At 53.5% G+C, this 42,322-nt stretch carries 31 protein-coding genes (1 of these 31 only partly in view); 12 read left to right on the forward strand and 19 right to left on the reverse strand.

Features of this window, described 5'->3' with window-relative positions; all coding sequences use genetic code 11:
* The 8 genes from EFB08_RS03780 to EFB08_RS03815 all read left to right on the forward strand — a co-directional run.
* Positions 1 to 751, forward strand: the 3' portion of a protein-coding gene (locus EFB08_RS03780; RefSeq protein ID WP_123125537.1) for a glycoside hydrolase family 26 protein. The gene continues 407 nt to the left of window position 1, outside the view; 751 of the gene's 1,158 nt are visible here — the last part of the coding sequence; its start codon lies beyond the left edge, outside the window; the stop codon is at positions 749 to 751.
* Between the two features lie 55 nt (positions 752 to 806).
* Entirely contained in the window at positions 807 to 2,678 is a 1,872-nt protein-coding gene (locus tag EFB08_RS03785; RefSeq protein WP_123125538.1) for a sodium:solute symporter family protein, read from the forward strand.
* Between the two features lie 50 nt (positions 2,679 to 2,728).
* Positions 2,729 to 3,949, forward strand: coding sequence for a glycoside hydrolase family 130 protein (locus EFB08_RS03790; RefSeq protein WP_123125539.1), 1,221 nt, complete (start codon positions 2,729 to 2,731; stop codon positions 3,947 to 3,949).
* The gene (locus tag EFB08_RS03795) at positions 3,949 to 5,178 is read left to right on the forward strand and encodes an AGE family epimerase/isomerase (RefSeq protein WP_123125540.1); all 1,230 of its coding nucleotides are present in this window, start codon (positions 3,949 to 3,951) and stop codon (positions 5,176 to 5,178) included. Before EFB08_RS03790 ends, EFB08_RS03795 begins: the two co-directional genes overlap by 1 nt.
* Before the next feature lie 129 nt (positions 5,179 to 5,307).
* Positions 5,308 to 7,059, forward strand: a complete 1,752-nt coding sequence (locus EFB08_RS03800; protein ID WP_165864788.1) for a glycosyl hydrolase — start codon at positions 5,308 to 5,310, stop codon at positions 7,057 to 7,059.
* Between the two features lie 148 nt (positions 7,060 to 7,207).
* Complete coding sequence (locus EFB08_RS03805; protein ID WP_123125541.1) at positions 7,208 to 8,437, forward strand: glycoside hydrolase family 27 protein; 1,230 nt, start codon at positions 7,208 to 7,210, stop codon at positions 8,435 to 8,437.
* Positions 8,438 to 8,565: 128 nt separating this feature from the next.
* Complete coding sequence (locus EFB08_RS03810) at positions 8,566 to 9,966, forward strand: sialate O-acetylesterase (protein WP_123125542.1); 1,401 nt, start codon at positions 8,566 to 8,568, stop codon at positions 9,964 to 9,966.
* A 38-nt stretch (positions 9,967 to 10,004) separates the two neighbouring features.
* A complete protein-coding gene (locus EFB08_RS03815) occupies positions 10,005 to 11,318 on the forward strand; it encodes a glycoside hydrolase 5 family protein (RefSeq protein WP_123125543.1) in 1,314 nt (437 codons plus the stop codon).
* A 188-nt stretch (positions 11,319 to 11,506) separates the two neighbouring features.
* Here the strand turns inward: EFB08_RS03815 and EFB08_RS03820 are convergent, their stop codons facing one another.
* The 13 genes from EFB08_RS03820 to EFB08_RS03885 form a co-directional block, all read right to left on the reverse strand.
* On the reverse strand, positions 11,507 to 11,986 hold the full coding sequence (locus tag EFB08_RS03820; RefSeq protein ID WP_123125544.1) for a RodZ family helix-turn-helix domain-containing protein: 480 nt from the start codon (positions 11,984 to 11,986) through the stop codon (positions 11,507 to 11,509).
* An 84-nt stretch (positions 11,987 to 12,070) separates the two neighbouring features.
* On the reverse strand, positions 12,071 to 12,718 hold the full coding sequence (locus EFB08_RS03825) for an MCP four helix bundle domain-containing protein (protein ID WP_165864789.1): 648 nt from the start codon (positions 12,716 to 12,718) through the stop codon (positions 12,071 to 12,073).
* A gap of 255 nt (positions 12,719 to 12,973) precedes the next feature.
* Positions 12,974 to 13,717 (reverse strand): SDR family oxidoreductase, encoded by a 744-nt coding sequence (locus EFB08_RS03830; protein ID WP_123125546.1) that lies wholly within the window; start codon positions 13,715 to 13,717, stop codon positions 12,974 to 12,976.
* A 168-nt stretch (positions 13,718 to 13,885) separates the two neighbouring features.
* Positions 13,886 to 17,308, reverse strand: a complete 3,423-nt coding sequence (locus EFB08_RS03835; RefSeq protein WP_123125547.1) for an amidohydrolase family protein — start codon at positions 17,306 to 17,308, stop codon at positions 13,886 to 13,888.
* A gap of 808 nt (positions 17,309 to 18,116) precedes the next feature.
* A complete protein-coding gene (locus EFB08_RS03840; protein ID WP_123125548.1) occupies positions 18,117 to 19,085 on the reverse strand; it encodes a sugar phosphate isomerase/epimerase family protein in 969 nt (322 codons plus the stop codon).
* 47 nt (positions 19,086 to 19,132) lie between these two features.
* Complete coding sequence (locus EFB08_RS03845; protein ID WP_123125549.1) at positions 19,133 to 20,020, reverse strand: hydroxypyruvate isomerase family protein; 888 nt, start codon at positions 20,018 to 20,020, stop codon at positions 19,133 to 19,135.
* Between the two features lie 32 nt (positions 20,021 to 20,052).
* The gene (locus EFB08_RS03850; RefSeq protein ID WP_227006199.1) at positions 20,053 to 20,718 is read right to left on the reverse strand and encodes a 3-keto-disaccharide hydrolase; all 666 of its coding nucleotides are present in this window, start codon (positions 20,716 to 20,718) and stop codon (positions 20,053 to 20,055) included.
* Between the two features lie 88 nt (positions 20,719 to 20,806).
* Positions 20,807 to 21,274, reverse strand: coding sequence for a c-type cytochrome (locus EFB08_RS03855; protein WP_123125551.1), 468 nt, complete (start codon positions 21,272 to 21,274; stop codon positions 20,807 to 20,809).
* 260 nt (positions 21,275 to 21,534) lie between these two features.
* On the reverse strand, positions 21,535 to 22,098 hold the full coding sequence (locus tag EFB08_RS03860; RefSeq protein ID WP_123125552.1) for a gluconate 2-dehydrogenase subunit 3 family protein: 564 nt from the start codon (positions 22,096 to 22,098) through the stop codon (positions 21,535 to 21,537).
* 102 nt (positions 22,099 to 22,200) lie between these two features.
* Positions 22,201 to 23,667, reverse strand: a complete 1,467-nt coding sequence (locus tag EFB08_RS03865) for a Gfo/Idh/MocA family protein (protein WP_123125553.1) — start codon at positions 23,665 to 23,667, stop codon at positions 22,201 to 22,203.
* A 24-nt stretch (positions 23,668 to 23,691) separates the two neighbouring features.
* Complete coding sequence (locus tag EFB08_RS03870) at positions 23,692 to 25,371, reverse strand: GMC oxidoreductase (protein WP_123125554.1); 1,680 nt, start codon at positions 25,369 to 25,371, stop codon at positions 23,692 to 23,694.
* 392 nt (positions 25,372 to 25,763) lie between these two features.
* Positions 25,764 to 26,552 (reverse strand): TerC family protein, encoded by a 789-nt coding sequence (locus EFB08_RS03880; protein ID WP_123125556.1) that lies wholly within the window; start codon positions 26,550 to 26,552, stop codon positions 25,764 to 25,766.
* Between the two features lie 121 nt (positions 26,553 to 26,673).
* Positions 26,674 to 27,165 carry a YajQ family cyclic di-GMP-binding protein gene (locus EFB08_RS03885; protein WP_123125557.1) on the reverse strand — a complete coding sequence of 164 codons (492 nt, stop codon included), beginning with the start codon at positions 27,163 to 27,165 and terminating at the stop codon, positions 26,674 to 26,676.
* A gap of 108 nt (positions 27,166 to 27,273) precedes the next feature.
* Here EFB08_RS03885 and EFB08_RS03890 point away from each other — a divergent pair, with 108 nt between their 5' ends.
* The 4 genes from EFB08_RS03890 to tamL all read left to right on the forward strand — a co-directional run bounded on the left by EFB08_RS03890 (position 27,274) and on the right by tamL (position 36,032).
* Positions 27,274 to 27,711 carry a GNAT family N-acetyltransferase gene (locus EFB08_RS03890; protein WP_123125558.1) on the forward strand — a complete coding sequence of 146 codons (438 nt, stop codon included), beginning with the start codon at positions 27,274 to 27,276 and terminating at the stop codon, positions 27,709 to 27,711.
* Positions 27,712 to 27,801: 90 nt separating this feature from the next.
* Positions 27,802 to 28,350: a lipocalin family protein gene (locus EFB08_RS03895; protein ID WP_123125559.1), complete on the forward strand. Its 549-nt coding sequence runs from the start codon at positions 27,802 to 27,804 to the stop codon at positions 28,348 to 28,350.
* 338 nt (positions 28,351 to 28,688) lie between these two features.
* Complete coding sequence (locus tag EFB08_RS03900) at positions 28,689 to 33,683, forward strand: translocation/assembly module TamB domain-containing protein (protein WP_125077643.1); 4,995 nt, start codon at positions 28,689 to 28,691, stop codon at positions 33,681 to 33,683.
* Positions 33,684 to 36,032, forward strand: a complete 2,349-nt coding sequence (gene tamL, locus EFB08_RS03905) for a translocation and assembly module lipoprotein TamL (protein ID WP_123125561.1) — start codon at positions 33,684 to 33,686, stop codon at positions 36,030 to 36,032.
* An 86-nt stretch (positions 36,033 to 36,118) separates the two neighbouring features.
* On the opposite strand, the gene EFB08_RS03910 is transcribed toward tamL, so the two are convergent.
* From EFB08_RS03910 to EFB08_RS03935, 6 genes are all read right to left on the reverse strand, one after another.
* On the reverse strand, positions 36,119 to 37,198 hold the full coding sequence (locus tag EFB08_RS03910; protein ID WP_123125562.1) for a bifunctional transcriptional activator/DNA repair enzyme AdaA: 1,080 nt from the start codon (positions 37,196 to 37,198) through the stop codon (positions 36,119 to 36,121).
* Between the two features lie 343 nt (positions 37,199 to 37,541).
* Positions 37,542 to 39,227 carry an asparagine synthase B gene (gene asnB / locus EFB08_RS03915; RefSeq protein ID WP_123125563.1) on the reverse strand — a complete coding sequence of 562 codons (1,686 nt, stop codon included), beginning with the start codon at positions 39,225 to 39,227 and terminating at the stop codon, positions 37,542 to 37,544.
* Positions 39,228 to 39,502: 275 nt separating this feature from the next.
* Positions 39,503 to 39,928 carry an ACT domain-containing protein gene (locus EFB08_RS03920; RefSeq protein WP_227006200.1) on the reverse strand — a complete coding sequence of 142 codons (426 nt, stop codon included), beginning with the start codon at positions 39,926 to 39,928 and terminating at the stop codon, positions 39,503 to 39,505.
* Between the two features lie 22 nt (positions 39,929 to 39,950).
* Positions 39,951 to 40,457, reverse strand: coding sequence for a GNAT family N-acetyltransferase (locus tag EFB08_RS03925; protein ID WP_123125565.1), 507 nt, complete (start codon positions 40,455 to 40,457; stop codon positions 39,951 to 39,953).
* An 85-nt stretch (positions 40,458 to 40,542) separates the two neighbouring features.
* Entirely contained in the window at positions 40,543 to 41,040 is a 498-nt protein-coding gene (locus EFB08_RS03930) for a DinB family protein (RefSeq protein WP_123125566.1), read from the reverse strand.
* 96 nt (positions 41,041 to 41,136) lie between these two features.
* A complete protein-coding gene (locus tag EFB08_RS03935; protein ID WP_165864790.1) occupies positions 41,137 to 42,006 on the reverse strand; it encodes a hypothetical protein in 870 nt (289 codons plus the stop codon).
* Positions 42,007 to 42,322 lie beyond the last annotated feature (316 nt).

A 42,322-nucleotide genomic window follows, 5' to 3' on the forward strand; every position in this document is an offset into this window, starting at 1 on the left:
GGATGCGGCAGATTCTACCATCCGGCACCTGTTCCAGGACAAAAACGCCATGAAACGTTACAAGTCGTGGTTAGATGGGTTGGCCGGTTTCATGAAAAGCCTGAAAGGCCCCAACGGTGAGTTGATTCCGTTGGTTTTCCGTCCTTTTCACGAGCATACCGGAAGTTGGTTCTGGTGGGGCCGCAAGCATTGCTCTCCCGAGGAATACAAGCAGATGTGGCGTTTCACCGTAGACTACCTGCGCAAGAAGAAAGCCAACAATCTGCTGTTCGCTTACTCCACCGACCGTTTCACCTCCCGCGAGGATTACCTGGAGCGGTACCCTGGCGATGACTACGTAGACATTGTGGGGTTTGACATCTACCACCGTCCGCCCGCAGATCCAGCACAACTAGCGCAGGCGAACCAAAACTACATCAAGGAAGCCCGCCAGATGGTGGAGACGTTGCGTCAGATTGGCCAGGAGAAAAACAAGGTTTGGACTTTAAGCGAAACCGGCCTGGAAACTTTACCGCAGGCCGATTGGTGGACCAACATCCTTTCGCCCATTGTCCAGGACGCTGGCTTGTCTTACGTGATGGTGTGGCGAAACGCCAGAACAGACCATTACTACGCGCCTTATCCCGGGCAGAAAAGTGCCGAGGATTTTAAGGTCTTTTACAGGAATCCCAAAGTCTTCTTCCTTGACAAAGTAGCCAAGGAACGTCTCTATGCTCCAACTACTCAGGACAAACTGGGCAGCAGAAAATAACGCACACCCCGCCTCTTCACACCACTACTAAAAACAAAACCTTTACTTCTTTCGCATGAAACTAACCGCGCTAGACATCGGCATCATCATCCTCTACCTCGTCTCGGTGGCGGCGATCGGGCTGATCCTGCAGAACCGGGCCAAGGCCAACAAGGAAGCGTACATGCTGGGCGGCAACACCCTGCCGTGGTACGCGCTGGGCCTCTCCAATGCCTCGGGCATGTTCGACATCTCCGGCACCATGTGGATGGTGATGCTGGGCTTCGTCTACGGCCTGAAGAGCATCTGGATCCCGTGGCTGTGGCCGTCCTTCAACCAGATCTTCCTGATGATGTTCCTGGCCGCCTGGCTGCGCCGCTCCAACGTGACCACTGGGGCCGAGTGGATGCTCACCCGCTTCGGACGGGGCCGCGACTCCAACAAGTCGCACGCCATCGTGGTGGCCTTCGCCTTGCTGAGCTGTTTGGGCTTCCTGGCCTACGGCTTCATCGGGCTGGGCAAGTTCGTGGAGATCTTCGTGCCGTGGTCGGTGGTGCAGCCGTATGTGCCCTTCACCGTCTCGCCTGAGTTCGTGCCGCACTTCTACGGCATGCTCTTCACCTTCTTCGCGGTTTTCTACTCCATTCTGGGCGGCATGGCCAGCATCGTGTGGGCCGACGTGCTGCAGTACGGCATCATGACCGCCGCCTCCGTTGTGGTGGCCATCCTGGCCATGAACAACCTGGACACCGCGCCGCTCAACGTGCCCGAGGAATGGAAGACGCCTTTCTTCGGGGCCACGCTCAACATGGACTGGACCGGCATCATTGACGACGTGAACGCCAAGATCCAGTCGGACGGTTACTCTTTGTTCGGGATCTTCTTCTCGCTGATGGTCTTCAAGGGCATTCTGGCCAGCTTGGCCGGCCCCACGCCCAACTATGACATGCAGAAGATCCTCTCCTCCCGCTCCCCGCAGGATGCGGCCAAGATGAGCGCCTTCGTCTCGGTGGTGCTGATCCCTACGCGGTACCTGATGATCATGGGCTTCACGGTGCTGGCCATCCTGAACTACGACCAACTGAACCTGCAATCGGCAAGCGGCATCGACTTTGAGAGAATCCTGCCGGCCGCCATCCAGCGGTTCGCCCCCACCGGTTTGATGGGCCTGATCCTGGCCGGGCTTCTGGCGGCGTTTATCGGCACGTTTGCAGGGACCCTGAATGCGGCGCAGGCGTATCTGGTGAATGACGTATATCTGAAATACGTGAACCCCAAGGCCAGCAACGCTACCGTGAACCGCATGAACTACGCCACCGGCATTGTGGTAGTGCTGGTGAGCATGGCCCTGGGCTTCCTGGCCAAGGACGTGAACAGCCTGCTGCAGTGGATTGTGGCGGGTCTGTACGGCGGCTACATCTCGGCCAACGTGCTCAAGTGGTACTGGTGGCGCTTCAACGCTAACGGCTTCTTCTGGGGCATGCTGGTGGGTATAATAGCGGCCCTGGTCTTCCCGTACTTCACCGAGGGCCTGGACCTCTACTACTTCCCGTACCTGCTGCTCATTTCCCTGGCTGGTAGCCTTATAGGCACCTACACGGCTCCGCCCACTGAGGCCGAGACCCTGAAAAGCTTCTACCGGAACGTGCGTCCGTGGGGCTTCTGGAAACCGGTGGCCCAGCAGGTGAAGGCTGAGGACCCGTCCTTCGAGGAGAACAAGAACTTCAAGCTGGACATGTTCAACGTGGTCATTGGCGTGGTGTGGCAGATGAGCCTCACGCTCCTCCCAATCTACCTGATCCTGACCATGTACACCGAACTTATGGTGACTACCGGTATCCTGATCGTGTGCAGCGCCATCCTGAAGAAAACCTGGTGGGACAAACTGCCCAAGGATGGTGACTCCGTGGCCTCTATCCTCAAACGAAAATTAGTTTCTGTTTCATAAGTCAAAGGCGGCCTGACAGGCCGTTTAGTAACCCTTTTACCCAAATCACCATGGAAAACCCCTTCCAAAAAAGACAGCAGGCCCTGGAGCAGTTCCATGCGGCCCTGATCACCAAGAAGAACGAGAAACTGCCGCTCGGCAACGGCATCTACGATAGATACAAGAACCCAGTCCTGACCAACCAGCACGCCCCCATCGCCTGGCGCTATGACCTGAACCCGAAGACCAACCCGTACTTCATGGAGCGGATCGGGGTCAACGCCACCTTCAACGCCGGGGCCATCAAACTCCATGGCAAGTACCTGCTGGTGGTGCGGGTGGAGGGCAACGACCGCAAGTCCTTCTTCGCGGTGGCCGAGAGCCCCAACGGCATCGACAACTTCCAGTTCTGGGAGAAACCCATCACCATGCCCGAGACCCAGGACCCCGACATCAACGTGTACGACATGCGCGTGGTGCAGCACGAGGACGGCTGGATCTACGGCCTGTTCTGCACCGAGCGCAAGGACCCGGCCGCCCAACCCGGCGACGAGTCATCTGCGGTGGCGCAGTGTGGCATCGCCCGCACCAGGGACCTGGTTTCCTGGGAACGCCTGCCTGACCTGAGATCCACCTCGGCGCAGCAGCGCAACGTGGTCCTGCACCCTGAGTTCATCAACGGCAAATACGCGCTCTACACCCGTCCGCAGGACAGCTTCATTGAGGCGGGCAGCCGCGGCGGTATCGGTTGGGGCCTCACCGACTCGATGGAGAACGCCGTGGTGGACGAGGAGTTCATCGTGGACCCCAAGGCCTACCACACGGTGTACGAGGTGAAGAACGGCCAGGGCCCCGCTCCCATCAAAACCGAGAAAGGCTGGCTTCATTTGGCGCACGGCGTACGGAACACCGCCGCCGGCCTGCGCTACGTGCTCTACATGTTCCTGAGCGACCTGGATGACCCGTCCAAGGTAATTGCCAAACCAGGCGGGTATTTCATCGCCCCGGAGGGCGAGGAGCGGGTGGGCGACGTTTCCAACGTGGCCTTCGCCAACGGCTGGATTGTGGACGAGGACGGCACCGTGTTCATCTACTACGCCTCCTCTGACACCAGAATGCACGTGGCCACCTCCACCGTGAATCAGCTTCTGGACTATGTGCTGAACACCCCGGCCGACGGGCTCCGCTCTGCCGCCTCGGTGGAGCAGATCAACCTGCTGGCGGAGAAGAACAAAGCCTACATCAAAGGCAAGAAACAGGTGATGGCTCCCGAGTTAAACGGCGCGAATTGATGGCTACCGTTTCCGATACCACCCTTGCCTCCCAGCTTTCCACCTACCGGCAGGAGATGGAAACCGAGTTGGAGAGGATATTGGCTTTCTGGACGGAGCACACCCTGGACCACCGGAGCGGCGGCTTCGTGGGGCAGATCGATAACAACGGCAAGGTGAACCCCGAAGCGCCCAAGGGTAGCATCCTGAACGCCCGCATCCTGTGGACGTTTTCAGCCGCTTTTCGGCAAACGGGGCAGAAAACGTATCTGGAGATCGCGACCCGCGCTTTTGATTACCTGACAACCTCCTTCCTGGATACCGCCCACGGCGGTATCTACTGGATGGTGGACGCCCAGGGCCAGCCTCTGAACACCCGCAAACAGATCTACGCCCTAGCTTTCACCATCTACGGGATGAGCGAGTACCACCTGGCCACGCAAAACGAAAAGGCTTTGCAGGTGAGCCAAGGGCTTTTCCGGTGGATTGAGCAGTACAGCTTCGATCCGGAGCACGGCGGGTACCTGGAGGCTTTCAGCCAAACGGGCGAACTGTTGGAGGACCTGCGCCTGAGCGAGAAGGACTGCAACGACCCCAAGACCATGAATACGCACCTGCATATTTTGGAGGCCTACGCTAACCTGTACCGCGGCTGGCCGGACCCACTGCTGGAAAAACAACTCAGAGGCCTGATCGAGGTGTTCCTACAGCGAATCATTGATCAGAACACCGGCCACCTGAAACTGTTCTTCTCCCGCGACTGGGTCTCTTCGGCCAACCTGGTCTCCTACGGCCATGACATTGAGGCTTCCTGGCTGTTGCAGGAAGCCGCCGAAGTGCTGGGCGATGAGGAATTGCTGGCGAATGTGAAGGAAGTGGCACTCACCATGGCCCATGCCACGGCAGAGGCCCTGCTCCCGGACGGAAGCCTGTACCATGAGCTCAACATGGACGAGAACCACTACGACAAACACCGTGAGTGGTGGGTGAGCGCCGAGGCGATGGTGGGTTTCTTCAACGCCTACGAACTGACCGGCTCCGAGGACTTTCTGCAAAGGTCTTTGGACTCTTGGAAATTCGCGCAGACCTATTTCCTGGACCTGGAGCGGGGCGAGTGGCATTGGGGAGTGAACGATGACTATTCTTTGATGAGCAAAGAAGACAAGGTCGGGTTCTGGAAATGCCCTTACCACAACGCTCGGGCCTGCCTGGAAATCATCCATAGATGCAAGAAGTCGGCGAAAGCCTAAAGCCTTCCCGCAAGCTGCTGCTTTAGGGTGGTTTTTCAGAAATAAGCCCTAAACAGCTAGCAGATTAGCCGCGGATCAGAGAAAACAAAGGAAGTACTTTCAACAAATTCGTACCCACAACTACCTGGCATGAAAACACTTCTACGATTACTTTCCTCCGTCTCAGGGCGGGCGTACCTGGCTTGGTTGGCGTTGTCTTTTTTCCTGGCCTCTACCTCTTGCACCCAGGCAGCAGATATCAAAATTGAGGCTGAAAACGCTACCCGCACGGGAGTAACCGTGGCTAGTTCCATGACGGGGTTTTCGGGCAGTGGGTACGTGCAGGGGTTTGACAATTCCTTCGCCAAGAACGTACGGTTCACCGTCGACGTTGCCACAGCCGGCATCTACGACCTGACCATCCGGTACGCCACGCCATCGGGCGAGAAAGGGTACGTGCTGGAGGTAAACGGAAGTCGTTCAGAGGGAATGTTGACCCCCGTTTCAGGGTACGGCACAGCGCAGGCGGGCAAGTTCCTGCTGACGGCAGGGGCTAACTCCATTACCATTGGCGGCGGCTGGGGATACTACATTATTGATTACATTAACCTAAGTCCGGCCACGATTCCTTTGCCGGCCAAACCGCCCAAGACCTTGACCGATGCCAACGCAACGGCTTCCACCAAGAACCTGTTCTCGTATCTGGTAGACATCTACGGAACCAAAGTGCTGGCGGCCCAGCAGGAAACCAACGAGCTTCAGGAAATGGACTACGTGCGCACGCACTCAGGGAAAGATCCGGCCATCGGGTCATTTGACCTGATTGAGTACTCGCCTTCTCGTATCCAGTTTGGGTCCAACCCCACGGGATTCTCGGAAAAAGCCATCCAATGGGCCCAAAAAGACCAGGGCCGCGGCATCATCAGCCTGATGTGGCACTGGAACGCCCCCACTGATTTGATCAACCAAAGCCCTGACAAACTCTGGTGGAGCGGGTTCTACACCCGGGCCACCACCTTTAACTTTGCTACCGCCCTCGCCGATAAAAACGGGGCCAATTACCAGCTTCTGCTTCGTGATATTGATGCCATTGCGGTAGAACTGAAGAAGTTTCAGGCACAAGACATTCCGGTACTGTGGCGTCCCTTGCACGAGGCGGCCGGTGGCTGGTTTTGGTGGGGCGCCCAGGGAGCCGCTCCGTTCAGGGAGCTTTGGCAACTGATGTACGACCGCCTCACCAACCATCACCAACTGCACAACCTCATCTGGGTCTACACCGCCGAACGCGGGAAACCCGATTGGTACCCCGGCGATGCGTACGTAGACATAGTAGGCATTGACATTTACGAAAACACCGCTGTGGCTTCTAACCTGAGCGGCCAATGGACCGAGCTGCAGAACCTGTTCAACGGCAAGAAACTGGTCACGCTCTCAGAGACCGGCAACCTCCCCAACCCCGAATTCATCCGAACCTTCGGGACGTGGTGGTCCTGGTTTGCTGTGTGGCCGGGCGCGGATTACACCAGAAAACAAGCCTCCAGCCTCATTCACTCGGTCTTCAACGATCCAGATGTCATCACTCTGGACGAATTGCCTAACTGGCGGAGCTACACTGCGGTGACCAGCAGCGCGCTGGAAAAAGAACTTGGGAAATTATCGGTGTACCCCAACCCTTCCCAGGAAGGCCAGTTGACCATCAGCACCACCACCAAATCTCCTTTAACGGCTACGTTTTCGCTGTTCACTACCACCGGAGCCAAAGTATTGGAAGTGTCCCGGCATTTGAGGAGCGGGCTGAACCAGGTTCAGCTTCCGGTTCAGCAGCTTCCGGCGGGCATGTATGTGCTTTCCATCCAAAAAGGAGGCGAACAGATTTCCCGGAAAGTGGTGCTGCAGAAATAACGACGGAAATCCGGCGCTCTCCGCCTAAAACTTCTGGGCCTGTTTACAGCCCGATTTCAAAGAAATGGCCTAAAACCAGTCCTGATAGAAACAGCGAACAAATCTTGAATTCCATACTCCCACTCACCTAACAGCCCAGACAAAACCCATGAAAAAACTATTGCTCTCCCTGGCAGCCCTCACGCTTTCGGTTACGGCTTTCAGCCAGGGAAACAACTACGCGCAGAACTACAAGAAGTATGAAGGCCTGGCCATGACGCCGCCCATGGGCTGGAACAGCTGGAACAAATTCGCTTGCAACGTAGACGAGAAACTGATCCGGGAAACCGCCGATGCCATGGTGAGTTCCGGTATGAAAGCCGCCGGCTATGAGTACATCAACATAGACGACTGCTGGCACGGCGACCGGGACAGCCTGGGCTTTATCCACGCTGATCCAAAGCGCTTCCCATCGGGCATGAAAGCCCTCGCCGACTACGTGCACTCCAAAGGGTTGAAACTGGGTATCTATTCAGATGCCGGTTCCCAGACCTGCGGTGGCCGTCCGGGAAGCCGCGGTTATGAGTTCCAGGATGCCCAGATGTACGCCTCATGGGGCATCGATTACCTTAAATATGATTGGTGCAACACCGAAGGCCTGAAAGCCGAGGGTGCTTACAAAACTATCGCCGCCGCTCTGCAAAAAGCAGGCCGCCCGGTGGTACTGAGCATCTGCGAGTGGGGTAATGACAAGCCCTGGGAATGGGGTCCGGCGGTAGGGCACCTGTGGAGAACCACCGGCGACATCTACAACTGCTTTGACTGCGTGGAAGATCACGGTACCTGGAAATCATGGGGCGTGATGCAGATCCTGGACAAGCAGGAAGGCTTGAGACAATACGCGGGCCCAGGCCACTGGAACGACCCAGACATGATGGAAGTAGGTAACGGAATGGCCGTAAACGAAGACCGCGCCCACTTCACCATGTGGAGCATGATCGCCGCGCCTCTCATTGCCGGAAACGACCTGCGCAAGATGAGCAAAGAAACCGTGGCCATCTTAACCGACAAAGAAGTGTTGGCCATCAACCAGGACAAACTCGGCATTCAGGGCTTGAAACTCTCTGCCAAAGACAGCCTTGAAACGTGGGTAAAACCTCTGGATGGCGGAAAGTGGGCCGTTACTTTCCTGAACAGGGCAAAGAATCCTCAGAAAGTGACCTTTGACTGGAAGAAAACGCCCATCAACGATGACCTTTCCAAACGGGAACTGAACGCCAATACTACCACTTACAAAATTTGGAACGTGTGGACGAAGAAAGCCCAGGGTACCACCAAGAAAGCCTTTGAAGCCACCGTACCCGCGCACGACATAGTACTACTGGTTCTGTCTGAATAAATTTCGTTTCTTTGTTTAGGGCCTGTTTTCCAGAAAGCAGGCCCTAAATGCTTTCTAGCGGCCGCCAGCGAAGAACCCCTGCATTGGCTTCCGCTAACCTTCACCATTCACGTCATAGTTCAGGAAAGATGAAACTGAAATCACTGAAAAAACTTTTCATTGTCGCGCTCCTTTCCGCCTCTTCCACCTCGGCGGGAGCGGTCTCCCTGCCAGCCATCCTTGGAAGCCACATGGTGCTGCAACGAAACGCCGAGGTCATTCTCTGGGGTTGGGGCAGCACCGGCGAAGAAGTCACCGTGACCGGCAGCTGGGACAACAAACCCGTTAAAACCAAGGTCAATAACCAGGCGCAATGGTCAGTAAAACTGCAGACTTCCGCCGCCAACGGCCCGCAGACCGTGACCGTGAAAGGCTACAACACCCTGGTGCTGGAAGACGTGTTGCTGGGCGAGGTCTGGTTATGCTCCGGTCAATCTAACATGGACTGGAATGCCAACGCCGGAATAGACAATGCCGAGCTGCACATCAAGGAAGCCAATTACCCCTCCATCCGGTTTTTCCAGGCCTCCAAACGCACCGCCGATGCTCCGCAGGTGGACCTGCAGGGCCAATGGGTAGTCTGCACGCCGGAAACCATGAAGAACTTCAGCTCGGTGGGCTACTTCTTCGGGAGGGAAATTCACCGGAACCTGAACACGCCGGTCGGGTTGATCAACAGCAGCTGGGGTGGCACCCCCATCGAGATTTGGTTCAGCGGGCAGGCCATCGCTTCTAACCCTGTTTTGGCCGAAGCAGCCGCAAAACGCAAAGAGGTAGAATACGGTCCGGTGCAGCCAGCCAAAGCCTACAACGCCATGATTGCGCCGCTCATCCCCTTCCGGCTGGCAGGTGCCCTGTGGTACCAGGGGGAATCTAACGTAGATGCCCCCGAAGTGTATGCCCAGATGCTGCCCACCCTTATCCAGGATTGGCGCACCTCCTGGAAAAATGATTTCCCCTTCTACTACGTGCAGATCGCGCCCTGGAAGTACGGCACCCCCGAAGAACGGGTGCGGCTCGCCGAGGCCCAGCTGAAAACCATGACCGTTCCGAAAACTGGCATGGCGGTCATCAGTGACGTGGGCGATACGGTGGACATTCACCCCAGAAACAAACTGGATGTAGGCAAACGCCTCGCCTCCTGGGCTCTGAACAAAACCTACGGTAAAAAAGAGGTGGCCTTCTCTGGCCCCGTGTACCGCGACATGAAAGTGGAAGGAAACAAAATTCGACTGTCTTTTGACCACGCAGACCAAGGCTTGGTAGCCAAAGGCAAAGAACTCACCCATTTTGAGATTGCCGGCGAAGACCAGAAGTTTGTGCCCGCCAAAGCCAAAATAGACGGCAAAACCATTGTGGTGAGCGCCAAGGAAGTGAAAAAGCCGGTAGCTGTGCGGATGGGCTGGAACAACACCGCTGTACCTAACCTCTTCAACAAGGCAGGTCTACCCGCCTCCACCTTCCGGACTGATAACTGGCCCCGTAAGTAACATACCATCTAGAATTATCTTCTTCCTTTGTACTCCACATGAAAAGTATTTACTTTCTTGTAGCTCTCCTTTGCGCTTCTTTCACCCAGGTTCTTGCCCAGAAAGCATCGGACTTTGTGAAAACCGATGGACATACCTTTACGTTAGGCGGCAAGCCTTACTACTACATCGGGACGAATTATTGGTACGGTGGTTTGTTGGCCTCTACCGGTCAGGGCGGGGATCGCAAAAGATTGGTAAAGGAGTTGGATTTGCTTAAGAAAGCCGGTGTCACGAACCTTAGAATCCTGGCCGGCGCCGAAGGCCCGAACAACCAGCCGTACCGCGTCTCGCCAGCTCTGCAGATGTCACCCGGCGTGTACAATGACACGCTGCTGGCTGGTTTGGATTTCCTGCTCGCCGAGATGGCCAAACGCGACATGAAAGCGGTGCTGTACCTGAACAACGCCTGGGAATGGTCGGGTGGTTTTAGCCAATATGTGAACTGGAACACCAACGTGCCCATTCCCTACGCCTTGGCTAACAACAATGACTGGGCCAGCTTCATGAAGTACTCCGGTCAGTTTCACCAGTGCGATCCCTGCAAGGAGCAATTCGCCGACCATATCAGATTCATGCTAAGCCGCACGAACCAGTTCACGAACCAGAAGTACACAGAGGACCCCGTGATCATGTCCTGGCAGATCGCCAATGAGCCCCGCGCCTTCTCCATGGCCAACGTGCCCGCTTATGACCAATGGATCAAAAGCACCGCTGCCCTGATCAAGTCCCTGGACAAAAACCACCTGGTGTCTACCGGCTCAGAAGGCTCGCACGGCTCAGAGGGCTCCATGGACGTGTTCAAACAAGTCCACACTGATCCCAATATCGATTACTTTACCATGCACATCTGGCCGCGCAACTGGGGCTGGCTGGATAATAAGAACATCAGTGGCTCTTTGGATTCTGCTATTGTGAAGACCATGCAGTACATGGACCGGCACATCACCTTCGCCCGGGAGCAGAAGAAACCAATTGTGATGGAGGAATTTGGGTTGCAGCGGGATAACAACGAGTTCAGCCCCTCGGCCAAAACCAACCACCGCGACCGATATTACACGCAGGTGTTTGAACGCGTACTTTCCAGCGCTAAAGCGAAAGATGCTCTAGCCGGGGCCAACTTCTGGGCCTTCAACGGAATCGCCCGTCCTCACCCAACCCGCCACTTCTGGAAACCCGGCGATGACCTCATGGGCGATCCCCCCCAGGAAGAACAGGGCCTCTACGGCGTTTTCGACACCGATTCTACCATGCCGCTGATTGCAAAGTATAGCAAGGCGGTTAGGAAGGCTGGGAAGAAAAAGAAGAAGTAGACACTGCCTTAAAATTGAACGGGCGCCGGGAAAAAGGAAGGATGCTTCAACCAGAGTCCTCCTCTTGTGATCGTTCAAGGAATAGATTTTACCCTCCGTTTTAAGGCAGCTTTTGTAAAAACAAGCCAGAAATAGCATAGAAAAAGCGCAGTGGTTTGCTGCGCTTTTTCTATGCTATTTCTTCTAAACTACTTCTTCAAAGGAGCTCCTACGGCAATACTACAGTCATGCCCCGGTTGCCCGTGGGGCGGGTTCATGCCTTTGGCGGTGGTAACCGGAGGGCCCATGGGTAGAACAGGGGCGGGCGGCAAAGCAGAAGGCCGGGCATTAGGAGTGGCCGTAGCGCCTGAGTTGGGGGTTACCCCCGGATTAACGGTTACTCCGGGAGGCGAGTTCAAGGGCGCGCCCACCTGGATATCGCACCGATGGCCCGGCTCGCCGTGAGCAGGGTTTAAACCAGTGGTCACTACCGGAGTGCCAGCAGGCGTTTGTTGGCCTACGGTGGCCGGTTGTGAAGTTACTGGCGCAGTAGAGTTAGAAGAGGTATTTACCGGCAAAGAGGTATTCTTCGCGGTATCGGCTCCTGCGGCTGGCTCATTTTTGCTTTTGGAACACCCTACCCCGCAGCACAGAGAGGCAATGATCAGGATCTGTATTGTACTTTTCATAACTGGTTTTCAGCTTGTAAAATGAAAATGATTTACGAAACCTGCCTCGTTCTCTAAGCCGAACAGAAGCACAGGCAAATCTCTCTAGTTCAGCATAGGATTTTGTGGAAACTTAGAGAACCTTGATTTAGAGGCGAAAATAAGCATTTGAATCAGGATGCCGATGACGATGATCAAAACAAACTCCAGCTGGGTAAGAATAGCCGACCCTGCCATCATCTGCTGAGACGAATCATTCAACCGTTTGCCTTCTGCGACCTGAATGCGGGAAAGTTGGTTCAGGTAGTTTGTAGCCTGTTGGAACCGGGTATCCAACTCTTTCTTGGCTGGCAACACCTCTTTTCCTCCCAACTGCCGCAAATATTGGTTTTCCAAAGCTTTCAGTTCCCGGTGGTTTCGGTCAAAGGCAACTAAGTACCTGGCTTCGGCATCGGTTAACCGGGTTTTGCCAAATTCTGTGAGCAGGGTGGCAATGGCCAGGTTGTTTTCCTGTAACCCGGAAGCCAGATGGCCATCATTCCCGGCATAAAAAGAATTGTCCACCAGCATTTTCTTCTGGTACAGGTGCCCAGACAGTTGGTAAATGTAACTTTCCACCAGCAGCCGGTCTTCGTAGACGGTGGCGAAGGAAGTACCCAGTTTCGTCACCGTTTTATTGTCCAGCGTATTTTTAGCCAGTACCAAGACCATCACCACCGCCAGCAGCAATGCGGCCTTTGTTTTATGTTTCACACTATATACCCATCTCATCTTTCCAAAAAATAAGGAGTGAAAACTAGAAAGGGAAAGCACTTACAGGAAAACAATCTTTTGCAATCTGCAGAAGAGAGAAACAAGGCTTCGCCCTGCACGGAAGTTACAAATTTTAAACCTTAAAAGCCAGACCTTTATCCTTAAAAGTACTTCTCTGATTCCCTGAGGCCAAGGAAATAAAAAGGGTTCGGGGAAGGGTTTGAAGCCTGATTTCGGAAAAGGGCCCCAAAACGCTTACGCCCATCTGGAATTCATCTCCAGAAAGAAGGCATCATTTTCTTCCCGGGAGGCTTTTCTTCTCACTTCCGAAGTCCCGAAACCAACTTCCAGTTCCCCGTTGTCAATGCGCTGCATCACCGAGTCAGCGAACTCATTCAGCGGTGCCCCGAAGGTGTGCAAGCCGGTTCCCCCCAAGTCGGTATTCACAGCAGGCGGCACAATTTCCACCACTTCCACGCTGGTTTTGGAAAGCAAGTACCGCAACGACATGGTAAAGGAATGCAGAGCCGCTTTGGTGGCGCAATACACCGGCGCGAAAACACCCGGCGTAAAGGCCAGCCCCGAAGTGACATTGATGATGGCTGCCGTTTCTTGTTGGCGCAGGTGGGGCACAAAGAGGCTGCTTAGGTGAATGGGCGCTTCCAGGTTAATGGCGATTTCCTGTTGCGTTTGGCTCCACTCCTCCTGCTCGTCTACCAGGTTGACCCGCCGCTGAATACCGGCGTTGTTCACCAGCACATTCAACTGCGGGAATTCAGCGGTGGTCCACTCCAGCAGGGCGATGCGGTCGGCCTCGCGGGCTACGTCACAGGCAATGGTATGAATCTCGGGGTACTGGGCCTTGACCTCGTTAAGCTTATCGGCTCTTCGGCCGCAGATGATGACGGTACTGCCGGCGTTCAGAAAACGTTCGGCAATGGCAAGGCCAATCCCGGAACCTCCTCCGGTGACCAGTACTGTATTTCCAGCTAATTTCATTTTCTAGGAATGTGGGTGGTTAGGTGTACTTGTTTTTATTTCTCTGTCTTTAGGGAAAATCTATGATACGAGATTGCTTCTGTTTTAGGCCGATTTAACCAAAACTGCCCCTAAACAAAAAGCCTCCCCTGCTAGGCAAGGGAGGCTTTTCTCAATCGTTTTCAGAAACTATTCCTGAACACCAGGTACGCCTAACGGAAGCGCGCTGTGCCAGTCAAAATCTGGGGCTTTCTTCTTGGTTGGAGCCAGTTCATCCAGGGTGTTGGCATCGTACAGACGACCGTTCCGCATCACATATTTGATGGTGTTGGTGTTGCGGATGTTCTCCAACGGGTTCTGGTCCATGATGACCAAATCCGCCAGTTTACCGTTCTGGATAGAGCCTAAATCACCGTCCAAGCCTAAGGATTTTGCACCTAAGATGGTGGCTACTTTCAAGGCATCCAGGTTCTTCATGCCACCTGACTGAATAGACCAAAGTTCCCAATGGTAGCCCAAGCCTTGCAACTGTCCATGCGAGCCAACACCGGCCAGACCGCCGTCTTTCACCAGGCTATTCACAAACTGCGCATGCTTGTCAAAAACGTGTTCTTCTTTAGAGAACCAACCTGCTCTACGGCGGGCTTTTTCATCCAACTCCACTTTAGGGGTGAAGTAGTTAAGCTTCTTATCGCCAATCACATTTTCGGTGGCATAGTAGTAGTTCTCGGCCCAAGGTCCGCCGTAAGAAACAAGCAAGGTTGGGGTGTAGGCAATCTGCGACTTAGACACAAACTCCAGCACGTCTTTGTACAGCGGGAAAATTGGGTACGAGTGCTCGTGGCCTGGGTAGCCGTCCAGAACTTCAGTGAGGTTCAGTTTGAAATCAAGACCACCTTCGGTGGTTGGCATCAGGCCTTGCTCTTTAGCGGCCATGATAATCCACTGACGGTGCTGACGATTCCCCACCAGGTACATTTTAATGGTCTTGGTGTTGTAGTAATCTGAGTACTGCTTCAGGACGCTCTTGGCGTGGTCTAAGCTCTTCAGATTATACGACCAGTAGCCAACGCCTGGGCCAGTAGAGTACACGCGTGGTCCAATCATCTTGCCGGTTTCCACCATGTCAGAGTAGGTTAACACGTCGGTAGTAGCGGTTTGTGGGTCGCGGGTGGTAGTTACCCCGTAAGCGAGGTTCGCGGCGTAAATCCACACCTGGTTGGAGTGAACGCCCCAGCGTGGCCACATGTGCGCGTGGGTATCCACGAAGCCAGGTGTGATAGTTTTTCCTTTCACGTCCATCACGGTAGCGTTCTGCGGAACGGTCAACGTGCCGGATGCACCAACTGCCTTGATGCGGTTGTCCTGAATCAGGATGTCCCCGTTTTCAATCACCTCGTCACCGTTCATGGTGATGATGCGGGCACCTTTCAACAGGATGTTTCCGGTTGGGATGTCACGCGGCACCGTGATGGCGATTCTGGTTTCTACCGGCTTGTAGCCTTCAATCTTCACAGCCTCTTTGGCACCGGTGCTGTCCTTCTTAACTTCGGTGGTTGGTTTAGCGTCTTTCTTCAGTTCCTCGGCGGCTTCCAGTTCGCGTTTCTTCGCGAAGGCCTGGTCCATGTTATAAGCGAAGAAGGCGTTTCCGATAGACCAATACACGCTCTTTCCATCGGCGGACCAGCTTGGGAACTGACCACCAATGTCGGTTAGTTTCCAGGAAGGAAATTGTGAACTGGCGATGTCGGCTACGGAGATGGTTGGGGTTTCACCGCCTACAAACGGGATGGTTACCACGTAAATCTCGTTGTTGATCAAAGCCAGGGCTTTGTCGCCTTTTGGCGCTTTGATAATGGTAGTAGCGGTTGAGGCTTGTTGCTGCGGTTCACGCTCGTTTACGTGCGTGTTGTGGCTCATTTCCTCTTCCAGCATATCGGCAAACGACCCGAACGTGGTGATACCTTTCACTTTCACGTACGGCTTCTTATCGGTGCCATCCCAACGAATAGAAATCAACCCGTCAGTGGAGCTGTACAGGTAAATGCGGTCATCGCCTTGCACAAAGTGCGGGTTGGCACCCAGGTTGGCTTTGGTCACAAACGTGCTCGCACCGCCTTTCGCCGAAATCCAGTTAATAGTCTGCCGCGCATCAAACGCACCCGGACCAGCCGACTCACGATACGTTTGCGCCGAGCCTTTCACGAACACGATTTTGTCTCCTTTAGGTGACCAAACCGGCTCCTGGAAAACGGAGTTCTCCTGGCTCAGTTTTACGGGTTTTGCTTTTCCGTTGGCAGCTACTTTGTAGATAGCGCCACCCATTTTCTCGTGCCAAGTCACAAATACCAGCTCCTTGCCGTCAGGCGACCAGGACGGTTGTGCCTCAGTGAAATCATTGGTAGTGACACGTTTTGGTGTGCCGTTGGGGTAATCCGTAATGTACAATCTGTCTAGCGCTGTAAAGGCTAAACGTTTACCATCTGGTGACATAGCCGCATCACGGATTTGCGTCACCTTCATGGTTTTGTCATCATTGATGGAGTATTTAAACTCCACTTTCGGCCCAATGGCGATTTTGGTATTCACTTGGAACGGAATCTCCTTCGCCTGGCCGCCGCTTACCGGAATGCGGTAGATTTTACCACCGTAAGAAGCTACCAGTTCTTTGCTGTCTGGCGTGAACGACATAGCCGGCAACACACCCAGCGGCGCAATAGACTCCTGCTCATCGCGCTGCACCGGATAGGCCAGCCACTTCTCGTCGCCGGATTTCAGGTTCTGGACAATAAGGCCGGTTTGGTTATTATGACGTGTTCCGTAGACCAGCATGGTGCCATCCGGAGACAAGGTTGGCGAGAACGCTGAGCCGTAGCGAGAGGTGCGGGTATCGGTTTCGCCGGTTTCGCGGTCTAGCGTGGCTAATTGGTACTGCGGTAACTGCGCGTTGTAGTTCCAACCACCGGTGCGGCGCGAATACCAGATGTAGCGTGGGTCTTTGCCAAACGCCGGCTCCACCGTTTTCAGGGTTTCCGGGGTTTTAATTAACTGTGTTCCGCTACCGCTGTCTTTGTGGTACAGGTGCAGTTTCAAGTTCCGGCGGCCTTGTGATACCACCAGGTATTCGCCATCTGGCGTCCACTCAGCTGCCTGGAAGTTTTCGTTTTTGCTTTTGCTGATTTGGCGGGTCTTTTTGGTCACCAGGTCCATCACCCACACGTTGTCATTCCCGTCGCGGTCCGAGAGGAACACAATGGATTTACCGTCCGGGCTGAAGCGAGGCTGCACATCCAGGGCCATGCCCTCAGTTAATTGCTCGGCTTTGCCACCAGCCATAGGCAGCAGGTACAAATCGCCCAGCATGCTGAAGATGAGCTGACCACCGGCGGGGTGCACATCCAGGGCCAACCAGGAGCCTTCGTTGGTGTTGATGTCAATGGTTCGGCCAGCTTCTAAGGGCAGGTCTTTTTTCTCTTCTTTTTTGGCTCCGTCTTTCTTTGCCGGGGCAGGTGCGTTCTGGGCCAAAGTAGGCTCCACGAACAGACCCAGCGTGCAAAGCAGCAACACGGGTTTCCTCCAGCCAGTGACATGGTTGGTAAAAAACTGCTTCATAATAAAGGGGTTAGTGGTGTGATGGTTTGGGATTTGTGAAGATAAGAATTGTTTTAATAGGTTGCTGACCTTCGCTTAGCTAAATGCGTTTCGGGGTTGTTTTTGAAGAATTGCCCCTGAAATGGGTTTAATGTTCTCACCAGCGACTGGAATAACGCTTCCTAAACGCACGGTTCCCCTTTGAAGGGGGTAGGGGAATGACTTCTTCTGCTGATTTTTCTATATCTGATTACAATTGAACCACTACTTCCTAACTCCTGACTCAGAACTCTGAACTCAGCACTCGCTTTGCGGACGTTTGTCACTTTTCTCCTTGATGAGAAAAGTAACCAAAAGAATCAAGAAGAAAAGAAACTCGCTGACGCTCAGACAGTCTTTTCTTCAGAGTTGGACACCCTGCTGCCGTCCTTTGTTCCATCGCTCACGCACGCCATAGCCTTCAGAACTGTCACTGCTTGCGCCTGGCGGAGGTTGGGTTACGCATGCGCCCAACCTCCGCCGAGCTGCATGTTTTTGCCTCGCCTGAAGAACCGCAATAATTCCTGCATCGTCCTGCGAACGTGGTGGTGCTTTAGGGTTAGTTTGTCTAATACAGTCTTAAAATATTCTCTGGTTCAAGTCTGCGACTTGGACCCAAAATGACCGGCGGTTTGCAACTGCCGTAAGGCGACAGCCTCAACCTATGTTTGCAGGTGAAATAATAGAATCAGAGAAGAACCATAATAATCAGAAAACCTTATTAACGCATTTTGGGCCTGCTTTTGGTAAAACAGGCCCGAAACGGTAATGGCAAAAAGAATGCAGCTACTTACGCGAGCAAGGTATTTTTCACGTAATCGCGACTCTGTTTAATGCTTTGGAAAGGGTCCATGCCGGCGGCGAAGTTTTCCTGCTCCACGAAGATGCGGTCTACGCCGGAAGTCTGGGCTTGGGCGAAGATGGCTTTATAGTCCATGGTGCCGCTGCCGATCTCGGTGTTGAGGTCTGGTTTGGCTTTGTCCATGTCTTTCACGTGCCACATCACAAAACGGCCTTTGTGCTGGTTGAACATTTCTACCGGTTTGCGGCCAGCTTTTTCCATCCAGAACAAATCGGCTTCGAAGCTTACCAGCGCCGGATCGGTTTCCTTTAACAGGATGTCGTAGCCGGTGGTGTCGCCGTATTGTTTGAACTCAAAATCGTGGTTGTGGTAAGCCAGCTTCAGGTTAGAGGCTTTACACAGTTCTGCGGCTTTGTTTATCTTCTCGGCGATGTTCTTGTAGGCATCGGCGCTGTTTCTCAGTTCTTCGCCCAGGTAAGGCACGGTGATGTATTTCTGGCCCACAATGTTTCCGGCATCAATGTAGCGCTTCACGATGTCGGTGTTGCCGTCTTTCATATATTGGCCAAACTCATAGTGACCGCTGGTAGAAACCAGGTTGCTGGCTTGCAATAGTTCTTTGAAGGCCTTCGGCTGAAGCCCCCAATAGCCTTTGGCCACGTCATAGCCGTAGGTTTCCACGTCCTGGTAACCGGCCTGCGCCACTTTCCCGATCACGCCTTTCACATCATTCGGTAAAAGCTCCCGCAAAGTGTACAACTGGATACCGATGTCACTGATACGGGCGTTTCCGGCGCCACTGGTGGTAGTGGTGTCAGCGCCTGTTCCCTCAGCGGTGGAGGCAGCACTGCCCGTGTTTTGGTTCGAAGAATCACAGGAAGTAAGCAAAGAGGGCGCGAACGCAACCCCTGCCGATAATAATCCCAGCTTCTGTAAAAAAGATCTTCTGTTGTTCATTTTGTTTTTAGTAGGTAAACATTTCGTTTTGTTTGAGAGAAAAGGCCTCAGACATCGCAGATCTGGACGGCTTTTCTCAGGGAAGCTAATTTGTCTTTGGCCTCTGGAATGAATTCCTGCGCCACGAAGCCTTTGAAACCAGTGGCTTTGATGGCTCGCATGATGGCCGGATAATTGAGCTCCTGCGTGTCATCGATCTCGTGCCGGCCCGGAACCCCGGCCGTGTGGTAATGGCCAATGTACTGATGGTTCTCCCGAATGGTCTGAATCACGTTGCCTTCGTCTATCTGCATGTGGTAGATGTCATACAGCAGCTTGAAGTTCTCAGAGCCCAGACGTTTGGCCAACTCAGCGCCCCAGGCGGTTCGGTCACACATATAGTCTTTGTGGTTGACTTTGCTGTTCAGGAGCTCCATCACCAGTACTACCTTGTGCTTCTCGGCTAGCGGAAGCAGTTTTTTAAGCCCTTCCACCGAGTTCTTGAGGCCGGTTTCATCATCCATGCCGTTGCGGTTTCCGCTGAAGCAGATCAGGTTGGTGTAACCGGCTTTGGCCACTAACGGGATCATGTCTGAATAGTTCTTGACCAGCGTGGCGTGGTACTGCGGGTGGTTGAACCCCTCAGTAAGGCTGATCTCCGCACCATTGCACATGGTGGAAATGAGGCCGTGCTTTTTAAGCGTAGGCCAGTCTTTGGGCCCTACCAGGTCAATGCCTTTCAACCCCATTCCCTTGGCTGCCACGCACAGTTCCTCCACTGATAGATCATTGAAGCACCAGCGGCACACCGAGTGGTTGAGGTTTCCTTTCAACTGATAAGCAGTTTCCGTTTTAGGCTCGTTTTGGGCAAAACAGGACAAAGACCCGGTGGCCGTTAAGGCTGCCGTGGTGGCCAAAATCCCTTTTATAGCGTTTCTTCTGTTATTTTCTGGCATAAAACTCAGGTACGAAGGGGAATGCGGGTTTTCTACAGCCGCTTGATCATGATGTTGCGGTACCACACGGCATCGCCGTGGTCCTGCAGCGCAATTTTCCCGGATTTAAACGCCCCAAAACCCGCCATGTCTTTAAACTTGCTGCCGGCTATCATTTTCTTCCAGTTATCGTCCCACAGGGTGGTAGAAACCACTTTTGTCTCGTTTTGGATAATCTCCAGCCGGCCTTTGTTACTGATGATCTCCACCTGGTTCCATTCTCCGGCGGTTTTCACGGTCTCAGGGCTGCTGGCGATGAGGTCATACAGGTCACCGGCGCGGTGCTTGTGGATTTTGGCATCGGGGTGGCCGTTGTTGTCCAGGACCTGTACCTCGGGACCCGTGTTCCAGGTGTTGGGGTACTTGGTGGCATCGTCCTGCACAAACAAGATGATGCCGCTGTTGCCGTTAGTGGCTATTTTCCAGTCCAGCTTCAGATGGAAATTATCAAAGCTTTCCTCCGTCACGATGTCGCCGCCGTCACCGGGTTGCCAGTTTTGTTTATGGGCGGCATCCAGGTGCAGGGTTCCGTTCTCCACAATCCAGGCTTTGCCCACGGTTGTTTTTCCGTAGGTGTGCCACCCAGTAGTAGTCTTGCCATCGAACAAAGGACGGAATTTGGTTTCGGCCGAGAGACCTCCTGATGCATGATTATCCATAACGGTTTGGGAGGGCGAAGACATACAAGCGCCCAAAGCCCCCAAGGCCACAAGCGCAATCATATTCCGGAGGACCATAGCCAATCTCTTATTTTTTTAAGGATAGGATGTACTGGGCCATCTGTTTGGCATCTTCCTGGCTTAGGTTAGGGTGCGGCGTCATCGGGATTTCGCCCCAAACGCCTTTTCCGCCCTGAATGATCTTGCCGGCCAGGTAGTCAGTGTCTTTGTCGTTGTTCTCGTATTTCTCGGCTACTGCTTCGTAAGCCGGGCCTACCAGTTTCTGGTCTATTTTATGGCAACCGGTGCAATCTGACTGGGCAATCAACTTGGCGCCGTTCTCATGCGGATTGGCCCCACCACCTGCGGTACGGTCTGTGCCGATGTTCTGGCTGGTGGTATCGGCGTCTGATTGGCGGTTGGCTGCGCTCATGGCAGCCGAAGAAGCTGAGTCTGCATCGGTGCTGGCTACGGAGCCTTCATTGGTGGTGCCGGAGTTGCTGTTGCAGGCTGCCATGAAAGCGCAGCAGCTCAGAAGGAGAAAAACTTTTTTCATAGTACGTACGCGTAATTCTGGAGGTAAATGGTTAGTAAGGTTTATTGGTTCGTGGGTTATTTTTCAGTTTTGGAAGCCTGCAGGAGCCGTTCGCTTCGGGAGTTAATACCAAGGCAGGGGTCTGTTTCAGGCCCGTTTTCTGAAAAACACCCTAAATATGGCATTTTATCTGGGTTCTCCTTTCTTCTGAGGCGAAACTTACGGGAACACCTTTCAACTCAACGCTCTAGAACCCCTGGAAAACTCTCCTTTGTGGCTTCTTAGGTGGCCCAGGCTTTGTCTCCTTTTTTGTAGGGCATGCATCCGTCAAAACGGCCAGGCACCGGCAAATACCGCAATGCCTGCGTAGCGCCCACCTCTGAGGTAAAATAGCCCAGCATGGTGAGTTCTTTCATCATCCGGAAATAGTGGTTGGGCTCCTCTTCCTTTTTGGTTTTCTGATGGTTCTTCTGCTCGGCATCTAGTTGGTTCAGCAGTTGGGTACGCTCCTGGGCAGTGGCTTTCAGGAACTTCTTCCCGAACTTGTCCTGGCTGGCGTCATCTAGTTGGGAAAGGCCTTTCAGGAAAATTTTCTGGTCCTCTGGCGTGTAGCAATCCTGGACCATGGTAGCCATGAACACCCCAACCTTGGCGGCTTTGGCGCCGGGCGTGCTGGTGGCGGGGATAATGGTCTCCCCTACCTCGTCTAAAAAAGCTACCTGGTCCTGGTCAAACAGCTTGTTCACCTTGGCCGAACTAGAGGTGCAGGACACCAGGAACTCGGCCCCAATCATGGCACCGCCCATGACCCAACCTATGGCAGCAATCGCTTCTCTTCTATTCATATTAAAACCATTTACGGCTTCATTTTCTAAAACCTTGTGTAAACTAATGGCACTTCTTCTACATCCCCTTTTGGAAGGAAACAAAAGACATCGACTTGAAAATCAAACACCCAAGGTCCAGCCGGCGCGGTAGTCGCGTTTCACGAACTGGTTTACCTCGTCAAAGTTGGTGACGCGCATGTTCTGGTTGTCCCAGAGCAGCTTCACGCCCCGGCCAGGATAATCGAACCCGTTGCCGGCGGCATTGGGTTTGCGCACATCCACGCCCCGGATGGCGAGGTTGGCCATGAGCAAGGCCTCGGTGAGCGGGCCCGCGATCTCAAACGGAGAACTCACTTCCATCTTTCCGTAACCAGCCAGACAGGCTTCTACCCACTGGGCGTAATGGCCTTCGGCACCGCCGGGCACCCTGGCTAGTTGGTGCTTTGGTTTTACTTTGTGGGTACGGGAAGTGGGCAGCAGGCGCGGATCTGCGCCGTACGTGCTGCACATCATCTTGCCTTTGGTCCCCACGAAAAGCGTTCCGTTGCCGCCGTCGCCAAACACTTCGTTCGGGCCCAATTCCTCCGGACGCTCGGGCTGAATACCGCCATCCATCCAGTGAAGGGTCACCGGGCCTTTGGTTTTATCAGTCTTGGGGAAAGTCAGGGTTACGTGGCTGGAGGGCGGGCAGCTTTCTGGGAAGTAGCCGCGCTTGAACTCGTCTACATACACGCTGCCTACGCTGGCCTGCACATCAGTAGCGTAGGTTAAATCCAGTACCCTGAACGGGGCTTCAATCAGGTGGCAACCCATGTCGCCTAGGGCGCCGGTACCGTAATCCCACCAGCCGCGCCAATTGAAAGGCACCAGTTTGTTCACGTAGTCTTTATAAGGAGCCGTGCCTAACCAGAGGTCCCAATCCAAGCCCTGAGGCACTTCAGCTTTGGTAGCGGGCCACTGAATGCCTTGTGGCCAAACGGGTCGGTTGGTCCATGAGTAGATGGTGTGCACCTTCCCGATGGCGCCTGAATCATACCATTCGCGCATCTGCCGCACGCCATCGCCGGAGGCGCCCTGGTTGCCCATTTGCGTGACTACCTTGTAGCGCTTGGCGGCATCGGTGAGCATGCGGGCCTCGTAGATGTCATGGGTAAGCGGTTTCTGCACATACACGTGCTTGCCCAATTGCATAGCCGCCATGGTGGTAACGGCGTGGTTATGGTCTGGTGTGGAGACCGAGACGGCGTCAAAGTTATTGGCTTCTTTGTCAAACATCTCGCGCCAGTCTTTGTAGTACTTGGCTTTGGGGAACCGTTGCCGCGAGTTGGCCGCGCGGGTATCGTCTACATCGCAGAGAAAGGCAATATCGGCTTTGCCGCTGTCATAAAAGCTTTTGATGTCACTTTCGCCTTTCCCGCCTACGCCTACGGCAGCTATCCGTAGCCGGTCACTGGGCGCGGTGTAGCCTTTGCCGCCCAACACGTAACGGGGCACAATCATGAACCCGGCCGCGGCCAGGGCACCGGTTTTCAGGAACTGTCTTCTGGTAGAATCTTGTGGGGAAGGCTTTTTTTCTTCTTCGGCCATGATGAGGTTATCTATAGGGGGATTTTAGATGTTCATTTTCTTCAGTTCGCTCACGGCATGGTCCACCGCACGGGCAGTGAGCGCCATGTAAGTAAGCGATGGATTCTGGCAACCGGCAGAGGTCATTGCGGCCCCATCGGTGACGTACACGTTGGGCGCGTCCCAGACCTGGTTGAACTGATTCAGCACCGATGACTTAGGATCACGCCCCATGCGGGCGGTACCCATCTCATGGATTCCCTGGCCCATGGCATAGCCGGCATCATAGGCTTCCACGTTTTTCAGACCGGAGATCTCCAGCATTTCTTTGGCGTCATTGGCCATGTCCTGACGCATTTTGTGCTCGTTTTCCTTAATCTCGCAGGAAATGTCCAGTACCGGGAGGCCCCATTTGTCTTTCTTGTCTTTGGATAGTTTGACCATGTTCTCATGGTACGGCAACGTCTCCCCGAAACCAGTAAGGCCCATGGTCCACGCGCCGGGCTCGGTCATGGCCTCTTTCAACTGTGCCCCGATGCCTAACTCGGCAATTTCCCGGCCCCAATTCGTGCGGCTGGCACTTCCCTGGTACCCGAAACCCCGGATGTAGTCGCGTTTTTCGCCGTTCAGGTTCCGGAACCGTGGAATATAGATGCCGTTTGGCCGGCGGCCATAATAATATTTGTCTTCGTATCCTTCCACGTCGCCTTTAGCCCCAGCCCGGAAATGGTGGTCCATGAGGTTGTGCCCCAACTGACCGCTGCTGCTGCCCAAACCACCTTCCCACACATCGGTCGCCGAGTTCATCAGCACCCAAGTAGAGTTCAGGGTAGACGCATTCAGGAACACCACTTTGGCCAAGTATTCATAGGTTTGGTTGGTTTCGGCATCCAGCACCTCCACGCCTCTGGCTTTCTTCGTGTCCTTGTCATACAGAATCTTGGTCACGATGGAGTACGGCCGAAGGGTTAAGTTACCGGTAGCCATGGCCGCCGGCAGCGTAGAGGATTGGGTACTGAAGTAAGCCCCAAACGGACAACCCAGCCGGCACTTGTTGCGGTACTGGCAATTGGTGCGGTTGTGGTGCGCCGAGGTAAGGTTGGCCGTACGGCCGATGATCAGATGCCGGTTTCCTTTGTAATGGGTCTTGAGGCGGGCGGCCACGTCTTTCTCCACGCAGTTGAGGTCCATAGGCGGCAGAAACTCGCCGTCTGGCAAATGCGGAATGTTGTCTTTGGAACCGCTGATGCCCGCGAACTTCTCCACGTGGCTGTACCAGGGCGCCAGGTCTTTGTAACGGATGGGCCAGTCCACGGCGATGCCGTCTTTGGCGTTGGCTTCAAAATCAAGGTCGCTCAGGCGGTAACTCTGACGGCCCCACATAAGGGAACGGCCTCCTACGTGATAGCCGCGGTACCAGTCAAAGCGCTTGCTTTCTATATAAGGGCTTTCTTTTTCGTTTACCCAATAATCCAGGGTGTCTTCGCTGAGGACGTAGTCGCGTTTGAGCACCGGGTAATTCTCAATCATCTCCTGCGTGCGGCCTCCGCGGTGGGGCAACTCCCAAGGGTGCTTGTTCGCGTTGACGTAATCTTTGACGTGCTCTATGTTTTTGCCTCGCTCCAGCAGAATTGTTTTCAGTCCTTTTTCCGTGAGTTCCTTGGCAGCCCAGCCGCCCGAGATCCCCGATCCAATGACAATGGCATCGTAGGTATTATTAGCCATAAAGAAGGTTGTTTGCTTTGTTTTGGTGTATTGGGTTTGTTTTCGGTGCTTACCGGCGAAATGAGGGAATGACAAGCATTCCAGATTTACCAGCGGCCTTGTTAAAATAGTATTAACAAAAAAGGCATTTAATAATAAAATTTAAATTTCTCAAAAGCAAACATAGCCTTCTTTGTAAGGAAAAAGAGGGGAAAATTGATAAGGAAGGACCTAAAAAGGATAAAAGAAGTAAACCCGGGGTTAAATCTGTTTACCGCCTCTTTTCTGAAAACGAGCCAGAAACAAACCGCTTCGCTTCTGCCACAACAGGTCAAAATCTCCAAAACGCAGAAGCGGAAGCCTGGTGGGGCTCCCGCTTCTGCGTTTTGGGGTAAGAAGTAGTCAGGTCAGGATTATCGCCCTTGCACCGTAATGTCTTCCTCTATGATCTCGCTTTGGCGCAACTGCACCGGATCGGTTTTCTTGCGGAGTTTCATGTTGAGCATTTCCACCACCAAAGAGAAGAACATGGCGAAGTAGATGTAGCCTTTCGGGATGTGGGCGTGCAGGGCTTCTACCACCAGCATCACGCCAATAAGAATCAGGAAAGAAAGGGCCAGCATCTTCACGGTTGGGTGGTCGTTCACGAAATCGCTTACGTATTTGGCGAAGGCCAGCATGATGCCCATGGAGATGATCACGGCCACAATCATCACAATCACGTGGTCTACCAACCCTACGGCCGTTAAGATGGAGTCAAAGGAGAAGACAATGTCTACCATCACAATCTGAATCAGGATCTTGCCCATGGTAGCGGTTCCGCCGGCAGAGCCATGGTGTTCTTCCTCGCCCTCCAGTTTGTTGTGGATCTCAGTGGTACTCTTGGCCAGCAGGAACAAGCCCCCGGCAAACAGAATGATATCGCGCCAGGAAACGGCAAACGGCTCATCCATCCAGAACAGATCCCAAGAGAAAAGCGGTTTGTTCGCGTTGACAATGGCGCTGATGAACATCAACAGGATAATCCGGAACACCAGGGCCAGCATCAGGCCAATGGTACGGCCCCGCGCCTGCTGGGCTTTGGGCAACCGTGACACCACAATAGAGATGAACACAATATTGTCAATTCCCAACACCACCTCCATGAAAGTTAGGGTGAGAAGACTTAGCCAGACGTCTGGGCTAGAAAATACATCAAACATAGTTTTATTGATTCAGATGGTGCGTGTTGGGCAATGGTTAGAGGTTAAACGAAGTCTTTCCGGCTGAGTTAATGTCGCCGGTGACCCAAAACCTATTTTTGGTATAATTACGGAGAGTCGCCTAAGACTTCATGTTCACGAACTGCAGCGGAATACCCAACTCTGCGCGGCGCAACATGGCAATGACATCCTGCAGGTCATCAATCTTTTTGGCGGTCACGCGCACCTGGTCGTCCATGATGGCGGGGGTCACCTTCAGCTTGCTGTCCTTGATGAGTTTCACAATCTTCTTGGCGTCTTCCTTGTCAATGCCGGCGCGAACTTTCACGTCTTTCTTGATCATGGCCCCGCTGGCTACGGCCTCGTTGCTGAAGTCCAGGGCGGTGGCATCAATCTGCTGCTTCACAATCTTGCTCAGGATGATGTCTTCAATCTGGCGCAGGCGCATGTCGTTCTCGGTGGTGATGTGCACCAGGTTGGTTTTCTTGTCCAGTTCCAGACTTCCCTTGGTGTCTTTGAAGTCATAACGGCTCTGGATTTCTTTTTTCACGGTATTGATGGCGTTGTCCAGCGTCTGCGGATCAACCTTGCTCACGATATCAAATGAAGGCATAGTGGATGGGTGAATTAAATGAGGGTATTTATACGGTTTTATTGCCGTATGCCGAACAAAGTTACTAGTTTAGCGAAATTTTACGGAAAAGAGCTTAAAAACGCAGTCATGCAAATTATTCAGCCCTCTACCTTTCACGAGTTTGAGCAGTATTACCGTTTACGTTACGAAATGTTACGCAAGCCCTGGCATCAGCCGGTAGGCAGCGAACGCTCCGAGGATGATGAACAGGCCACGCATTTAATGGCCCTTGACGAGAATACCGGAGAAATCATGGGAGGCTGTCGCGTGCACCTGGAAACCGACCAAGAAGCCCAGCTTCGTTTCCTGGCCGTGGCCCCCAAGTACCAGAACAAACAAATTGGCCGCCGTCTGTTGCAGGCGGTAGAAGAAGAAGCCCGAAGACTTGGCGCCAAGGAACTCATTGTGCAGGCCCGCGAGTACGCCAGAAACTTTTACAAGCGCAACGGGTTTACTGAAGAGTTTCCCACGCACCTGCTCTTCGGAGAAGTGCAGCACTACCAGATGCGCAAGCCCCTCTACTAGAGGCCACAGGTAAAAGCCTTTGCTCCGCTTCCCATCTGTAGACCTGCAGAATCAACGGGGTAGCGGATGCAAACTTTTAACCTGTCTTATATGAGAAAGCCCCTCCTCTTTGCCGGAATTGGCGCCGGACTGCTGGCCCTAGGTGCTTTGTACCTGGCCTTCAAACCCAAACATGCTTTCCTGCCCACAGTTCCTTCGGTTGACCTGCAGCGCTATGCCGGCAAGTGGTACGAGATAGCGCTCATCCCCAACCGTTTTGAGAAAGGCTGCCACTGCACCACCGCCGAGTACGTGCCCAGAGAAGGCTACGTAGAAGTGCGCAACACCTGCCGCAAAGGCAGCGCCAACGGCAAAGACGATGGTGCCCTGGGCAAGGCTTTCCCGGTGGAGGGCAGCAACAACGCCAAGCTGCGTGTGCAGTTCTTCTGGCCCTTTCGGGGTGATTACTGGATTTTGGACCTGGCCCCCGATTACTCCCATGCCCTGGTAGGCTCGCCAGACCGCAAGTTCCTCTGGATCCTAGCCCGCACCCGTCAGCTTGACCCAACCCTCTATTCCCGCCTGGAGCAGAAGGCCCGTAGCCTGGGGTTTGATGAACGCAAGCTCCAGAAAGCCGACCAAAGCTGCGAAGACCGGTAATCCGTTCCGCTTTTCCTGGATTAAAATCTACTTCCGCCGTTTCAGACCTTGGTTGCAGAAAACAGCTCTGAAACGAAGATCCCACACTAATGCTTTTCTTCGTTTGGGCAACTTCTTTGACAAAGAACCTGCCCCTTTCTATCAATGGCTGAAAAGAGCGGGAGTTTTAGGCTTATTTTTCATAAAAAGGCCTAAAAACGGGTTTAATCCTATTCTTTAACAAGACAATATGTAACCACAGCTATATAAGTGGAGTACAAGTAGCATCTCCCAAAACTGCTACTGTATTTATTTTGTCTACGCATACTGTTAAAAAATATACGCTGAAGACACTGGCCGTGCTCCTCTGGATTATTGGCGGGGTCTTGGTATTGGTGGCGCTCCTGTTGATAGCCCTCCAGATACCCAAAGTGCAGGACTTCGCCGCCAGCAAGGCCGAGAACTATCTCCAGAATAAGATAGGCACCGAGGTGCGCATCGGCAAGTTCCGCAGCGATTTCCGGAAAGACATTCTCCTGGAAGGCGTGTACCTGGAAGACCAGAAAGGCGATACGCTCTGGTACTCTGAACGCCTGGCCGCCAACCTGGACATCCTGGGAATCCTGAAGTCGAAGGTGGCGCTCAAATCCCTGGAACTGGAGAACGCCACAGCCCACATCTACCGAACCCTACCCGACAGCGTCTCCAACTTTGACTACATCCTGGATGCCTTCGCTTCGCCCACAGACACCACCGCCACCGACACCACCAGTGCCGGTTTTGCCTATGATATTGGTACCATTGACCTGAAGAACATCTTCTTAACGTACCGCGATGAGGTGAACGGCCAAAACGTGCGCACCCGCATTGGGAACTTCAACATGGAGATGGACGAACTGGACCTCACCAAGGAAATCTACCGCATTGGAGACGTCACGCTGCGCGACACCTATGTAGACATGGTGCAAACCAAGGTGCCGCCCGAAGGCGAGTCTGAGCCCCTGACCATGCAGTTCGGTCTCAAGACGGTGGCGTTAGACCGCGTGAAACTGAAGTACCGCAACGGCGTGGCCAAACAGTACATAGACGTAAACTTGGGCCAGGCCCGCATGGCCTCTGAGAAGATTGACCTCATCAACTCGCGCATCGACCTGAGCAACCTGGAACTGCACAACAGTACTCTCGCTTACTCCCAGAATGCCGAAATGCCTGCCGAGTACCGCGTGGTAGACCCGGCGGAGGCGCTGGAAGCCATTGAGGAAGCCGTTTCCAAAACCACCGGTGAGCCGGTGAACTGGGTGTTTACCCTGGACAAACTAAACGTGACCGAGGTGGACGCCGCCTTTGACAACTATGACGCGCCCAAGCAGGCCCGGGGCATGGACTACAACCACCTGCTAGCCCGCAACCTGAACATCCAACTTAACGACCTTTACTACAGCACCAACCGCACCACCGCCCAACTGGAGCAACTGACGTTCCAGGAGAAAAGCGGCTTTGAGGTAAAGCAATTCACCGCCGGAATTCTGTTCGACTCCGTTCAGACCGAGTTATCAAATTTGGAGCTGGAAACCGGCCACAGCCGCATCGCGCGCCGCCTCAAAGTGGGCTATCCTTCCCTGGAAACCGCTGCTGATGACCTGAGCAAACTGACGTTATCCGCCGATTTGCAGAACACCTACATCGGGTTCCGGGACATTGCTTTGCTGCAGCCATCGTTGGTGAATCAGCCGCCGCTGGCGGGTAACCTGAGCCAGACCGTGCGCCTGAGCGGTGTGGTGAACGGCCGCATGGACAATCTGCTGCTGAGCAACGTGCGCGTGAGCGGCTGGCGCAATACCGAACTGGCTCTGAACGGCAGAATCAGGGGCTTGCCTAATCCAGATAACCTGGCGGCCAACCTGCAGATAAACCGTTTCCATACCACCGCCACCGATGTGGAATCGCTGCTGCCCGCAGGCACGTTACCAGCCAATATCACCCTGCCACCGTCCATGGATGTGCAGGGCTCCTTCAGCGGTACCATGACTGCCTTTGATGTAGACGCCACCATCAGAACCACCTTCGGGAACGCCATTGCTAAGATTGACATGACACCGGGCAGAACTGCCGGACAGGAACGCATCAAAGGCAATGTGCGCCTCATGCGCTTTGACTTGGGCCGCCTGATGAACGATAAAACGTTAGGACGTGCTTCTTTGGTCGCGAACATCAACGGTACTGGCATCACGCCTGAGACCATGGTTGCCAAGATTGACGGAACCGTTCAGGGCTTTGAATACGGCGGCTACAACTACCATGACCTGAATTTCGATGTAGATGCCAACCGCAACCGCTACGCCATCAAAGCCAATAGCACCAAGGACCAGAACCTGGATTTTGCGCTGAACGGAACCGTGAACCTTCGGGGCGCGCAACCAGCCATCGCCATGAACGCGAACCTGCGGGCCGTTGACTTCCAAGCCCTGAAACTGTATTCCGAAGACCTCCGGTTGCGCGGTGACATCATCGCTGATTTACGCGGCGGCGATGCCAACAGCCTCAACGGCTCCATCATCGCCCGCAATACCGCTCTTACCAGCAACAACCGTCCCCTCCAATTTGACTCGCTGGCCGTGTATCTGACGCAGCAGACCAACAAAACTGAGCTACGTGTCTTGTCTGATGTCATTACCGCCAACCTGAACGGGAACATTGGTTTAGGAGACATCGGACCGGAACTGATGAACCATATCAGCCGGTACTATGACTTAGGCAACGGTGGCTACAAACCCAGTTCCAGGGCCAGACAGTTCAGCTTTAACATGGCGCTGCACAAACCACGCGTGTTCCAGGCCTTCGTGCCCGGCCTTACCCGCCTGAGTTTAGATACGCTTTATGGGAACTATAACAGCCAAACCGCCAATCTACAGATGGTGGCCAGTGTGCCCCGCGTAAGGTACACCGGCATGCGGTTAGACTCTATATCCCTGAACATTTCATCAGACCCCAACCAGTTGAACTACAACGTACGGGCAGAGCGCATTCGCCAAGACACTACATTCCGGGTGAACAACATTGTGCTGGGCGGGAATGTACAGGACAACACCGTTGCCCTGCGCGCGGCAAATCAAAGCAGAGCCGGAGAGGAAGAATCGGCCATTGGCGTATTGCTTCGGCAGATTACGAACGGGTTTGAGGTGAACGTAGCCCCAGATTTGCTCATTAACCGCGATGCCTGGACCGTAGGGCCAAATAATTTTGTGCGGTACTACACCAACAATGGGGCCGTAGTGGCGAACAATCTCCGCTTATCCAATGGCCCCATGGCCATTGCACTGCAAAGCCAGAACCCAAAGGCCCAGAACTCCCCCCTCGATGTCAACCTCACCAATGTAGACTTGGGCTATCTGGCCCGCGCTATTCTGCAGGAAGATAGTTTGGTGGCCGGTACCCTGAACGGGAAGGCTACCGTCAATGACATCTCAGGGAACATGAGCTTTACCGCAGACATGGCCCTCACTGGTCTGGAATACGAGACATTCCCAGTAGGTGACCTCACGCTGCAGGCCAGCAACCCTACCGCCAACCGCTACAACATGACCGCCCGCCTTTCCGGCTACGGTAACAACGTGACCCTGGCAGGTTATTACCTGACTACAGAAGGCAAACCGATGTCCTTTGATTTGGATTTAGGTCAATTGAACCTGGCCAGCCTTCAGCCCTTTACCCAGGGTATGGTTAAAAACCTGGGAGGTAATTTAGCGGGCGATATAGCCATCAGAGGCACCCTGGAAGACCCAGACATTGTGGGCGACCTGCAGTTTAGAGAGGCTACCTTCAACCTGGCCATGCTCAATTCCACGTTCCGGGTACCAGATGAGCGTCTGAGCGTGAACAATGAAGGCATTCAGTTTAACGACTTTGTTATGCTGGATTCCCTGAACAACCGCGCCACTGTGAACGGAGCGATCCTTACCTCCAACTTCACTGATTACCGGTTTGATTTACGCGCCGTAACGGATGACTTCATGGTCATGAACAGCACCGCCGCCGACAACGAACTGTACTACGGCCGTGTGTTCCTGGACAGCGACACCCGCATCACCGGAGACCTGAACGTGCCGGTCATCAACACCAACGTGACAGTAGCACCTAACTCTAATCTCACCTATGTGATGCCGCAGGAAGAAGCAGGCGTGAACCGCGAGGGCATTGTGGTCTTTATTGACCCAGACAGCACCCGCAACCGTCGCATCAACCGTCAAAAGCAGATAGATACGGTAGAGGCCGAGGTCACAGGAATTGAAATGACCATGACCCTGAACCTCACCGATGAAACGCCCATCACCGTGATTGTAGACCCAGAGTCGGGCGATAACCTAACCATCAGGGGCGAGGCAAACTTGAATGTAGGCTATGATGTAACTGAAAATATCACGTTGTCGGGCCGCTATGATGTCACCGAAGGCCTTTACTCCATGAACCTGTATGAACTGGTGAAACGTGAGTTTGCGTTTGACCCCGCCAGCTACATTGTCTGGACCGGTGACATGATGGACGCCGATGCCAATATCACGGCCATCTATAACGTAGACGCCGCTCCGCTGGAACTTATCCAGAGCCAGACCGCCGGGGTAGATGCCGGAAGCGCCGGTCAATTCCGCAACAAACTGCCGTTTGATGTTCGCCTGAATATGGAAGGCGAGCTCATGAACCCAGCTATCTCCTTTAATATTGAATTGGATGAGAAAGCCAAAGGAGGCATGGTGGAAGAAGTACGTGCCCGCCTGGACCAGCTAAGCCAACCAACTCAGGAATCTGAGCGCACCAAACAGGTCTTCTCCCTACTGGTACTTGGCCGGTTCATGGCGCAGGATCCATTGGCGTCTTCGGGCGGAGGTGGCATCAACAGTGCCCTGCGCGGTAGTGCTAGCAAAGTACTCTCTGACCAACTCAATAACTTGACTGGCCAGTACCTGGGAGGGCTGGGAATTGAACTGGGCCTGAACTCCTATGATGATTACTCCTCCGGCGATGCTCAGAGCCGCACAGACCTGAACGTAGCCATGCAGCGCCAACTCCTCAATGACCGCCTGACCGTAAGCTTCGGGACAGACATTCCGTTGGGCGGCGGCAATGACCAGGGCAATTCTGGTAACGCGGGAAACAGCGGCGGAAATGCCTTTGCGGGAGACGTATCAGTGGAATACTCGGTGACCAAAGACGGGCGGCTGCGGCTGCGGGCTTTCCGGAACAATTCCTATGAAGGTTTCCTGGACGGGCAGTTGCAACGGACTGGTGTTTCCCTGCTTTTCGTGCGTGAATATGACAGCCTCGCAGAACTCTTTAGAAATACTGGCAAAGCTAAATAAATGACATCGCTTTATAGACACGTGATCTTCTCTACCCTCTCCCTTTCCAGGGCCCTTTCCTTGCTGTTTCTGCTGGCTTTTTTGGCGGGCTGCAGCAGCACCAAAAGCGTACCCCAAGGGGACTACCTCTACATTGGCGGTGACATCAAGGTTTCTTCTCCTTATCCTGAGACGAACACCAAAGCCCTGGAACCGGAACTGAACGCCGCCATCCGGCCGCAACCTAATACCTCCTTCCTGGGCATGCGGCCCAAGCTTTGGATTTACAACGCCATGGGCGGAAACCGTGAACGCAAGGGCATTGCCAATTGGATTAAAACCCGCCTGGGAGAGCCGCCGGTGCTGTTAAGCGAGGCGCACCCAGACCGCGTGAAAGGGGCCATGATCAACCGTTTGTACAACAACGGGTATTTCTCCCCCTCCTTGGAACACACCGTAGACACCACCAGCAAGCGCAAGATGGCTCAGGTGCATTATGCCGCCACGGTGGGCAAGCAATACATCATTCAACAGATCCAGTTTCCGCAGGGGAACGACAGCGTTTCCATTGCCATTCGGGAAACAGAGCCCCAAAGCTTGTTGAAGGTGAATGACCCGTACAACCTGGAGAAACTTATTGCCGAGCGCCTGCGGGTGAACGAAATCCTGAAAGAGAAAGGCTTCTTCTTTTTTGACGAAAGCTATCTGATTTACCACGTAGACAGTACCCAGAACAACAAGGTCAACATCTTTGTGCGCTTGAAGGACACGGCTCCTACCAAGGCCCTGATCCCGTACCGCTACCAGCAGGTAAGCATCTACACTGATTTCTCTTTGGGTGACTCCATAGGTGACAGTGAGGCCCCGGTACAATTCAAAGACTACAAGTACTACCCAGACGAAGAAACCTTCAAGGCGAAAACCATTCTGAATGCGGTTTTCGTGGAAAACGGCGACCTCTACAGCCGCAAACGCCACCTTCAGACCGTGAACCGCCTTATGGATTTGGGCACGTTCAAGTTTGCCGAGGTGCGGTTCACGCCCCTGGATTCTATCGGGTTGGATGGCCGTATCAATGCCGATATCCTCCTAACCCAAGCCAAGAAAAAATCGGTTAGGGCTGAGGTGCAGACGGTGCAGAAATCCAACGGGTACGCAGGGCCGGGTATTACGGTCAGTTTCCGAAACCGGAATGCCTTGCGCGGTGCCGAGCTGCTGCTCATTAACCTGGTAGGATCTTTTGAATCGCAGATTAGCGGTGACAGTGCGCGCTCGGGCCTTACGTCCATGGAGGTAGGAGCCGATGCTGAGATGCATGTGCCCCGTATCATTTCACCGTTCAACATCAGGATCGCCAGCAGTATGTACCAGCCCAGAACGCGGTTTGCGCTGGGTTTCCGGTTCATCAACCGGCAGGAATTCTTTCAGCAGAACTCCTTCAATTTTGAGTACGGGTACTCCTGGCGGCAATACGCCACCACTGAGTTCCAGATCAACCCCGTGCAGGTGCAGTACGCAAGGCTCATCAATCCTACGCCAGCTTTTCAGCAGGAATTGGCAGAACGTCCGTTCTTGGCGCGGGCTTTTGACCAGCAGTTGATCATTGGCGGTAATTACCGGTTGGTGTACAATACGCTGGGCGTTGAAGGGCGCAGCCACCAGTTCTACATCAGCCCGGGGCTAGATTTCTCGGGTGGTTTGTGGGGGCTCTTTTACCGGGTGAAAAACAAACGCCCCGCTGATCCGGAGTTCCCGAACACCTTCCGGGGACAGGCGCTTTCGCAGTACGCCAAGTTTGACCTGGAAACCCGTTACTACTTCAACATCACTGATAAACTGGTGCTGGCTACCCGCTTTCTGGGTGGCTATGGTCTCCCCTACGGTAACTCCAACGTGCTTCCTTACATCAAACAGTACGGCATTGGGGGCCCTAACAGCATCAGGGCATTTCCGGCCCGCAGTTTAGGCCCAGGCCTCTACAATCCACGAGCCTTGCAGGAACCCGGCAACGAAGTCTCCCAAAGCTTCTCCTATTTTGACCAAACCGGCGATATCCGACTGGAGGGGAATGCCGAGTTCCGGTTCCCGTTGATGGACCCGTACCTGAAAGGCGCGGTCTTTGTGGATGCCGGTAATATCTGGCTCGTAAGCGAAGACCCCACTCGCCCGGGCGGTAAGTTCAGCGGGGACTTTATGAGCCAACTGGCCGTGGGCGCCGGTGCCGGCGTGCGGATAGATGTGCAGTTCTTCGTGATACGCGTAGACCTGGCGTACCCGCTCCGCGACCCTACGTACCCCAACGGCGGAAGGCCGAAATCAGGTCTCTTCGGGACGGGTGTGCTGAACCTGGCCATCGGTTATCCGTTCTAAAAATCTCACCTTATGGAATCGCCCCGTTTAAGGCTTGTTTTTGGAAAACAGGTCCTAAACGGGGCGATTTCTTTTAGGTTGGGCGACTATATCTGAGGAGTTCCTTCTAAAGCCCGGGCGTTTTTACGTTCATGTTCAATCAGCCACTTCTTTCTTTCTAAACCGCCGCCGTAGCCAGTCAACTGGTTGTTCTTGCCAATGACACGGTGACAGGGTATCACGATGGAGATACGGTTATGACCGTTGGCCGAAGCTACGGCGCGCACGGCTTTGGGCAGGGCCAGTTTCTCGGCCTGGCTTTGGTAAGAGGAAGTAGCCCCGTAGGGAATCTCGTGGAGAACGCGCCAGACCTTTTGCTGAAACTCGGTGCCGGGCGTGTGCAGGGGCACGGTGAACGTTTTCCGGGTGCCGTTGAAATACTCGGCTACTTCGGTTTTAAGCTGAATCAAGTGTTCGTTCTCGCCGGTCAGGATGGTGGCATTGAGTCTTTTCTGCAGGTCACGGAATTCGGTCTCCAGCATCCTTCTATCGGTGAACTCCAGGAGGCAAACGCCCTGGGAAGTAGCGCAGGCGTACATAGGCCCCAAAGGCGTGGTAATCCGGGTGATGAGAATAATGGTTTTGTCTTGGCTGTCTTCGGGTGCGTTTCCCATCATTTTCTTGAAAGTGTACCCAAAACCGCTCAACGACTCATAACCCGAGTCAAAGGCCGAGGCAGTCACGCTTTTCCCGGTTTTCAGTTCTTCGAAGGCTGTGTTGATCCTGATCATGCGTTGATAGGCCTGAAAGGTGATTCCGTGGTGTTTCTTAAACCATCTTCTAATTTTCTCGGGGGCTAAGCCGCGTTGCCTGAACTGGAAATCTGAGACTTTCTGCTGCGGGTTTTCCTTCACCAGTTGCATGGCTTCCAGTACTTCCTGGGGTGGCTGATGGGCGTGCTCGGTGGGTTTGCAGACTTTACAGGGACGGTAGCCGTTTTGCAGCAGTTCTTTGGCCTCAGTATAGAATTCTACGTTTTCGGGTTTGGGTTTACGGGCCCGGCAGGTGGCAATACAGAAGATGCCGGTGGTCTTGACGCCCACATAGAAGATCCCGATGAACTGCTCATCTTTCCGGACCAGCGCCTGGTAGTATTTCTCTACGTCTTTTCTGTTGGTGACCAGCATGGTGTACAAAATAAGTTGAACGTTTTCTTCTCTGTTAGCCCATCGGCTCGCGAGCCCTGGAGAACCAAGGTAAGCAGCGCGAAGCTGGGCTTTTTCTTCAAAGGAAGCGCAACAAGCGAAGGCCCGCAACCGAAAAATAGACAAGTATTTTTTACCTGCCAGAACTCAGTTTTCACAACTTTCTGTTCACCCAGGGCTAAAGTTGCAAATCTCTACACACCGCCCATTTCACCTGACTTGGCTGTTCATTTGCCTAATCTCCCTACTTCTTATAAAACGAAGCCCCACCTGCTTTCTGCGCAAGTGGGGCTTCGTTTTGAACCTGATTTTACGAAAACAGGCCTTATTCGGCGAGCTGGGTTTTCTGGTAGGCATCGGCGTGCACGTTGGCCACGGCCCGGCCCGAAGGATCGTTCATGTTCTTGAAAGAGGCATCCCACTCCAGCGCGATAGGCGTACTGCAGGCCACGGATGGCACCGAGGGTACCGACAGCGCGGCGGCATCGCTTGGGAAGTGCTTGGAGAAGATGGACCGGTAGTAGAATTCCTCTTTGCTGGCCGGTGGCTGAATGGGGAAATGAACGCTGGCATTAGCCAGTTGCTCATCACTCACCTTGTGGTTCACCATTTCCTTGAGGGTATCAATCCAGTTGTAGCCTACGCCGTCTGAGAACTGCTCTTTCTGGCGCCAGGCCACGCTGGCGGGCAGGTAATCTTCAAAAGCCTTACGCAGCACCCATTTCTCCATGCGTTCGCCGTTGATCATTTTGTCCTGCGGGTTGATGCGCATGGCCACGTCCATGAACTCCTTGTCCAGGAACGGCACGCGTCCTTCAATGCCCCAGGCGCAGAGTGATTTGTTGGCGCGCAGGCAGTCATACATGTGCAGCTTGTCTAGTTTCCGGACGGTTTCCTCGTGGAATTCCTTGGCGTTAGGCGCTTTGTGGAAGTACAGATATCCCCCGAAAATCTCATCGGAACCCTCGCCGGAAAGCACCATTTTGATGCCCATGGACTTAATGGCCCGGGCCATCAGGTACATGGGCGTGGAGGCCCGTACGGTGGTCACGTCATAGGTCTCCAGGTGGTAAATCACGTCTTTGATGGCGTCTATCCCTTCCTGGATGGTGAACTTGATCTCATGGTGTACCGTGCCCAGGTGATCGGCTACGATGCGGGCAGCAGCCAGGTCCGGGGAGCCTTCCAGCCCGATGGCAAACGAGTGCAGTTGCGGCCACCAGGCGGCTTCCTGGTCATTGCTTTCAATCCGCCGCTCGGCGTATTTCTTAGCGATGGCCGAGGTGATGGAAGAATCCAACCCGCCGGAAAGCAGTACGCCGTAGGGCACATCGCTCATGAGCTGGCGGTGCACGGCGGCTTCCAGGGCTTCGCGCAGGGCCTGGATGTCTGTTTCGTTTTGAGCTACGTTCTTGTACTCCTTCCAATCGCGGTCATACCATTTCTGGAAACCATCTTCCTGGCTGGAGAGGTAATGGCCCGGCGGGAACAGCTCTATTCTTGCACACTTGCCTTCCAGCGCCTTCAGTTCTGAGGCCACGTAGAACGTGCCGTTGGCATCCCACCCGATGTAGAGCGGAATAATGCCCATGTGGTCGCGGGCAATGAGGTAGGCATCGTTCTCCGCATCATAGAGGGCAAACCCGAAAATACCGTTCAGGTCATCTAAGAATTGGTTGCCTTTTTCTTTATAGAGGGCCAGAATGACTTCACAGTCAGACTTGGTCTGGAAATTATAGTCAATGGTGAGCCGATTTCTGAGCTCCAGGTGGTTGTAGATTTCCCCGTTGGCGGCTAGCACCAGGTTACCATCTTCACTGAACAAAGGCTGCTTACCCGAGGTTGGGTCAACAATAGCCAGACGCTCATGCGCCAGGATGGCATTCTCATTACTGTAGATGCCGCTCCAGTCCGGACCACGGTGCCGGATGCATTTGGCCATTTCCAGTAGTTGGGGCCGTAAAGTTTCAGATGATTCTTTTAGATCGAAGGCACAAACAATTCCACACACAATACTTGAATTTAAATTTACGATTATCAAATATCGTATGTTTTATCTAAAACGTTACTACAATTCGCAATAATTTTTACAATTCAATACAAATTGTTTAACCATTTAACCCTTTGGTTGAATACTTGAATTTACCTCTAGCACTTCTACAACGTCATCTGAAGGTGCAAACGAGGCACAAAAAAGCCGCAGATTTCAAAACCATGCGGCTAAACCATGAAAACAAAGGTTTTTAGGGAGCGATCTGTTTTGGGGCAGTTTTTGTGAAAAGAGGCTCATTTCTCAGGCATTTGGGAAAGCTGCGCCAAGACCTGCATTGCTTTCTGGGCGTGTTGTCGGTTTACAAAGATATGGTCATGGTAATAGGCGGCCACCACGTTGCAACTGATGCCTTCCTGCGCCAGGGCTTTAGAAAAAGCAGCGGTTAAACCTACCGCCTTCAGAGACGAATGCACGGTTAAGGTAATCCAGGCAGCGATAAAGGAATAAGGCAGATTCAGGCGGTCGGCGGTTTCCTTCCTGAGGATGACGGTGGTGCCTTCCTCTTCCCGGAAGAACATGAGGGCCTCGGAGAAGTTAACCTGTGCGAGATCCTTTACTACGCAAAAGACATACTCACCTGGGTTTAGCTTCGGGTGTAAGGTCCTCAGCATTTTATCTACATCTGTTTCGCCGGTCATTTCCTGATTTTCAATTATCAAAAACTAAAGGGTAAGGCCTGGCCTAGTTACTGAACAGCAGCAACTCTTCCTTGCTTTTGGGTAAAAGGGTGGTCTTGCTAAACTTTAACCCTACTTTCTCTAAAAGACGGATTGATTTTGTGTTGTCTGGGGCAGTAATGGCCAGAACCTTGGGAATATGCAGGTGGGTAGTGGCGTACTCCATCACTTCGCTAGCAATTTCATACGCGTACCCTTGCCCGTTGAAATCTGGAAGGAAAGCAAATCCCAGATCTGGGTGCTCTAAGCCATCCCTGTTCACCAAGCCACACATGCCAATGGCGCGTTGGTCTTCTTTCCGCTCTACCAGAGACAACCCGTATCCATGCTGCTGATAGCTTTTCATGGGTCCGTTCTGCAGATAGAACTTGGCTTGCTCTGGGGTCTTTACGTTTCGGTCACCAATGAACTGCAACCACCCGGGACTGTTCATCAGGGTAATAATGAAATCCGCGTCTTGGAGGGTAAACTCCCGAAGCCTAAGTCTTTCCGTTTCCAGGATGGTTTTCATAAAGTGATGCTAAAATAGGAATACTTCTCGCCTGGTCTGTTGGCCGTTGATGGTTAGCCCCAATGCTTCTGGTAGTGTCTGCCAATTAAGACGCACCCTGGGCCGCTCCCGTTTCCGCCGGCTGCGACAGCAGCTTTTTGAGAAGCACCATCTGCCCTAAATGGTAATGCGCATGTTCAATCACCCCCTGGATGTTTCGGTAATAGCTCCCGTATTTTTCCTCCACGAAGGTTTCCCAGAGCTTACTTTCCGGCAACTGCTCTACCAGTTGGGCAAGGTTTTCGGCATCGGTCCAGGATTCTTTCAGCAATTCTTCCCAAGCCTCCTGTGAGTGGATGGCTGGATGGTTGAAACTGTTGGCGTCTTTGGCGTTTAGGGGTTCTCCCTTCAATACCCGCAACACCGCCCTTACATAGTAATTGGTATGGTACACCAAGGCCGCAATGGTGTTTAAGGAGCCGACTTTGGCAGTAGCCTGCTGCCAGGTTACATCCGCGACATGTTCCCTTATGGTGGAGTCAGTCCAATTCTCCCCGAAATGAACTTCTCTTAAGTGCCTGGCAAGTTGCTGTGGAAGATTCATAGGTTTTGGGTTTAAGGTTGGGTTTATTGGTAATGTTAAGGCTGAAGGATAATGTTTGGGGCATGAGGCGTGCAAGGCCGTGTGCCGAGGCTGCTTTTACACCTTATTGGCTGCTTTTATTTGATAGGTTTCACTTCTTTGTTTGATTATCTCCAGGATATTCTCCTGGAGATCCCGCATGATCAGCTTACTCCAAAGACCGCTGTAAAAGTTGAACCTGGTAGAAAGCCTGAACTGCGAAGATAGATGAAGGACAATCTGGTCAGGGTTCATCTTCTCAATCTCATACCTGCCTTCCAGAACATCGAAATACTTCCCTCCTACTAGAACGTGCTCGTCCAATGCCTTGGGTGGGATGGAATTCGGGTCTGCCTCGATACTGAAGGCCAAAATCCGTTGAACCTCCACCTGGGTCACCCTTTCGGTGAAGAACAGTCCCCTGGCGAAGATGGCCTTCCTTATCCCACCCACGGCAACCGTGTCCAGCTCCGCCTCGATCGGCCGTGGGAAACCCATGAACTGGAAGAGGGAGCCGTTGTTCTCGGTCTCTGAGATTCTGCTTACCCGTGTGATGTTATCCCACACTGCCTGCTCCCCCGCATTGATGACGATGGTGGTGTGTTCGGTGAATATCCTTTCGGTCTGACCAAAATGGTTCTCCAAGGGAGCCAGCGCAAAAGGCAGGATAAGCCACAGGGAGACATGTGCCTTGCTTCGGTTCCTCTCGAAGAAATGAACCCCTATAAGCCCGCCAAGGAGCGCCATGAACAGAAAGACGGGCAAAGCCATCAAGGCGCAGATAATACCCTCCTTCTCCGAAAGGACGGAGATTCCAACCAAGCCGACTACCGCATAGAATGGCATCGTTACCGCCGCGATCTTCCTTGAGCTGGTGACGGTGTCCTGGTGGTAGGCGGTAATCAACCCAATCACGAAGGGCACCAGGAAAATGAAAGACATGGTCATAAGCCCGTAGGTCTGAAACAATGGTTCCCCTCCGTCCCAGGGGTACCTGAAGTCCTCCAAGGCGAATACCGCCCTTGACGCAAGGCCATAGGCGATTCCGTAGAAAAGGCCCTTCCAGTTTACTTTGCTTTTCAATTTCTAAATAAATCTGAAGGTATTGAAATGATTAAAGATACCGCCAACGTACTTGTGTAAACGACGGCAAAGGCCGTCGGCCGTAGCATGACTTTTACACAATCCTATGTTTGCAAAAACTAATTAACTTGTATAAAAGAGAAGAAAGGAAGGAACAAGATTCATTATACAATAAGGCCCT

The sequence above is a fragment of the Rufibacter latericius genome, from assembly GCF_003721515.1.
Classification (GTDB): Bacteria; Bacteroidota; Bacteroidia; order Cytophagales; family Hymenobacteraceae; genus Nibribacter; species Nibribacter latericius.

Coding starts and splice junctions, on each gene's coding strand:
- EFB08_RS03840 (WP_123125548.1), bottom strand. CDS start 19,085: ATGAACAACAGAAGATCTTTTTTACAGAAGCTGGGATTATTATCGGCA.
- EFB08_RS03795 (WP_123125540.1), top strand. CDS start 3,949: ATGGCTACCGTTTCCGATACCACCCTTGCCTCCCAGCTTTCCACCTAC.
- EFB08_RS03790 (WP_123125539.1), top strand. CDS start 2,729: ATGGAAAACCCCTTCCAAAAAAGACAGCAGGCCCTGGAGCAGTTCCAT.
- EFB08_RS03785 (WP_123125538.1), top strand. CDS start 807: ATGAAACTAACCGCGCTAGACATCGGCATCATCATCCTCTACCTCGTC.
- EFB08_RS03845 (WP_123125549.1), bottom strand. CDS start 20,020: ATGCCAGAAAATAACAGAAGAAACGCTATAAAAGGGATTTTGGCCACC.
- EFB08_RS03935 (WP_165864790.1), bottom strand. CDS start 42,006: ATGACCATGTCTTTCATTTTCCTGGTGCCCTTCGTGATTGGGTTGATT.
- tamL (WP_123125561.1), top strand. CDS start 33,684: ATGACATCGCTTTATAGACACGTGATCTTCTCTACCCTCTCCCTTTCC.
- EFB08_RS03890 (WP_123125558.1), top strand. CDS start 27,274: ATGCAAATTATTCAGCCCTCTACCTTTCACGAGTTTGAGCAGTATTAC.
- EFB08_RS03805 (WP_123125541.1), top strand. CDS start 7,208: ATGAAAAAACTATTGCTCTCCCTGGCAGCCCTCACGCTTTCGGTTACG.
- EFB08_RS03855 (WP_123125551.1), bottom strand. CDS start 21,274: ATGAAAAAAGTTTTTCTCCTTCTGAGCTGCTGCGCTTTCATGGCAGCC.
- EFB08_RS03870 (WP_123125554.1), bottom strand. CDS start 25,371: ATGGCTAATAATACCTACGATGCCATTGTCATTGGATCGGGGATCTCG.
- EFB08_RS03835 (WP_123125547.1), bottom strand. CDS start 17,308: ATGAAGCAGTTTTTTACCAACCATGTCACTGGCTGGAGGAAACCCGTG.
- EFB08_RS03930 (WP_123125566.1), bottom strand. CDS start 41,040: ATGAATCTTCCACAGCAACTTGCCAGGCACTTAAGAGAAGTTCATTTC.
- EFB08_RS03830 (WP_123125546.1), bottom strand. CDS start 13,717: ATGAAATTAGCTGGAAATACAGTACTGGTCACCGGAGGAGGTTCCGGG.
- EFB08_RS03925 (WP_123125565.1), bottom strand. CDS start 40,457: ATGAAAACCATCCTGGAAACGGAAAGACTTAGGCTTCGGGAGTTTACC.
- EFB08_RS03820 (WP_123125544.1), bottom strand. CDS start 11,986: ATGAAAAGTACAATACAGATCCTGATCATTGCCTCTCTGTGCTGCGGG.
- EFB08_RS03860 (WP_123125552.1), bottom strand. CDS start 22,098: ATGAATAGAAGAGAAGCGATTGCTGCCATAGGTTGGGTCATGGGCGGT.
- EFB08_RS03815 (WP_123125543.1), top strand. CDS start 10,005: ATGAAAAGTATTTACTTTCTTGTAGCTCTCCTTTGCGCTTCTTTCACC.
- EFB08_RS03895 (WP_123125559.1), top strand. CDS start 27,802: ATGAGAAAGCCCCTCCTCTTTGCCGGAATTGGCGCCGGACTGCTGGCC.
- EFB08_RS03885 (WP_123125557.1), bottom strand. CDS start 27,165: ATGCCTTCATTTGATATCGTGAGCAAGGTTGATCCGCAGACGCTGGAC.
- EFB08_RS03810 (WP_123125542.1), top strand. CDS start 8,566: ATGAAACTGAAATCACTGAAAAAACTTTTCATTGTCGCGCTCCTTTCC.
- EFB08_RS03880 (WP_123125556.1), bottom strand. CDS start 26,552: ATGTTTGATGTATTTTCTAGCCCAGACGTCTGGCTAAGTCTTCTCACC.
- EFB08_RS03910 (WP_123125562.1), bottom strand. CDS start 37,198: ATGCTGGTCACCAACAGAAAAGACGTAGAGAAATACTACCAGGCGCTG.
- EFB08_RS03865 (WP_123125553.1), bottom strand. CDS start 23,667: ATGGCCGAAGAAGAAAAAAAGCCTTCCCCACAAGATTCTACCAGAAGA.
- EFB08_RS03850 (WP_227006199.1), bottom strand. CDS start 20,718: ATGGATAATCATGCATCAGGAGGTCTCTCGGCCGAAACCAAATTCCGT.
- EFB08_RS03800 (WP_165864788.1), top strand. CDS start 5,308: ATGAAAACACTTCTACGATTACTTTCCTCCGTCTCAGGGCGGGCGTAC.